This window comes from Streptomyces sp. Ru71 (genome assembly GCF_002920535.1).
Classification (GTDB): domain Bacteria; phylum Actinomycetota; class Actinomycetes; order Streptomycetales; family Streptomycetaceae; genus Streptomyces.
Genome location: NZ_PQSS01000048.1, coordinates 1 through 57,002, shown reverse-complemented (window position 1 = coordinate 57,002; position 57,002 = coordinate 1). Strand labels below are relative to the sequence as shown.

Below are 57,002 nucleotides of genomic sequence, written 5' to 3'. Positions count from 1 at the left end.
GTCCCCGGGGTCAGCGGTGGCGGAGGAGGCACGTCGGGGCGGCCGGCACGGCAGCCCGGCGGCCGAGGGGTCAGGCCAGGTAGTCCTTCGCGATCTGTTCCGCCACGCGTTCCAGGATCGGGCCCGCGTCCGCGATGCACTTCGCCACGTCCGGCTCGATCTCCGTCAGGGGGTACGCGCGGCGGATGCCGGCCCGGCCCAGGGCCTCGTGCGGGAGGGCGAGGCGGCCGCAGACCGCGACGACCTCCTTGTCCGCCGCCCGCGCCGCCGCCGCGACACCCGCCGGGGCCTTGCCGTGCAGGGTCTGCTCGTCCAGGGAGCCCTCGCCGGTGATCACCAGCGTGGCCCGCTGCAGCGCCGGGGCGAAGCCGAGCACCTCCAGCATCAGCTCGATGCCGGGGCGGAAGCTCGCGCCGAGCAGCAGGGCGCCGTAGCCGATGCCGCCCGCGCCGCCGGCACCCGGGGACGCGGCGAGCTCGGTGGCCTTGGGGCCGATGGCCTTCTCCAGGACCTGCGCGTAGTGCGCGAGGGCCGCGTCAGGGTCGCCACGTCCTCCTCGGAGGCGCCCTTCTGCGGGCCGTACACCGCCGCGCAGCCCTTCGGGCCGGTGAGCGGATTGTCCACGTCGCTGGCCAGGACGAAGTCCACCTCGGCGAAGCGCGGGTCCACGCCCGACAGGTCGGCCGAGGCGAGGTCCGCCAGGGCGCCGCCGCCCGGGCCGACCGGCTCGCCGTCGGCGTCCAGGAACACCGCGCCGAGGGCGGCCAGCATGCCCGCGCCGCCGTCGGTGGTGGCGCTGCCGCCCACGCCGAAGACGATCGTGCGGGCGCCCGCGTCGAGCGCGGCCTTCAGCACCTCGCCGGAGCCGTACGTGGTGGCGGTCAGGGGGGCGAAGACGCCCGCCGGGAGCAGCTGGAGGCCCGAGGCCTCGGCCATCTCCACCACCGCGGTGCCGTCGCGCAGCGCGAAGGCAGCCGTGACCGGCTCGCCGAGCGGACCGGTGACCCGGACCTCCCGGCGTTCGAAACCGGCCGCCACGGCAGCCGCGACCGTGCCGTCGCCGCCGTCCGCGACGGGGAGGGTCTCGACCTCCACACCGGGTACGACCCGGCGCAGCCCGGCCGTCACCCGCTGGGCGACCTCCACCGCCGTCAGCGAGCCCTTGAACTTGTCCGCGGCAACGAGCACCCGCCGGGTGCCCTCCACAGCAGCGTCCGCCACCTTGCTATCCCCTTGCTCTCCGGGCCCGACGCACGTCAGGCCAGTCGCGCCGCTGCGACCTTAACCGGAGTACGCCCCCGCCGTCATGCCCCGCCCGCACCCTGGAACGCCCCGCTCGCCTGCGCAGACCCCGCCGCGAGCGGGTACCCCTCCCCCATGACCGCTGCGCACACCGGGCCGGAGCCGGCCGACCGCATCCTCGGGGGCTGGCTCGGCCGGATCGCGGGGAACATGCTCGGCAAGCCGGTGGAGCAGGGCGAGCTGTGGACCCGGGACCGCATCGACCGCTATCTGCGGCGGGCCGGCGCGCTGCCGCTGACCGACTACCTGCCCGAGCCGGTGGAGGGCGACGCGCACGACCCGCCGCTGCGGCCGGAGTGGCGGATGTGCGTGCGCGGCCGCGTCCACGGCAGCTGCCGGGACGACGACATCGACTACGCCGTCCTCGGCCTGCACCTGCTGGAGACGTACGGCTTCGCCTTCAGCACCGAGCAGGTCGGCGACCTGTGGCTGCTGAGGCTGCCGTACCTGCAGACCTTCACGGCGGAGCGGGCGGCGTACCGCAATCTCGCCAACGGGCTCAAGCCGCCGCTGACGGCCACCTTCGACAACCCCTACCAGGAGTGGATCGGCGCCCTCATCCGCGCCGACGTCTTCGGCTGGACCTGCCCGGGCGCCCCGCGCCGCGCCGCCCTGCTGGCCCGCCGGGACGCGGTGCTGTCGCACACCGGCAACGGGGTGTACGGGGCGATGTTCGCGGCGGCGCTGGTCTCCGCCGCGTTCAGCGCGCCGAGCGTGCGCGACGCGCTGGAGGAGGCGCTGGCGGTCGTACCGGCGAGCAGCCGGCTGGCGCGGACCGTGCGCCGGGTGGTGTCCCTGCACGAGACCGGCCTGTCCTGGGAGGACACCCTGGCCACGGTCGAGGAGGAGACCGCGGGCCTGGGCTGGATCCACACCGTGCCGAACGCCGCCGTCCTCACCGCGGGTCTGCTGTACGGCGACGGCGACTTCACCCGCACCATCGCGCTGACCGTGCGCGGCGGACTGGACACCGACTCCAACGGCGCGACGGCGGGTTCGGTGGCCGGGGTGATGACCGGGGCGGAGGCGATCCCGGCGCAGTGGACGCGGCCGCTGGAGGACACCGTGCGCAGCGCCGTGTTCGGCTTCGACGGGGTGCGCATCAGCGAGCTGGCCGAGCGGACGCTGCGGCTGGCGGCGACGCAGGGGTGACCCGGGCGAGCACCGCGTGCCTCGATCCGAGCGCCGTCTGATCCGGAGCGAGCACCGCGTGACCCGGGACGGGCCTCGCGTGACCCGGTACGGGTCCGGCGTGAACCGGGACGGGCGTCTCGTGACCCCGGCCGGGGGCTGCGGCACCCCGGACGGGGGCGGCCGCTGGTTACCCTTCCTGGATGACCACTGCTGACTTCGCCGCGTACATCGCCTCGCTGCCCCGTGTGCTGGCCGGGGCCGCCGCCCTGTTCCGGGACGCCGAGGGGCGGGTGCTGCTGGTGGAGCCCAACTACCGCGAGGGCTGGGCGCTGCCGGGCGGCACGATCGAGTCCGACGACGGTGAGACGCCCCGGCAGGGCGCGCGCCGCGAGACGCTGGAGGAGATCGGCCTGGACCGGCCGCTGGGCCGGCTGCTCGCGGTGGACTGGGTGCACGGCCCGGGCCGGCCGCCGCTGGTGGCGTACCTGTACGACGGCGGGGTGCTGGGCGAGGACGACTTCAAGGCGATCCGTCTGCAGGAGGAGGAGCTGCTGTCCTGGCGGCTGGTCGCGCGCGAGGAGCTGACCGACTACCTCCTCGACGCCCTGGGCCGCCGTGTCCTGGCCGCCCTCGACGTCCTGGCGGACGGCTCCGGCACGGTGGAACTGGAGAACGGCCACCGGGTGGCCTGACGGCCGGCGGCGGGTGGGGGTGCTCAGCCCTCCGGGTCCCGGGGCTTGACGTCCACCTCGCGCAGCGCCTCCTCCCGGGTCGCCGTGCGGGCCTCGGTGCGGTGACCGCGCTCGATGTAGTCGCGCACGACCAGTTCCACGGCGTCCTGGGGGCTGCCGACACCGGCGAGCACCATGACTTCCACGACGAGTTCGGCGTCGAGCGAGACGGTCACCTTGGCCATGGGCGGACACTACACCGGCGGTCGCGCACGGCGTACGGATATCCGTTCGCCCGTGCGATCGTCCCGCTCTACCCTCGGCGGCATGACCAAGCCCCTCGTCGCCGTCCTCAGCGGGGCCGGCATCTCCACCGACTCCGGCATCCCCGACTACCGCGGGCCGAACGGGCTGTGGCGGCGCGATCCGGACGCCGAGAAGCTGGTGACGTACGAGTACTACATGGGCGACCCGGAGATTCGGCGGCGCTCGTGGCGGATGCGGCGCGAGAGCGGCGCGCTGGGGGCGCGGCCCAACGCCGCGCACCGGGCCGTCGCGGAGCTGGAGCGGTCCGGCGTGCCGGTGCGGGTGATCACGCAGAACGTGGACGGGCTGCACCAGCTGGCCGGGATGCCCGCCCGCAAGGTGCTCGAACTGCACGGCAGCGCCCGCGAGGTGGTGTGCACCGCGTGTCATGTGCGCGGCTCGATGGAGGACGCCCTCGCCCGGCTGGAGGCCGGGGAGGAGGATCCCTCGTGCCCGGTGTGCGGCGGCATCCTGAAGCCGGCGACGGTGATGTTCGGCGAGCGGCTGGACCCGCTCGTCCTCGGCCAGGCGGTGGCGATCAGCAAGGCCTGCCAGGTGTTCGTCGCCGTCGGCACCAGCCTCCAGGTGCAGCCTGCGGCCGGGCTCGCCGGGGTCGCCGCCGACCACGGGGCACGGCTGATCGTCGTCAACGCCGAGCCGACGCCGTACGACGAACTCGCCGACGAGGTGGTGCGCGAGCCCATCGGCACCGCCCTGCCGCGGCTCCTGCGCCGGCTCGGCACGGAGGACGACCCGGCCTAGGGCCTAGGGCCTAGGGGCGGATGCCGTCGCAGGCGAGGTGGAGGTGGCGCGGGCCGCGCAGCACGGCGTTCTGCCGGTACGGCGGCGGGTCCTGGAGCAGGCGGGGGTTGTCCAGCCTGCGGGCCAGCTCCGACAGGGCGAGCTGGGCCTCCAGCCGGGCGAGCGGTGCGCCGAAGCAGCTGTGGATGCCGCTGCCCAGGCCGAGGTGCTGGATGTCCGGGCGGTCCGGGTCGAAGCGGTCCGGGTTCTCGAAGCGCTTCGGGTCGCGGTTGCCCGACGCCAGGAGCAGCCAGAGGGAGGCGCCCTTGGGGATCGTGACGCCGCCGACCTCGATGTCGGCCAGGGTGGTGCGCTGCGGCAGCAGCTGCACCGGCGGCTCGAAGCGCAGCAGTTCCTCGACGAGGGGCACGGCCAGCCGCGGCTCGGCACGCAGCCGCTGGAGGACGTCCGGGTGGCGCAGCAGGGTCAGCATGCCGTTGGTGATGAGGTTGACCGTGGTCTCGTGCCCCGCGATCAGCAGCAGCGCCGCGGTGCTGAGCAGTTCCATGGTGCTCATCGGGCCGTCCCCGCCCTTGGCCGTCGCCAGTTGGGAGAGCATGTCCTCGCCGGGGTTGCGGCGGCGCTCCTCGATCAGGCCGGCCAGGTACATGCCCAGCTGCATCCGGGCCTCGTGCGCGTCCTTGCCCCGCTCGGCCGGATCGGCGTCCGGGTCGGGGTCCAGGCTCGCGGCGAGGGTGTCGGCCCAGCTGTGGAACTGCGACTCGTCCTCGCGCGGCACGCCGAGCAGCCGGCAGATCACGGTCACCGGGAAGGGGTAGGAGAACTGCTCCACCAGGTCGATCCGGCCGGGGTCGCCGATGCCGTCGATGAGTCCGGTGACGATGTCGTGGAGCTCCCCGCGCATCGAGTCGACCCGGTGCGGGGAGTGCGGCGGGCCGAAGGGCCGGTTGGTCATGCGGCGCAGCCGGTCGTGTTCGGGCGGGTCGAGCTTGAGGAAGCCGGGCGGCAGGGCGCTCTCCTCGGCGGGTGCCTCGGGCAGCGGGTCGGCGGCGGTGGAGGCCAGGTTGCGGGCGTCGGAGCTGATCCGCGGATCGTGCAGCAGGCTGCGGATCTCGTAATAGGTGCTGACGACGTAGGGCCCGCCGTCCTCGTGGTGGACCGGTGTGCGGCGCAGCTCTTCGTAGATCGGGTACGGATCGGCGCGGTTGGCGAAGTCCAGGATCCGGTGCAGCGGGGATTGCGTCATGGCGAGTCCTCGGGTCCTCGTGGCCGGGCGGTCAGTGCGCCGGGGTGAACGTCATCCGGCGATCGGCCGGCGAGTATCCGCTGAGGGTCACGGTGGGGCCGTGCGTGGGGACCGACGGGTCGGGGAAGTCCGCGTCGAGGGGGCGCTGTCCGTCCGGGCGCCGGTCCACCGTGGGATACGGCGGCGGGAACGGCGCGGTGGTCTCGATCAGCTCCTGGTAGAACGGCAGCCACCGGGCCTGGTCGAAGGCGACCGCGCCGATGACGCGCCCCTGGTAGCCGTAGACGCCGACGAACCGGTGTTCCTTCAGCGAGCCCTGCGCGATGAGGATCTCCGTGCCCAGCGACGGCACTCCGACCGACTTGATGTTGACGCCGAACTGGGAGGACCAGAACGCCGGCACCTCCAGGTGCGGGAGGCGGTCGGTGCTCTCGCTGAGCATGTTGTGCGCGGCGATCCCGGCCTGGGTGACGGCGTTGCCCCAGTGCTCCAGGGACAGGAACTGGTAGCCGAACAGGGGGTGCGGGCAGCGGGCGACGTCACCGGCCGCGTAGATGTCGTCGGTCACGATGCCCCGGATGTCGAAGGCGCGGCAGCCGGCGTCGCAGGCGATGCCGCGGGGGCCGGCGCCGAGCCCGGAGCCGGCGAGCCATTCGGTGTTGCGCAGGGCACCGAGCGAGACGATCACCACGTCGGTCTCCACGGTGGAGCCGTCGGACAGGTGCGCGGCACGCACCCGTCCCGCGGCATCACCCTCCAGCGCGGTCACCATCACCCCGCACCGCAGGTCCACACCGTGCTCACGCTGCATCTCGGCGGCGACCGCGCCGACCACCCCGCCGAGCGCGCCGACCAAGGGGGCCGCGCCGCGTTCGGCGACGGTGACGGCGATGCCGCGTTCACGGCAGGCGGAGGCGATCTCGGAGCCGGTGAACCCGGCCCCGATGACGAGGACCCTCCGGGGGGACGCGTCGAGCCGCCGCACGAGGGCGGCGCTGTCGTCGCGGGTGCGCAGCACGAAGACGCCGTCGAGTTCCGCCTCGGCCTCGTGCGGCCACGGTCGCGCCCTCACCCCGGTGGTGATCAGCAGCCGGTCGTAGGGCACCTCGTCGCCGTCGGCCAGCCGCACCCGGCGGGCGGCCATGTCGAGTCCGGTGGCCGGTACGCCGAGCCGCCAGGTCGCGTCGACGTCGCGGAGCCTGGGCAGTGCGGTGCGCTCGGCGTCGGCCCGGCCCAGCAGCACCTGCTTGGACAGCGGGGGCCGGTCGTACGGTGCGCAGGGCTCGTCGCCGATCAGGGTCAGCGACCCCGCGAACCCCTTCTCCCGCAGGGCTTCCGCGGCCCGCAGGCCGGCCAGCGAGGCGCCGACGACGACGATGCGGCCCTCGCGCCGGAGCCGTTCCAGGCTGAGGTCACCGGGCATCGGGCACCGCCTCGGCCGGTGCGTCCACGGCATCGACGAGGATGGCCTGGACGGGGCAGGCCGCGGCGGCCTGGGCCAGCTTCTCGCGCTGTGCCTCGTCGGCCTCCGGGGTGTACAGCAGCGCCTCCTCGCCGTGCATGGCGAAGACCTCTGGGGCGAGGAATGCGCACTGCATGTACCCCTGACAGCGGTTCAGATCGACGGCAATCCTGACCACGGGACAGGTCCTCTCCGACGGCGCCTCGGCCCTCCTGCGACCACTCTCGGCGGGTGGGCGGGAGGCGGCGACGGGGAGGGGGCCGTTCGGGTGGGCGGTGCGGCCGGGTCAGGGCCGGTCGGCGGGCCGTGCGGCGGGACGCCGGCCCCACAGGATGTTCAGGCCGATGATCAGCGCCCAGGCCGGGAAGACCAGTTCGCACCAGGGCACGTTCGCTCCCACCGCGAGCAGCGCGAGGCCCGCCAGATAGCCCAGTACGACGAGGGGGCGCGGCAGGGCGCCGAGCCGGCGGCCGATGGTCGAGGTGGTGATGATGAACACCGCCGCCATCCGCAGGGCGTACGTGGTCAGCAGGTCGTAGGCGAAGTGGCGGCCGAAGGCGGAGCCCTGGGAGGAGCCCTCGGCGAGTACGGTCCCGGCCGCCGCGGCGGCGCCGAACAGGGTGGCGACGAAGACGATGCCGCTGCCCAGGAACACGGTGGAGACGAACCGGTCCTCGTGCTCGCCGGCCTGCTCACGCAGGGCGCCCATGAACCACAGGAACGCGATCCCGGCGAACGGGAGCAGCTCCAGGGCCGTCCGCACGGCGCTGCGCTGGCCGGCGTCGGCGGTCATGTCGCTCCCGTCGGCGCCGCCGGGCAGGGCGAGGCGCATCAGGACGATCGCCGTGGCCAGGAGGACCGCGAAGACCACCCCGGCGACCCCGGCCGCCCGCGGTGTCGCGAGGCGCTTGTGCTTCCGCTGCATGGACTCCCGCCTTCTGCCCGCGTTCCCTTCGTCCAGACACCCGCGTGCGCGCCGCTCACGCCACCGGGGTCACCCGGGAGGCAGACCGCGGTGAGCCATACAGGTCATGGCCACCGGCCGTCCGGCGCGGGGGTGAAAAGGCGCCTGACCTGTCCGGGCGTGAAAAAGCTCCTGGCCGGCCCGGTGGGTCCGGGCCGGCCAGGAGCCGGAGTCCGCGGTACGGCCGTCAGGCCGCCGGATCAGAAGGAGACGGTGACGCCCGCCTGGTGGATCCCGGCGACGGTGGCGAGCACGCTGTCCTTGACCGCGCCGGCCTCGGCCAGCACGCCGGCGTCGGTGAGCGTCGTGGAGCCGGCGACGACGGAGGCGTGCGGGGTGGCCAGGCCACCGGCGACGGCGTCCAGCTCGGCCTCGGAGATCTCGGCGGTCTGGATCTGCGGAGCGGAGTTCATCAGGGGACTTCCCTTCGTACTGGGGTGTACCGGGTGGACCCGCTGGGGACTGAGGCGGGGCCGCGACGGATACAAGCACGGAGCGCGACCGGGTCTCCAGTCGACGGCCGGCGCCCGCGGGGAGCGTGCGCGTCCCGGGTTCTCAACTGTGGAGAGACCCCCACGACTTCGCGGCGACTTCTTCATCCGCTTCGCCACATCGCGACACCGGCGGCCTTGCCATGGCCGCGGCGAAGGCGACACTTGGCGAAAATCGAGTGCCGCGCACGGGGCCCGGGGCGGGAGGGGTCCGCGCTTGCGCAGTGAGTGTGCAGATTCCTCGCAGCCGCTCGGTGGCGGCCCGTCAGCCGGCGTGCCCACGATGCGCGGCGGTGGTGCCCGTGGGCACCGACCGTGCCGGTTGTGGCGCGGCCGGACCCACGGGCACCGGGTGCCGGCCTCTCGTCAGAGCGCGACCTCGACGCACAGGTGGGCGCACAGGTGCGCCTCGGCGGCCCCCGTGGTGCCGGCGGCGAGACCGGCGCCGAGACCCGCACCGATGTGCACGCCCAGACCACCGGCGACGTTGTCGAGCTCGGCCTCGGTGATCTCGGCGGTCTCGACCTGGATAGCGGAGTTCATTGGTTCTTCCCTTCGTACTGGCTGCCGAAAGATCCAAACACGGGTCCCCATGACCGCCGGCCCGCGCCGAGGCGTCTGCGGTGGATCTGCACAGCACATGCGCACGTCGGTCAGAACAGCGCCGAACCGCCTTCGAAGTCCAGCAGTTGCCGCTTGCGCCGCAGGCCGCCGCCGTAGCCGGTGAGGCTGCCGTCGGCGCCGACGACGCGGTGGCAGGGGACGATGATGCCGACCGGGTTCTTGCCGTTGGCGAGGCCGACCGCGCGGGAGGCGCCCGGCGTGCCGAGGGCGGCGGCCAGGTCGCCGTAGGTGCGCCGCTCGCCGTAGGGGATCGCGCGGAGCTGTTCCCACACACGGCGCTGGAACGGGGTCCCGTGCAGGCGCAGTTCGAGGGTGAACTCCTTCAACTCGCCCGCGAAGTAGGCCTTCAGCTGCTCCTCGGCCTCGCCGAACGGGGTGGGGTCGCGGTCGCCGAAGGTCTCCTCGGGCGGGCGGTGGCGCTGTTCGGTCATGTACAGCCCGCACAGGACGCCGTCGTCGGCGACAAGAGTGAGCCGGCCGCACGGGCTGTCGATCACGGTGTGCTGCTTCATGGAAGTCCTCAGAGGTCCTCAGACGGGAAGGAAGTTGATGGGGTGGTCGTCGGTCGCCCACAGGTACTGCACGGCGTACGCCCGCCAGGGGCGCCAGGCCGTGGCGCGGGCGGTGAGGGCGGCCGGGGTGGCGGGCAGGCCCAGTTCGGCGGCCGCGCGCCGGATGCCGAGGTCGGTGGGGAGGAAGGCGTCGGGGTCGCCGAGGGCGCGCATGGCGATGACGTCGACGGTCCAGGGTCCGAAGCCGGGCAGGTCCAGCAGGCGGGCGCGGGTGTCGGCCCAGTCGCTCTCGACGCCCAGGTGGAGCGTGCCGTCCGCCAGATGACGGACCAGGGTGGTGAGGGTGGTGCGGCGGGTGCGGGGCATCGCCAGGGTCTCGGGGTCCACCGCGGCGAGGGCCTCGGGTGACGGGAAGAGGTGGGTGAGGCCGCCCTCGGGGTCGGTGACCGGTTCGCCGTGGGCCGTGGTGAGCCGGGCGGCGTGGGTGCGGGCTGCGGCGGTGGAGACCTGCTGGCCGAGCACGGCCCGTACCGCGAACTCGGCCTCGTCGACCGTGCGGGGCACGCGCCGGCCGGGCGCCTTGTCGACCAGGGGCGCCAGCAGCGCATCGGCGCGCAGCGCGTCGTCGATGGCGACCGGGTCGGCGTCCAGGTCGAGCAGCCGGCGGCAGCGGCTGATGGCGACGGTGAGATCGCGCAGGTCGGTGAGGGTGAGCCGGCACGCGATGTGGTCGGGCTGCGGGGTGAGGGCCGCTATGCCGTGCCCGTAGGGCAGCCGCAGCGTGCGCCGGTAGGCACCGTCGCGCCACTCCTCGACTCCGGGTACGGCGGTCGCGGCGAGGTGGCCGAAGAGGTTGTCGGGGTTCAGCGGGGCGCGGAAGGGCAGCCGCAGCGACAGGGTGCCGGGCGCGGTGGGCGCGGCGCTCTTCGGCGCGCGGGCGCGCAGGTCGCTGGGGGTGAGGGCGAAGACCTCGCGGACGGTGTCGTTGAAGGTGCGGATGGAGGAGAAGCCGGCGGCGAAGGCGATGTCCGCCATCGGCAGCGCCGTGGTCTCGATGAGCAGGCGCGCGGTCTGGGCGCGCTGGGCGCGGGCCAGGGCGAGCGGTCCCGCGCCCAGCTCGGCGAGCAGCTGGCGCTCCACCTGCCGGGTGCTGTAGCCGAGGCGGGCGGCGAGGCCGGGCACGCCCTCGCGGTCCACGACGCCGTCGGCGATGAGCCGCATGGCGCGGGCGGTGAGGTCGGCCCGCTGGTTCCATTCGGGCGAGCCGGGGCTGGTGTCGGGCCGGCACCGCTTGCAGGCGCGGAAGCCGGCCTGCTGGCAGGCGGCCGCGCTCGGGTGGAAGGTCATGTTCTCGGGTTTCGGCGGCACGGCCGGGCAGCTGGGCCGGCAGTAGATGCCGGTGGTCAGGACGGCGGTGAAGAACCAGCCGTCGAAGCGCGCGTCCTTGGACTGGACGGCGCGCACGCACCGCTCCCGGTCGGTGTGCATCCCGTTCTGCATGGCTCCAGCATCGGCCACGCACCCGGTGGGGGCTGGCGGGAATCCGACATCAACGCCGCGTGGGCTGCGCCTCGCCGGATCGCCGGCCGGCCGCCGCCCCCCTCAGCCCCGCGACCACGCGGACTCGCGCAGCAGCCGCAGCCCGTTCAGGCCGACGAGCACGGTGGAGCCCTCGTGCCCGGCGACGCCGAGCGGCAGGGGCAGGTGCCCGATCAGGTCCCACAGCACCAGGCCGGTGATGAAGACCCCGGCCAGCACGAGGTTCTGCACCACCAGGCGGCGGGCGGTGCGGGAGAGGCGGACCAGGGCCGGTACGGCGGTCAGCTCGTCGCGCACCACGACCGCGTCCGCGGTCTCCAGGGCGAGGTCGGAGCCGGCCCGGCCCAGGGCGATGCCGGAGTGGGCGGCGGCGAGAGCGGGCGCGTCGTTGACGCCGTCCCCGACGAACAGCACCCTGCGTCCGGCCTGCTGCAGCTCCCGTACGGCGGTGACCTTGTCCTGGGGAAGCAGGCGGGCGCGGACGTCCGCGATGCCGGTGGCCTCGGCGACGCGGGCGGCGGCGTGCGCGGTGTCGCCGGTGAGCAGGACGGGCGGGGCGGTGGTGAGGGCGGTGAGCGCGGCGGTGGCGTGCGGGGCGTCGGCGCGCAGCCGGTCGGTGAGGGTGAGGGTGCCGACGGCCTTGCCGTCCCGGGAGACGTCCACCACCGTGCCGCCCTCGCCCTCGCCCTCGCCGCGGCCGACGGTCACCCGGTGGCCGTCGACCAGGGCCTCGACCCCGCGGCCCGGGGTGGCCGTGAAGTCCTCGGCGGGCGCGAGCCGCAGGCCCTTGGCCCGGGCGGCAGCCACGATCGCGCGGGCCAGCGGGTGCTCGCTGGGGTGCTCGGCGGCGGCGGCCAGCGCGAGGAGGGCGTCCGGGCCGAGGCCCGAGCCGGGCAGCGGGGTCACGCCGGTCACCTCGGGGGCGCCCTCGGTGAGGGTGCCGGTCTTGTCCAGGGCGGCGGTGTCGACCTCGCCGAGGCGTTCCATCGCGACGGCCGACTTCACCAGGACCCCGTGCCGGCCGGCGTTGGCGATGGCGGACAGCAGCGGCGGCATGGTCGCGAGGACCACCGCGCACGGCGAGGCGACGATCATGAAGGTCATGGCGCGCAGCAGGGCGTCGGTGAGGTTCTCGCCGAAGGCGAGCGGGACGGCGAAGACGGCGAGGGTGGCGGCCACCACGCCGACGGCGTAGCGCTGTTCGACCTTCTCGATGAACAGCTGGGTCGGCGCCTTGGTCCGGGATGCCTCCTCGACAAGGCTGACGATCCGGGCGATCACCGTCTCGGCGGGGTCGCGCTCGACGCGGACGCGCAGGGCGCCGGTGCCGTTGAGGGTGCCGGCGAAGACCTCGTCGCCGGGGCGCTTGACGACGGGGAGCGGCTCGCCGGTGATGCTCGCCTGGTCCGCCTCGCTCACCCCGTCCAGCACGCTCCCGTCGGCGCCGATGCGCTCTCCCGGGCGGATCAACAGCACGTCCCCGACGGCGAGTCGGGCGGTCGGGACGCGTTCCTCGCCGTCGGCGGTCAGCCGGGTGGCGGTGGCGGGCGCGAGGTCGAGCAGGCCGCGCACGGAGTCGGCGGTGCGGGCGGTGGCCAGGGCCTCCAGGGCGCCGGAGGTGGCGAAGATGACGATCAGCAGGGCGCCGTCCAGCACCTGTCCGATCGCGGCGGCGCCGAGCGCGGCGACGATCATCAGCAGGTCGACGTCGAGTGTCTTCTCACGCAGGGCGCGCAGGCCTTCGAGGGCCGGTTCCCAGCCGCCGCACGCATAGGCGACGGCGTACAGGCCGCCGTGCGCCACGGGTGGCAGGCCGGCGAGGTCGGACGCGAGGCCGAGCAGGTAGGCGACGGTCGCCGCGAGCGCCCAGCGCGCCTCGGGGAGGGCGAGCACGCGGGTGCGGCGGCGCGGTGCCGGGTGCGGGGCCAGCGGGACGGGGGCGGGAGCGAGAGTCGCGGACACCCGGCCACCATACAGGAACACATGAAGACTCATTCATCTGTTCATATGGGGTGGGTAGGATACGGCCATGGGTCATGGAGCCGTCACCACCCCCGCCACCGAGCGCGTCCGTCTGGACGCCGCCAACGTCGCCAAGGTGGCGACCACCCTCCAGGCCCTGTCCACCCCTCCCGCCTGCTGATCCTGGCGCGGCTGCGCGAAGGCCCGCTGCCCGCGACCGAGTTGGCGGCCGAGGTCGGCATGGAGCAGTCCGCGTGCTCGCACCAGCTGCGGCTGCTGCGCAACCTCGGCCTGGTGGTCGGCGAACGGCGCGGCCGCTCGGTCGTCTACGCGCTGCACGACCACCATGTGGCCGAACTCCTCGACCAGGCCGTCTACCACGTGGAGCACCTGCGGCTGGGGCTCAGTGACGCCGCCGACTGAGGCGCCACCGGACCAGGCGCCGCCGCGCCGGGCCATGTGGCCGCTGTACGCGGCCGGCTTCACCACCGCCTTCGGCGCGCACGGCATCGCCGCCGGCCTCGGCGCCGCCGACCTGGACGCCGTCACCTCCCTGCTGGTCCTCGGCGGCCTGCTCGCGCTGTACGACGGCGCCGAGGTACTGCTGAAACCGCTGTTCGGCACGCTGGCCGACCGGATCGGGGCCCGCCCGGTGCTGCTCGGCGGGCTGCTCGCCTTCGCGGCCGCCTCCGCGCTGTACGTCGCCGTGGACCGCACCGGCTGGCTGTGGGCGGCGCGACTCGGGCAGGGCGCGGCGGCCTCGGCGTTCTCCCCGTCGGCCTCGGCCCTGGTGTCCCGGCTGAACCCGGCCGCCCGGCAGGGCCGCGCCTTCGGCGGTTACGGCTTCCACAAGTCCGTCGGCTACACGCTGGGCCCGCTGCTGGGCGGGGTGCTGGTGTGGGCCGGCGGGCTGCGGCTGCTGTTCGGGGTGCTCGCGGTGCTCGGCGCGGCAGTAGCCGTCTGGGCGTGGGCCGCCGTGCCCGTCGTACCGCCCCTGCCGAAGCGGCGGCAGACGGTGCTGGACCTGGCGCGGCGGCTGACCGACCCGCTGTTCCTGGTGCCGACGGCGGCGCTCGCCGGGGCGACGGCCGCGCTGTCGGTCGGGGTGGGCTTCCTGCCGGTGTCCGGGAGGGCGGCCGGGCTCGGCCCGGTGGCGACGGGCGCGGCGGTGTCGGTGCTGGCGGCGTGCGCGGCCGTGGTGCAGCCGCGGGCCGGGCGGGCGCTGGACGCCGGGCGGCTGTGCACGGGCGCCGGGCTGCGCGCGGGGCTGCTGCTGGCGGCGGCCGGGACGGCCTGCGCGATGCTGCCGGGGCTCGCGGGGGTGCTGCTCGCCGCCGCGCTGACCGGCGTCGGCACCGGGCTGATCACGCCGCTGGGGTTCGCGGCGCTGGCCGCCGGGACGCCGAAGGAGCGGCTGGGGCAGACCATGGGCGCGGCCGAGCTGGGCCGGGAGCTGGGCGACGCGGGCGGGCCGCTGCTGGTCGCCGCCGTCGCCTCGGCGGCGACCCTGACGTACGGGTACGCCGCCCTGGCGGTGCTGCTGGCGCTCGGGCCGGTGCTCGCCCTGGCCGGACGAGCACCGGTGACCCGCCCTAGAAGTTGATCATGTGGCCGGCGAGTCCGTGGACCGCCTCCTTGACCGCCTCGCCCAGCGTCGGGTGGGCGTGGACGTTGCGGGCGACCTCGTGGACGGTGAGGTCCCACTGCTGGGCCAGGGTCAGCTCGGGCAGCAGCTCGGTGACGTCCGGGCCGATGAGGTGGCCGCCGATCAGCTCGCCGTACTGGGCGTCGCTGATCAGCTTGACGAAGCCGGTGGAGTCGCCGAGGCCGTGCGCCTTGCCGTTGGCGGTGAAGGGGAACTTCGCGACCTTCACGTCGTAGCCGAGGTCGCGGGCCTGGGCCTCGGTGTAGCCGAAGCTGGCGATCTGCGGCTGGCAGTAGGTGGCGCGCGGGATCATCGCGTAGTCCAGCTCCATGGTCTCCGCGTCCGCGATGGTCTCGGCGGCGACCACGCCCATGGCCTCGGCGGCGTGCGCCAGCATCAGCTTGGCGGTGACGTCGCCGATGGCGTAGATGTGCGGCACGGAGGTGCGGCAGCGGGCGTCGACGTCGATCGCGCCGCGGTCGGTGACCTTGACCCCGGTGTTCTCCAGGCCGTAGCCCTCGACGTTCGGGGCGAAGCCGATGGCCTGGAGCACCTTGTCGGCCTCCAGCACCTGCCGGGAGCCGTCCTTGGCGGTGACGGTGACGCGGACCTGCGGGCCGGACTCGTCGATGGCGTCCACCCGGGTGGAGGTGAGCACGTCGATGCCCAGCTTGCGGTACTGCTTGGCCAGCTCGGCGGAGACCTCGGCGTCCTCCAGCGGGGCGACCCGGTCCAGGAACTCGACGACGGTGACCTTCACGCCGTAGTTGTGCAGCACGTAGGCGAACTCGATGCCGATGGCGCCGGCGCCCGCGATGACGATGGACTGCGGGAGGTCCTCGGCGAGGATCTGCTCCTCGTAGGTCACCACGCGGGCGCTGCGCTTGGTGCCGGGCAGCAGCTTGGGGGTGGCGCCGGTGGCGATGATGCAGTTGTCGAAGCCGATGGTGCGCGTGTTGCCCTCGTAGTCGGTGACCTGGAGGGTGTTCGCGTCGAGGAAGGCGCCGCGGCCGTCGAACTCCGTGATCTTGTTCTTCTTCATCAGGTAGTGGACGCCCTTGACCCGGCCGTCGGCGACGCGCCGGCTGCGGCGGAAGGCCTCGCCGTACTCGAAGGTGATGGGGCTGTCCGACTTGATGCCGAAGGTCTTCGCCTCACGGGTGACGATGTGCGCGAGCTCGGCGTTGCGCAGCAGCGCCTTGGTGGGGATGCAGCCGACGTTCAGGCAGACGCCGCCCCAGTACTTCTCCTCGACGACGGCGACGCGCTTGCCCAGCTGAGCGGCGCGGATCGCGGCGACGTAGCCGCCGGGGCCCGCGCCGAGGACCACGACGTCGAAGCGCTCGTCCTGCTCGACCATGGGGACTTCCTTTTCGGGTGTGCCGTGAAGTGCTGTCCCACGGATTGTTTCTCCCCGGCCGCCTCCTCGCCACGCCGATCGCCGATCTCCCCCGGCCCAGCGGTGTGATCTTGGTCCTGCCGCCGCTGACGCCGTGCCCGCGTCGGTCCGGCTCCGCCCGCCGCCCCGCCGTGGCGGGCGGCGGGCGGAGCCCCGGGTCACTGCGTCGCGGTCGGCCGCCTCGCCGCCGCCATCGCCCGGTCCAGGTCCGTCAGCGGGCGCAGCCGGTAGGTGTAGGCGTAGTCGCGGTCGGCGAAGAGTTTGTACTCGTCGTGGGTGTGGGCGCCCCAGCTGTTGTCGCCGCCGACGCCCATCTGGCGGTGGTTGACCCGCAGCACGACCTCCTTGCGCGGGGTGAGCTGGTAGTCGTGGCGGGCGCCCAGGGAGAGGTCCTCCGGGGTGAAGTGGGAGGCGTTGAGCTCGATCAGCGGTTCACCGGCGACCAGCAGGCCCCGGCCGTCGGCGTCGGTGAGGGCGGCCCAGCGCACATCGGTCTTGTTGCCGTTCTCCTGCGGGCGGATGTAGGAGGTCCACTGGCCGGAGACGGTCCCGGACCACAGGCCGACGTCGGTGCCGTCGTTGCGGTCCCAGTAGTTCTCCTCCGGGCCGCGCCCGTAGTAGTGCAGATGCTCCAGCCGCTCCGGCAGGAACAGCAGCGTGCCGACCTCCGGGATGTAGGGCAGGCTCGCGGCGCCCGGGTGCAGGGTGTGGTCGACGCGGATCTCGCCGTTGCCGAACACGGTGTAGGTGGTGGTGTACGCCGAGACCGGCGCGGTGGGCAGGGTGCCGGCCACCGCGATCTCGACGGCGCGGTCGCGCAGGGGGCGCACGGTGACGCCGGTGACGGTGCGGCGGGCGCCGGCGTCGCGCCAGACCTGGTTGCGGGTGTGCTGGCCGTTGCCGTGGTCGTTGTCGGTGGGCGCGCGCCAGTGGTTGGGCACGGGCCCGGAGGTGAGCAGGCGCATCCCGGCGGCCTCGTAGGAGGTGATCAGGCCGGTGCGCTTGTCGACGGCGACGGTGAGGTCGTCGCCGGTGACGGTGACGGACGCCGCCGTGTCGGTGTACCGCAGCGCCGGGACGCCGCTCAGCGGGGCCGGGGTCACCGCCGGGCTGCCGGCGTCCAGCGGGATCTGCTGCCGGGCGACCTCGAAGCCGGCCTTCGCCCAGGGGGTGGCCTCCTTGGTGGTGAAGGAGAGCTGGAGGAAGTACTCGGTGCCGGGCGCGGGGCTCGTCGGCAGGGTCAGCGGCACGGTGACGTCCTTGCGCGCGAGCGGCGCGAGGTCCAGCTGGTCCCGGGTGAGCGTGCCCTTCTGCACGACCTCGCCGTCGGCGACCAGTTCCCAACGGCCGTCGAACACCCGGACGTTGGTGAACAGGTACTCGTTGGTGAGGGTGACCCGGCGCGGGTCACCGCCGGCCGGGGCGGCGTTGATCGCCTGGTAGATCCGTTTGATCTCGGCGGCCTTGCCGGTGTGCGCGCGGTCGGCGGTGACGATGCCGTCCGCGACGAAGGCGCCGTCGTTGGGGTTGTCGCCCCAGTCGCCGCCGTAGGCGAAGAACGTCTTCTCCTTCGGCTGGGCCTCGGTGAGCCCCACGGTGGCCGCGTCGAACCAGAACCGCACCCCGGCGTCGCCCGGCCCGCGCCGCTCACCGGCCAGTTCGGCGGCGCTCAGCGCACGGGCGTAGACCCGGGCCCGCCGGATGGTGCCGCTGAACTCGCGCGTCATGTTGTCGACGTCGGTGGCGAGGGAGAGCGGCGCGGCGGTGCTGGTCGGGCGCCGGGTGGTGGTGCGGGTGGCCCTGACCACGCCGTCGACGTGGAGGGTGAGCGTGCCCGCGTCCGCGTCGAAGACACCGGCGACATGGTGTTCGCGGCCGGTCCAGTCGGCGGGCAGCGCCCAGCTCGCGGTGATCCACTGGCCGGCGCTGTGGATGAAGAACTCCAGGTTGCCGTTGGTCTGTTTGAGCGCGTACTGGGTGTCGCCCTTGGCGAGGATCGGCTGGTGGTAGCCGGTGACGCGCGGGGTGATCCACGCCTCCAGGGTGAGCGAGCCGGTGAGGTCGAGGCGGTCGTCGCGGGCGAAGACGGTCGCGCCGCTGATCCCCTTGGCCCGGTCGAAGGAACCGGAGGGCGCGAGGAGCTCGCCGCGCAGGCCGCCCGGGCCGGTCTCGGTGAGGAGGGTGCGCGCGGGGGTCGGCCAGCTCAGCGACTGGTCGACGAAGTCCCAGATCCAGCCGCCCTGGAGGACGTCGTGGCGGCGGACCAGGTCCCAGTACTTCTTGAAGTTGCCGTTGGAGTTCCCCATCGCGTGGCAGTACTCGATCATGACGTACGGCCGGGTGTCGGCGGTGTCCCTGGCCCGCTGCTCCACGCGTGCGGGGCTCTCGTACATCTCCGAGCGGATGTCGCTCACGCCGGGGCGGTCGTCGCCCTCGTACTGGATGACCCGGGTGGGGTCGTAGGAGCGGATCCAGTCGTGCATGGCGGAGAAGGTGCTGCCGCCGCCGGCCTCGTTGCCGAGGGACCAGATGACGACCGAGGCGTGGTTCTTGTCGCGGTGGACCATGTTCTGCGCGCGGGCGACGCAGGCGGCGGTCCACTCGGGGTGGCTGCCGGGGTACTGGTCGCGGATGCCGTGCGTCTCCAGGTTGGTCTCGTCGACGAGGTAGAGGCCGTACTCGTCCGCCAGCTCCAGCCACTGCGGGTTGTTGGGGTAGTGCGAGGTGCGGACCGAGTTGATGTTCATCCGCTTGATGATCTCGATGTCGCGCACCAGGTCGGCGCGGGTGAGCGCGGTGCCGCGTTCGGGGTGCATCTCGTGGCGGTTGGTGCCGCGGAAGGACACCGGCTGCCCGTTGATGCGCATCAGGCCGTCCTTGAGCGCGAACTCGCGCAGGCCGACGCGGTGCGAGAGGGTCTCCGTCACCTTCCCGGCCGCATCGCGCAGTTGCAGGACGGCGGTGTAGAGGTACGGCCGCTCGGCCGACCAGAGCTTCGGGTCCGGTACGGCCCGGGCGCCCCGCACGGTCAGCTCGCCGCCGGAGCCGAGGTCGGCGCTCAGCTGGAGGGGACGGGGCCAGACCGGGTGGCCGCCGGCGTCGTACAGCATGGTCTCGACGGTGTACCGGCCGCCGCCCTCGCCGCCGTAGTCGCGCACGCTCGCGGTGACGTTCAGCTCCGCCGAGCGGTAGTCGTCGCCGAGCGGGGTGTCCAGCTTGAAGTCGCGCAGGTGCACCTGCGGGGTGGAGTACAGGTAGACCGAGCGGAAGATGCCGCTCAGCCGGATCATGTCCTGGTCCTCCAGCCAGTCGCCGTCGGAGTAGCGGTACACCTCGACGGCGATCTGGTTGGGGCCGGGCTTGAGATGGTCGGTGATGTCGTACTCGGCCGGCGTGTAGGAGTCCTCGTGGTAGCCGACGAGCTGCCCGTTGATCCACACGTAGTGCGCGGACTTGACGCCCTCGAAGTGCAGGAAGGTGCGGCGGTCGGCCCAGTCCGCGGGGACGGTGAAGGTGCGCCGGTACTGGCCGACGGGGTTGTAGCGGGTCGGCGCGGCGGGCGGCTGGGGGTCCTCGCCGAGGCCGTTGGGGCCCCAGTAGGGGTAGGTGATGTTGACGTAGATCGGGAAGTCGTGGCCGTGCAGCTGCCACACGGAGGGGACCGGGATGGTGTCCCAGTCCCGGTCGTCGAGGTCGGTGCGGTGGAAGTCGGGGTCCCGGTCGTCGGGGCGGTCGGCGTAGGCGAACTTCCAGGTCCCGTCGAGGTCGATCCGGTACGGCGAGGCGGTGCGGTCCGCCTTCAGCGCCTGGCCGAGGCTCGCGTACGGCATCAGCGTGGTGTGGGGCGGCTCGGTGCCCACCTGGAACAGGGCCATGTTCCCGTTCCACTCCGGCTTGCCGTCCGCCGCCTCGCCCGGGCCGGCGGCGTGCGCCGCGACGGACGGCGGCCCGGACAGGGCGAGCGCGCCGAGCACGGCTGCGGAGGACTCCAGGAGACGGCGGCGGCTGACGACCGTCCGCTCGGGGCGGGCGGAGGGGGACGCGTTCGGGTGCGGCATGACCGTGGCCTTCCTCGTGACGACCGTGGGCTGCACGTTGCTGAGAGTGCGTCAGTTCCTGTTCGTTGCTGTCGGGTGTGCGGAGCGGGGCTCACGTACTGACGACCGAAACGGCAACTGATGGTGACAGTGCGGCTACTGAGCCAGAGTCACCCTAAAACCCGAACACAGTCCGATCAATGATTCTGTCGGAGTTTGTGTGATCCTGATGGACGCGTTCGCCCATCAGGATCAGTGGCGGCACGGCCGGTACCCGGTTCGGACCAGGCCGGCTACGCCTCGGCCTCGGCCTTCACCCCGGCCAGCGTCGCCTCGATGCCGGCGCGCAGCAGGCCCAGCCGGCCGTCGACGATCTGCTCCTCCCGCTCCGGGTACTTCTCGACGAAGTCGTTCAGCGGGCCGCGGCCGGGACCGATGCGCATGCCGTGCCGCAGACGGGTGCCGTCGGCGGTCGGCTCCAGGCTGTACGTCCAGATGGCCAGCGCCTGACCGTCGCGGTCGCTCTGCCGCACCACCTCCCAGGTGAACAGCCGCGCCTCCTCCATCGCCGAGACACGGCTGACGGTGCGCCACTCCCCCAGGTGCTCGTTGTGGTTGCGGCCGGTGAAGCACGCGCCGACGGCCGGCCCGTCGGCTCCGTCCAGCCACTCCACCTCCCGCAGCTCCGGGCTGTAGCGGGTGGACGTGGCGATGTCCGAGACGACCTTCCACACCCGCTCGGGCGTGGCGGCTATCTCGATCTCGCACTCCACCCCGGGACCATCGGCAAGACGCATCGCTCAACCTCCGAAAGAACAGAACGGCTCCGGCGCCGCGCACCGCCGGACGACGACGGCCCTGCGCGGCCCGGTCAGGCTATCGACGCCGTGCACAAGGAAGTTGGCGAGGGTCCACCCCGGGGGTCATCGCTGGAATCCGCCGTTTCAATCCTCTACGAATTTCACCTTCGTCGCGCTATTCCCTTCATTCCCCACAGAATCGGTGAATGCGTGCCGTTGAATTCCCAACCGTTCGGCCGGACACGGGATACGCCACCGACCTGCGTCAAAAGTGCACCACAGACCCCACAGACCCCTCCCGGCGTCAATCCAGCTTGACGAGGTCGCTGGTTCGAGCGCATGGCAGATGCTTTGCGCTTAACAGTTCTTTGCCCAGCAAATAATGGTGGTGGAGGACGACCTCGAAGGAGACCGCCCATGCGTCGTACCCGGACCCTGCTGCTGGCCATGACCGCCGCCCTGCTCGCCATGAGTGCCGCCCCGGGGACGGCCGCGGCCGCCGAGTCCGGCGAAGTCGTCGTGTTCGGAACGGAGTTGACACCGCTGGCCGTCTACCCGGACCCGAGCGGCTGCTACAAGCTTCCGGCGGACGCGCACGTGCTGGCCAACCGCACCGACCGTCCGGTCACGATCTACGCCGACCCGTTCTGCCTGACGCCCGGCCTCACCGTCCAGCCCAGCTACGGATCACACGTCGCGGCCGGCAGCGGCAGCTTCTCCGCCTGACCCCCCACCGTCCACCCCCCACATCAGGAGAAGTGCTGCACATGACCATCGACCTCGTCGTCATGGGGCTTGGCCATGTCGGGTTACCCCTCGCCCGCGCCGCCGTCCAGGCCGGACTGACCACCGCCGGATACGACGTGTCCGGCGCGGTGGTCACCGGCTTGTCCGAAGGCCGCTCACACGTCGGCGGCGTCGCCGACGCGGACGTCGCGGCCATGCTGGACGCGGGCTTTCACGCCACAGCCGATCCCGCGGTGCTGGACGGCGCGCAGACCGTCGTGATCTGTGTGCCCACCGGACTCACGCCGGAAGGCCTGCCCGACCTGTCCGCGGTGGTGGACGCCGCACAAGCCGTCGCGGCCCGGCTGCGCGCCGGCATGCTCGTCGTCCTGGAGTCCACCAGCCACCCGGGCACCACCGAGGACGTCGTGCGGCCGCTGCTGGAACAGGGCAGCGGACTGCGCGCGGGCGAGGACTTCCACCTCGCCTACTCGCCGCAGCGCATCGACCCCGGCAACCCGACCTGGGGCGTGGCCAACACCCCCAAGGTGGTGAGCGGGTGCACTCCCCTGTGCGCCAAGTACGCCACCGCCTTCTACGGGCGGTTCGTGGACCGTCTCGTCGTCGCCCGCGGCACGCGGGAGGCGGAGATGGCCAAGCTGCTGGAGAACACCTACCGCTACGTCAACATCGCGCTGGTCGACGAGGTGGCGCTGTTCTGCCACCGGACCGGCATCGACGTCTGGGACGTCCTGCACTGCGCGGCGACGAAGCCCTTCGGATTCGCCCCCTTCACTCCCGGCCCCGGCGTCGGCGGGCACTGCATCCCCGTCGACCCCCGCTATCTGGCCACCCGGGCCGAGTCCCAGGGCTTCTCCTTCCGCATGCTGGCAGCCGCACACGAGGTCCTCTCCCGCATGCCGGAGCATGTCGTGTACCGGGCCCTCGCCCTGCTCGGCGAGGTCCGCGGCCGGCCCGAGGGCGCACGCGCGCTGCTCCTGGGCGTCACCTACAAGGCCGACGTGGCCGACGTGCGGGAGACACCGGCACGCCCGGTGGCCGCGGGGCTGCTCGCCGCCGGGGTCGACGTGTCCTACCACGACCCGTACATCACCGAGTTCACCGTGGACGGCCGGCCGCTGCCGCGCGCCACAAAGCTGCGGGACGCCCTCGACAGGGCGGACGTGGCGATCCTCCTGCAGCAGCACGCCTGCTACGCGAGAGAGGCGCTGGGCAGAGCCCGGTGCGCCCTGCTGGACACCCGCGGCAAGGCCGTGGGCAGCGGGGTCACGCTGCTCTGACTCGTTCGCGGCCCTCCCGCCGCCTCCCGGGGTCCACACCCCGGCATCCCCCGAACGGCGCCCGCGTGTACGGCGCCTTCCGCCGGCGTACGGCCGGCCGATCCCCCTGACTCCGCGCAGCGGCGAAGCCCTGCGCGGCCGCGGCCCCTGTCCAGGCGCCGCAGTTCCCTCGTCTCTCGCGAGACAGAGGCCAGCCGAGAAGGAGACCGACATGAGCACCGCTGTCGCCAACGACCGTCTGGTGAAGCGTTTCGAGAAGTGGGACATCGACGGCAACGGTGTCCTGGAGCCCAGCGACTTCCGGGGCGAGGCCGCCCGGATCGTCCAGAACCTGGGGAAGGACGCGGGCTCTCCGGAGGCCCACTCGCTCGCGGCCGCGTTCCAGGGGCTGTACGAGCACCTGGCCCACCGGGCCGGCGTCCCGGCCGGGAGCAGCATCACCCAGGAGCAGTTCCTCGCCGCCACGGGCACCCTCCTGTTCCAGGAGGGCGAGGCGAGCTTCCAGCGCGCCCTTGCCCCCGTGGTGGACGCGCTGATCGAGCTGTGCGACGACAACCACGACGGACAGATCGACGAACGCGAGTTCAAGGCCTGGCTGACGGCCGTCGGGGCGCCCACCTCCCAGGTCGGCGAGGCGTTCCGGAAGGTCGACGCGAACGGCGACGGCGTCCTGTCCCGGGACGAACTGCTGAACGTGGTGCGTGACTTCCACTTCGGCGGACTGCAGGTCGAACTGCTCGGCTGAACCGCCTGACCAGCTGTGACCCCGGAGGCTGATCCTCCGGGGTCACAGCGCCGTACGGCGCCGGCGTCCGAGCCGCCGGCGCCGTTCACGGTTTCAGCGGGGCGCGTCGCCTTCGCCCAGCGGGCTGCCCTGGGCGAAGGCGACGTGGGCCTCGGGCCACAGCCGCAGATCCCGGCCGCTGACCGGACGAGCGGTGTGGATCAGGATGTTGTAGTGGTTGGGCAGATGGCAGGCGTCGAAGCCGAGGACCGTGCCGATCCGCGTGTCCCCGATGCTCACCAGATCGCCCCGGTCGATCACGCCGCCGCTCAGCAGCTCCGCGAAGCCGAGGAAGCCCACCCGGTCGATCCGGGCGCCCGGGCGCGGGTCCCACTGGTCGGTGCTGACCAGCTCGTGCACTTCGCCCCGGCGCACACAGCGAGCCGCGTGTTCCTCCAGCCGCATGCCGCGGTCCGTGCGGTGGTGCGTCAGCACCTTGACCAGGGCACCGCGCACCACGCGCTTCGGGCCGTCCTCCGCCGGGTTCACGCCTCCCCCTCCGCCGCCGACGCCGCCGCCGGCCGGGAACGGCGGTAGGCCTCCTCCACCAGCTCCAGCGCGGGCAGGCCGCCGTGCGCGCCCTCGCCGGGCCGGGCCTTCCGGTCGACGAACGAGGCGAACTCCGTGAGGATCTCCTCGTACTCGTGCCACAGCGACGCCTTGAAACCCTGGTGCCCGGCCAGCATGTCGGCGCGCAGAATCTCCCCGTCGGCCAGTTCGACCTCGACGTCCTTGAGCTCTCCCGGGTACGACCAGTCCAGTTCGACCGACGCGGTGCTTGCGGCCGGGCCGTGCAGGCGGATCACCGCCTGACGGTCGGTGCCGCAGCCGTCGCGGCGGATGTCGCAGCCGGTGACGGTGACCTCGCCGAGCAGCAGCCGCACCAGGTCGAGGGCGTTCGGGCCGTTGTCGGCGACGCAGCCACCGCCGCAGCGCGCGGGGTCGAGGTACCAGTCCTCGCCGCCGAGATGCTCCTCGATGCGCTCCAGGTACCGCACCCGGACCGCGACGGCCTTGCGGCCCGCCGCCCGGAGCGCCAGTTCGCGCACGGCCGTGTTGTAGCGACGGTGGAACGCCGTCATCAGCGCCACGTCGCGGCGCCGCGCCAGATCCACCAGCAGGCGCCCCTCGGCGGCGGTGAGGGCGAGGGGTTTCTCCACGCACACCGGGACGCCGGCCACCAGCGCGTCCCGGCACACGGCGAGGTGCGCATGGTTGGGGACGGCCACGACCAGGGCGTCGGGCCGGGCCTCGGACAGCAGCGTCCGGTGGTCGCGGAAGCGGGTGCCGCGGCCCGGGTACTGCTCCAGGGCCTCGGCGCGCGTGTCGCACACGGCGCCGACCTCCCAGCCGGGCAGCCGTTCGGCGGCGGCCAGGTAGTAGGGGGAGATGGCTCCGAGGCCGATGACGCCCAGGCGCAGGGGCCGCCGGGTCATCGCGCGTCCCCGGAGCCGGGACGGCCGAGGAGGCCCAGGGTGGCCAGTTCCCGGTACAGATACCCGGGCAGCGGGATGCCGTCGCGCCGGCGCTCGGCGGCGAGTTCCGCCTCCCGCCAGCCCGGGTAGCGCACCGGTTCGGCGCCGGGCGCCGGCGGGCAGTCGGCGAGTGCGCCGAACAGGGACCGGGTCGTGCCGGCCACGTCCGCGCCCGGACGCAGCACCTCCGGGGCGATCGCCAGGAGGAAGAAGCCGATGTCGTCGTCCCGTCCGTGCGGCCGTCCGTCTCCGTCGAGGGCGTCGGGCGCGGGCCCCAGGGCCGCTCCGGACACCACGGCGGCCAGCAGCTCCACCGCGATGCCGAGGCCGTAGCCCTTGTGGACGCCGGTGTCGGCCGTACCGCCGAGCCAGCGCAGGAACGCCTCGCCGCGGTCGAAGGCCGACGGGTCGGTCACCGGGTCGCCGGCCGCGTCCTCCAGCCAGCCGGCGGGCACCTCGGTCCCGCTGCGGGCGGCGATGCGTACCCGCCCGGTCGGCGCGACGGTGGTGCTCATGTCGAGCAGGAAGGGGTGGCCGTCGAGGGCGGGTGCGGCGACGCTGAGCGGATTGGTGCCGAGCATGGCCACCGCGCCCCCCGGCGGCCGGGCGATGCGCTGGCCTCCGCAGTTGCTGGCGACGACGCCGATCATCCCGGCGTGCGCGGCGCGCACGGCGTGGAACCCGGCGCACCCGAAGTGGGTGGCGCCGCGTACGGACACCAGTCCGACGCCGTGCCGTTGGGCGCGCGCGACGGCGTCGTCCATCGCTTCGGCGGCGGCCCACAGTCCCAGGGCGCGGCGGGCGTCGACGACCGCGCAGGCGCCCAGGTCGGTGAGGGTGCGCGGTTCGGCGCCGGGGTCGCAGCGGCCCGACTCCAGCAGCGGCAGATAGAGCCGGGTGAGGTTGAACATCCCGTGCGACTCCATGCCGGTGAGGTCGCCGTGGCACAGGGCGTCGGCGGCGAGCCGGGCCCGGGCGGCGGGGATGCCGTGACCGGCGAAGAGGCCGGTCACCGCGGTCCGCAGTGCGGTGTGGTCGACGAGGACGCGAGTGGGATCGGGGGCGGTGGGTGCCGTCATCCGGGTTCCTTACGCAGGGGTTCGGCGGTCTTGGGCGAAGCGGGTGACGAGGCGCCGGACGACGCCCGCGAACGCCTCCAGGTCAGCGAGGTCGACGAACTCCCCGGGCGCGTGGGCGCGGTTGGCGGCGAGGTCGCCGGGGCCGAGCACGGTGGTGAAGGCGCCGTCCAGTCCGGCGGCCCAGATGGCGTCGCAGGTGAAGCCGGGGTCGCCGTCCGCCGGGCGGGCGCCGGCGCGGGCCAGGAGCTCCTCGGCCCAGGCGTCGCGGTTGTCCAGCGCGGGCAGGCCGTGCTTGTCCCAGCCGAGCGCGGTGATGCGGGCCGCGTCCCGGGCCGTGCGGGCGAACTCCTGCGTGGAGGCGAAGAGCCCGGTGAAGCGGCGCAGGCCGTCGGTGACGTGCCGGCTCACCGCGTCCTTGAGGCGCCGGCCGTCCGCGGTGGTGCGGTAGGACAGGTTCACCAGCAGGGTTCCGGTGCCGTGGACACGGTTGTGCGTGCGGCCGGTGTGGAGCCCGGCCAGGCACACCCGGGCGCCGGGGACGGCCCCGTCCAGCCGGGCGGCGAGGTGCTGGGCGAGGAAGCCGAGCAGCACGGTGGCGTTGTGCCCGGCGTCGGGCCGGTCGTCCACGGCGTCCTCGCCCCGCACGGTGATCCGGGCGGTCATGGAGGCGGTGGCCCGGGGCAGCGCGCGCAGGCCGGTCGGCTCGCAGAAGACGTTGAGGCGTCCGTGGTGACCGGCCTCCAGCAGGGGGCGGGTGCCGTAGGTGCCCAGGGCGCCGCCCTCCTCCCCGGCGACGGCCTGGACCAGCACGGTGACGTCCCGTCCGACGGCGGGGTGGGACGCGGCGGCCCGCAGCCCCGCGAGCAGGGCCACGGCGGGCCCCTTGGCGTCGACCGCGCCCCGGCCGGTGAACCTGCTGCCGTCGAAGGCGGGCGGCTCATGTCCGGCGACGGTGTCCAGATGGACGTTGAACATGACGGTGTCGGCGCGGTCGCGCTCGGGACCCAGCCGCAGCAGGAGGCTGGGCTGGCCGGCGAGGAAGCGCGGATCGCGGGCGGCGGCCCGGACGGTGGCCGGGACCGCGGGCCGTTCCAGGCAGCCGGGGGGCGCGGGGGAGAGCCGTACGGTGCGGAAGCCGGCGTCGGCCGCGGCTGCCGCGTACCGCCCAAGGAGGTCGGGCAGCCGGGAGGGCGGGTCGTCCGGTCCGGCCTCCAGCGGGTTGACGCTGGGCAGGTTCAGCAGGTCCAGCAGGAGTTGGTGGTCGTCGTCGGTGAACAGAGCCGTCACGCCGTACCGCCCGGGTGGGCGGGCGCCGCGGCGGGACCGTGCTGCTGGGCGGGCGCCCGCTCCGGGGTCGCCAGCAGCCGGGTGAGCGCCTGTCCGGCCCGTACGAACAGGTCGCCGCCGTCCTCACCGGCCCGGATCAGGCCGTCGTGCGGGCGCAGGGCCAGGTGGGGTTCCAGGGAGAGGGCCCCGGTGTAGCCGTGGTCGGCGAGGATACGCAGGCAGGCGGCGACTTCGGCGTCACCGTCGCCGGGCAGGGTGTAGGCCGTCTCCCCGTCCGGGGTGCGCACGGCGTCCTTGATGTGGACGTGGGCCACGTAGGGGGCGAGGTCGCTCAGCAGGTCCGGCGCGCGGTAGCCGTAGGGGACACCGTTGCCGGTGTCGAACAGCAGGCGCAGCGCCGGGCTGTCGACGGCTCGCAGCAGCCGGAGCGCGCGGTCGGCGCGGTCCCCGGCCCAGCCCGCGCAGTTCTCGTGCACCAGGACCAGGCCCGCGCGCCGGGCGCGGTCCGCGAGGACGGCGGTGCGGGCCAGGACGCGGTCGGCCCACTCGGTCTCGGCGAGCCCGTCGTTGGGGTACGACATGATCCGCACGAAACGGCAGTCCAGGGCGGCGCACCGCTCGGCGAGGACGTCCAGTTCGGCGAGGTCCACGGCGAGGTCGCCGGTGACGGGACGGGCCCAGTTGCCGATCCGGGAGGCCACCGCGACCACCGTGACGCCGGCGTCCCGCAGCCGCCGGGTCAGCGTGGCGAAGGCTGCCGGGGAGAGGTCGGCGAGTGCGGTGCCGTCGACGCTGCGCAGTTCGAGGGTGTTCCAGCCGAGCTGCCGCAGCGCGGCCAGCTGGCCGTCGATCCCGGGCGCGGCCTCGTCGCCGATGCCGGCGAACGGTCCGAATCCGGCGGGCGGTCCGAATCCGGCGGGAGGTGCGTCGGTGCCGTGTCGGGGCATGTCAGCGGCTCCCGGCGCAGGCGGGTGCCGCGGGGGCACAGTGGTCCCGGGCCGCGCACAGCAGGCGGGCGGTGGCGCAGGCGAGCGAGAAGCCGGCGGTGTCCGTGTCCCCGGAGCGGAAGCCGCGGTAGGCGCCTTCCAGGAAGCCGGTCAGGGCGTCGTCGCGGAAGACCTGGCGGCCGGCCGCGTCCCCGGTGGGGGTGGCGGGCGGTGGGGGGGCCGCCGGGGTGGCCGTGGCCGGCGCCGGGACCCGGCCGGCGGGGGCGACGACGAGCTGGGCGTGGTCGTCGTCCTCGCTGAGGGGGAAGTGGCCGGTGACCGTCCCCCCGTCGAACTCGCAGACGACACTGCGCTGCCGCACGGGTGCGCCGAGGTCGGAGCGCAGCAGGGTGGACACCCCGGACCAGTGCTCCAGTTCCAGCTGGGCACCGCCCATGTGCGCGAGCACCCGGTCCGGTAAGCGCAGGTCCCAGCAGTGCGCGGAGCGCAGGTCGGCGGGACCGGCCAGGTCGAGCGCGAGTGCCAGGGAGTGGGGGATCTCCACGTCGAGGGCGGTGCGGTGTCCGTCGCTGGTCAGGGACCGCAGGAAGCGCGGTTTGTGCTGGTCGACGGTGATGCGGCGGAGCGGGCCGAGCCGCCCGCCGCGCACCAGCCGGCGCAGCCGGTCCGCGAGCCGGGAGGCGCACCAGTGGGCCACGGGCACGAGGTGGAGGCCCGCCTCGTCGCGGAGCCGGACCAGGGCGTCCAGCTCGCCGCGGGAGGCGGCCAGGGGTTTCTCCACGATCATCCGGCGGAAGCCGAGCCCGGCGAGTTCCTCGACGACGGCGTACCGCACACCGGGCGGTGTGCAGACATGGGCCACCGCGGTGGCGGGCTCCAGGTGCCGCAGCGCCTGGTCCAGCGTGGTGACGACGGTGACCTGCGCGGGAGCGGCCGAAAGGCGCGGCTGGCCGGCGCGTGGGTCGCAGCCGACGGCGGGCAGGGCGACGAGCGGGTCGCCCGCGCCGGCGGTCCGCCCGGCCAGCCGGGCGAGTGTCCTCAGGTGCAGTCCGGATCCGGACCGGCCGAGCCCGACCACGAGGGGCTGCAGCACTGGGCCTCCTGGGAGAGAAGGTGTCAACTCCGATGCGTCGCAGGACTATTGCCGTTGCAGAAGGAAACGGTCAAGCGATCCGGAATGCCATTACTCACAAAGTGTGAAGACGATCCTTTTCTTTTCCCTCGGCCCTCGACTCCGAATAGCGTTGACATTCGGTACGACTCGACGGGGCGGGTGAACGAATTGCCTTCTGAAACGCATTTTTCGGCCACGACCAAGGGTGGATTATCGGCCACGGAAGGAGGGTCGCGGCCGATTCCCTTCTTCTCTCAGGCCGCGACCTTCGCACAGCTGTGGCCCGCCGTCGAGAAGGGCCTCGATGAGGTCTTCCACAGCGGCAAGTTCTCCCACGGCAAGCAGGTCGGGCAGTTGGAGGCCGCGCTCGCGCGGTACACCGGCGCGCGGCACGTGGTCGGCGTCAACAGCGGGACCGACGCGCTCGTCCTGCTGCTGCGGGCCTGCGGGCTGCGTCCCGGGGACGGCGTCCTGGTGCCCGCGTACTCGTTCTTCGCGACCGCCTCGGCCGTCGTACTGGCGGGCGGACGACCGCAGTTCGTCGACATCGACCCGCTGACGTACGCGATGGACCCGGCCGCGCTGGCGGCGGCTGTGACCGGGACGAGCCGGTTCGTGATGCCGGTGCACCTGTTCCACACGATGGCCGACCTCCAGGCGATCACGGCGGTCGCGCGCCGGCACGGTCTGACGGTGGTGGAGGACAGCGCCGAGGCGATCGGCATGCGCCGCCGCGGTGTGCACGCGGGTCTGCACGGCGCCGGCGGGGTGCTGTCCTTCTTCCCCTCCAAGACGCTCGGGGCGCTCGGCGATGCCGGCGCCGTGCTCACCGACGACCCGGACGTGGCGGACACCGTCGCGGCCCTGCGCCACCACGGCAGGACGGGCCGCACGCTGAACGACTTCCCGGCCATCGCGACGGAGAGTGCGTGGCCGGGCCTGAACAGCAAGATGGACGACCTCCAGGCGGCCGTCCTGCTCGCCAAACTCCCGCTCCTGGAGCGGCAGATCGCGCGCCGGGCGGAGCTGGCCGCCGCCTACACCGCCCGCCTCAAGGACGTGCCGGGCGTCATCCGGCTGCCACGGACCACCGCCGAGGGGCCGGGCGACCGCGACGTGTACTACGTCTACCTGATCGAGACCGAGGACCGGGACGCCCTCGTCGCCCATCTCGACCGGCACGGCATCGGCACCGAGGTCTACTACCCGGTGCCGCTGCCCCACCAGCCCGTCTTCGCCCACCTGGGCCATCGCCCGGGCGACTTCCCGCACGCCGAGGCCGCGGCCCGGCACGCCGTGGCCCTGCCGTTCCACCCGGACCTCGCCCCCGGCGACCTGGACCGGGTGTGCGACACCGTCCGTTCCTTCCTCGCCGGACGGAGGGCGGCCGCATGACCCTGTCGCCCCCCGCCGGCGTCCCGTTCTTCCCGCCCGCCCTGTTCGAGGCCGACCGCACCGCGCTCGTGGACGTCGTCCGCGAGGTGGGCCTGGACCCCGAGCAGCGTTTCATCCTGGGCCGGCGTACCGAGGCCTTCGAAGCCCTGCTGCGCGAGGACCTCAAGGCCCGTGACGTGGTGGCGTGTTCCAGCGGCACCTCGGCCCTCGCCCTGGTGCTGCGGGCCCTGGACATCGGCCCGGGCGACGAGGTGATCGTGCCCGCCTTCGGGTGCGCGCCCCTGGCCGCCTCGGTGGCCGGCACGGGCGCCACCCCGGTGTTCGCCGACATCCTGCCGGACAGCATGACCATGGACCCGGACCAGGCCGAGCGGCTCGTCACCGGGCGGACCAGGGCGGTGATGCCGGCCCACATGTTCTCGGTGATGGCCGACATGCCGCGGTTCGTGGAGCTGGCCGGCCGGCACGGACTGCGTCTGGTGGAGGACTCGGCGGTCGCCCAGGGAGGCGTCCTGCGCGGCGTTCCCGCCGGACTGTGGGGCGAGGCAGGCGTCTACTCCTTCGTCCAGGTCAAGACCTGCGGCATGCCCGGCGAGGGCGGGGTGGTGGTCACCCGCGACGCGGAACTGGGCGCGAGGGTACGGATGCTGCGCAACCACGGGCAGCTCGCCGGGCAGCGCTTCGTCCACCACGCCATCGGGCTCAACAGCCGCTTCGACGAGATCCAGGCCGCCTTCCAGACACACCGCTACGCCGGTTTCCCGGCCCGGCTGGCGCGGCGGGCCGAGATCGCCGCCTACTACACCGAGCGCTTCACACCGCTGGCCGGCCTCGGCGTCGTACCCCCGCCGCCCGGCCCGGACGGCCGGTGCTACTACGTGTACACGGTGCTCGCGCAGGAGCGGGAGGCGCTCGGCGCCCACCTGGCCGAGCACGGGGTGGCCACGCACGTCTACTACCCGCGCCCGCTGCCCGCGCACCGCGCCTTCGCCCCCTATGCGCCGCCCGGTGCCCGCTGGCCGCGGGCGGAGGAGGCCGCCCGCCGTCACCTCGCGCTCCCGGTGCACCACATGCTCAGCGACGCGCAGGTCGAACACGTCGCCGACCTCGTGTGCGCCTTCGCCACCGGCCGCTCCTGACCACACGGCACCGCCCGGGCGGCGAGGGGCTCTCCCGTCCGACGCACACCAACGCAGGAGGTCATCCATGACGGAAAGCATCGCCGCCGGCCGTCCCCTGCCCGCCGCGCACGGCGAGAGCAGGCTGCGCGTCTACGCGCGGCTCGGCAAGTTGGACGTGTACGACTACTACCTCGGAATCTTCCTCGCCCTGGCCGCCGCCCTGTTCCCGGCCGGTTCCTTCGGCGCCCGGCAGGGCCTGGTGCTGGCGGTGTTCCTGGCCGGTGAGATCGCGGTCCTGATGGCGATGGTCGCCCTGGACGACGTCACCGGCTTCCGGGACGGCAGCGACCTCGCCAACTACGGCCCCGACAACCCGCTGCGCAGCAAGGCCCGCAAGCCCCTGGTCGCCGGGACGCTGACGGTGCCGCAGGCGCTGCGCTTCGCCTGGGCCTGTGCGGCGGCGGGCGCGGCGCTGTGGGCGGGCGCGGCCGCGCTGGCACCGCACCGCCCGCTGTGGGCGCTGGTGGCGGCGGGCGCGCTGTTCGCCGTGTCGTTGCAGTACTCCTACGGCCTGAAGATCAGTTACCACGGCTTCCAGGAGGTGTTCCTCGTCGCGCTCGGCGCGGTGCTCGTGGTCGTGCCGTACGGCCTGGTGGCGGGCGGCTGGTCCGGGTTCCTGATGGTGCAGGCGGTGCTGTTCGGGTTCGGGCCGCTGATGTTCGGCGTGTACTCCAACACCAACGACGTCGCCGGTGACCGGTCGGTGGGCCGTCCCACGGTGGCCGCTCTGGTGTCCGAGCGGGGCAACGCCGTCTTCATCGGGGCCCTGTCGCTCACCGAGTTCCTCGTCGGCGCGGTCGCCTCGGCCGCCGGGGTGGCCCCGTGGTGGTTCGTGCTGCTGATGCTGCCGGCGACGGCGCTGCGGGCCCGCCAGTATGTGACGGGTTTCGTGCGCGGGGACATCATGACGGCCCGTCGGATCGGTTTCGCGGTGCACCGGCTGGGCGTGGTGCTGATGGCCGTCGCCGGAGTCCTGGCCGGGACGGGGGCCGCCGGATGACGCCCGAGGTCGACGTCGCCGTCGTCGGCGCGGGCATGGCCGGCCTGACCGCCGCCCACGAACTGCGCCGCGCCGGGCTCAGCGTCCGCGTCTACGAGCAGCTGCCGCAGGTGGGCGGGCGGATGCGCAGCGTCCGCCACGAGGGCTGGACGGTGGACACCGGGGCGGAGCAGGTGGAGCCGCGCGGCTACCGCGCCACCTGGGAACTGCTGCGCCGCGTGGGCGCGACCCCGGCGGACGTCCCCCGGGTGGGCGGCGGGGTGGCCGTCTGGCGCGGCGGGCGGGCCCACCCCGGCGTCGGAGAGCCTACGGCCGTGCTCACCGGCGCCGGTCTGTCCGCCCGCGCCCGGCGCGACCTGGCCGCGTTCACGGCGTGGACCGGCCGGCGCCGCGCCCGGTTCGACGGCGACCGCCCCGAGGGCAGCCCGCTGGGTGCCGCCACCCTGCGGGAGACGGCCGCCCGCTACCACCCCGACCTGCACGACTACCTCTTACAGGCGGTCGCGGGCTGCTTCTTCGGCTGGGACACCGCCCGCTCCGCCGCCGCCCCTCTGGTGAGCCTGCTGCTGGAGACCGGCTCCCCGTCCGGCTGGCGCACCTACCGGGACGGCATGGACTTCCTGGCCCGCCGGCTGGCCGCCGGCACCGACGTGGTGACCGGCCGGCCCGTGCGGGAGGTCACCGACGCGGGCGGACACGCCGTCCTCCGGTTCGACGACGGTGAGGTCCGGGCACGGGCCGCCGTGCTGGCCGTCCCGGCCCCCGTCGCGCTGGCGCTGCGCCCGGACGCCCCCGCCGAGGAGCGGCCGTTCCTGACGGCCTGCGCCTTCACCCCGATGATGAAGGTCAGCTGCCTGCTGGACCGTCCGCTGGCCCCGCCCGCCCGGCGGCCGGTGCACATCCTGCTCACCCCGGCCGTCGAGGAGGACGCGCTGTCCGGCGTGGTCGTCGACCACGCCAAGGATCCCGGCCGGGCCCCCGCCGGGCGCGGGCTGGTCACCCTCGTGGCGAGTCCGCGCCGGGTCCGTGAACTGCTGGACGCCGCCCCGGAAGAGGCCGCCGACGTGCTCGTCCGCGCGGCCGAACGGTATGTGCCGGGCATCGGCGGCGCCCGCCGGCACCACCTCGTGCACGCCTTCCGCCACGGTCTGCCGGAGGCCACCCCGCAGGCGCTGCGGGAACGTCCCGGCTTCGTCGCCCGCCCGGTGCGCGCGGTGGAGTACGCCGGCGACTGGCTGATGCTGCGGCCCGCGTCCGAGGGTGCCGTCCGGGCGGGTGCGCTGGCCGCGTCCCGTGTCCTGAGCAGGCTGGGACGGCACCGGCCTTCCGGCCCCGACCGAACCGAGGAACCAGCCGAGGACCGAGCCGACGACCGACCCTGGAAACGGTCCGAGGACCGAGCCGACGACCGCCCCGGGGAACGATCCGAGGAGATCCGTGCGACCGCATGACATGGGCACCCTGTTCGACGACGCGGTGGCGGCCGGCACCCGTACCGTGGTCCGCCTGGACCGTCCCTTCGACATCGCCCCGCGGGCCGGCACCCGGTGGACCGTCGCGGAGCTGGCCGCCCTGGTCCGCGCCACCGCCGCCCGGCTCACCGACGCGGGCGTGCGGCCGGGGCACCGCGTGGCCGTCGTGAAGGACAACCACTGGGACTACGACCTGCTCGCCTGCGCCGCGGTCCGGGTCGGCGCCGTACCCGCCCAGCTGTCCGCCCGGCTGGACACCGCGGACCTCCTCACCCTGCTGCAGCGGCTGCGGCCGGCCGCGATGGTCACCACCTCGGCGGTGCTCGCCCGCTGCCGAACCGAGGGGACCGGCCTCCCCGCGCCGCTCTGCGTCACCGTCGACTCCCCCGTGCCCGGCGCGGCCCACCTCGCCGCGCTGGACGCCTCCCGCCCCGCCGACCCGGTACGGCGCCACGAGGACGAGCCGCTGGTCGTGCACCACACCTCCGGGACGACCGGCGTGCCCAAACTGGTGGTCCACTCCACGCGGACCCTGGTGCACGAGCTGGCCCGCTTCGAGGCGGTGCGCTACCCGGGCATCGGCATCCGCCGGGACGACGTGCTGTGCAACGCCAGCGCGTACGGCCACGGCCGCACCTTCTGCTGGACGGCGGTGGTGACGGCGCTCGCGCCCGCCGCGATCACGATCCTCACCGGCGACGAGCCGTTCGCCGCCGACCCGTTGCTGCGGGCGCACCCGCCCACCGTCGTCGAGGCGCTGCCCGCCACCTACACCCGGCTGCGCCCGCTCACCGAGCGGCTGGACAACCCCTTCCGGCGCGTGCGCCTGTACATCAGCACCTACGACGCGGTACACCCGCCCGCGCTGCGGGCCTACCTGACCGCCAGCCACCGTGCCCACCCGCTGTGGATGCAGGGCTGGGGCCAGACCGAGACGGGACCCCTGACGTTCCGCTTCCACACCCGGCGCTCCGCGCTCGCCCCGGACGCGGCGTCCACCAACCGCCGGCTGGGCCGTCCGGTGCCGGGCCGGACCCGGCTGCGCGTGGTGGACCCGGACACGCTCCGCCCGGTGCCGCGCGGCCGCCCGGGCCTGCTGCTGGTCCGCACCGCGGCCCTCGCCCTCGGCTATGTCGGCGAGCAGGAGCGCTGGGACGCCAAGCGCGTCGGCGACTGGTGGTCCACGGGTGACATGGGGGTGCACCACCGCGACGGCAGCGTCAGCGTCCTGGACCGCGCGGTCGACCGCCTGCCCGGCCTGAGCCGTCTGCATACCGAGGACCTGCTGGAACAGCGGCTGCCGCAGGCGCTGGAGTGCGTGATCGTGGCCGGCCGGGACGGCGCTCCGCTCCCGGTCGTGGTCACCGCCGACGGCCGGCTGGACGAACGGGCCTGGGACCGGGCCGCCCAGGGTCTGCCGGCGCTGGCCCGGCCGGCGGTCCTCACCTGGGACGCGGTCCCGCGCACCGGCACCGGCAAGGTCCGCCGCGTCGCCCTGGCCGAGCGGCTGACCGGCGCCTCGCTCACCGGCACCGGCCGCTGGACCTGACCGGCCCTCACACCACGGCGACGAGAGGAGTCCCACCGTGTCCCAGCCGTCCCCTGCCCGGGAGGGCACCCGCGCGGTCTTCGGCAACGGCACCGCGCACAGCCGCGACCAGCACCGCTGTCTGGCCGCCGCGTACGACCCGGTGACCCTGCCCCGGCTGGCCGCCACCGGCGTCGGTCCCGGCTGGCACTGCCTGGAGGTCGGTGCGGGCGGTGGCAGCATCGCGCGCTGGCTGGCCGGCCGGGTGGCACCGGGCGGGTCCGTGCTCGCCACCGACCGCGACCCACGGGACCTGGCTCCCGGCCCGGGCCTGGAGGTGGCCGCCCTCGACGTGGCCCGCGATCCGCTCCCGGAGGCGGCCTACGACCTGGTGGTGGCCCGCCTGGTCCTGCAGCACGTGCCCTCCCGCGACGCCGTCCTGGGCAAGCTGGTGCGCGCCCTCAGACCCGGTGGCGTCCTGCAGATCGACGAGATCGACGCCACCTACGAACCGCCGCTGCTGACCCCGGACCCGGAGGCCGAGGCCCTCTACGTCAGGTTCCTGCGGGCCAAGACGGCCGCCCTGCGGGCCGCGGGCGGCGACCCGCACTGGGGGCGCAAAGCACCGGCCGCCATGCGGGCGGCCGGGCTGACCGGCGTCGACGTCCAGCTCCACATCGGTGTACGGCACGCGCGGGACCCCGGCCTGGGGCTCCAGCTCAACCACACCCGCAACCTGCGTGAACGGCTGGAGGAACAGGGCATGACCGCCGACGAGCTGGACCGGGTGGGGCAGTTGATGCGGGACCCGTCCTTCCGTGCCGCCTCCAGCGTGTTCTACTCCGTGCAGGGCCGCCGGCCCGCGGAGGGCCGGCCGTGACGCCGCGGCTCGGGGTCGGGACCCGGCCGGCGGTCTCCCTCGATGTCGCGGAGCGTCTGCTGCGGCACAGCGCGCGGGCCCTGCCCCAGGGGGCGGACGCGGACCCGGTACGGCTGCTCATCGGCTGGGCGGGCCCGGTCGCGAGGGACCTGCCGGACGAGCGTGCCGTGCAGGCCGCCTGCGGTCTTCTGCACGTCCACGGGCGGGCCACGGGCGGGCCCGCCCCGCTGGCCGTCGACTACGCCTCGGTGGTGGCGGGCGTGCTCGGCGCGCTGGGCGTCACCGCCGTGCGCGTCGGACGGGCCCGCGGCCTGGACCTGCGCGAGGTGCGGACGTCGGTGGCGCAGGGGGCGCTGCTCGCGGTCGGCCAGTACCTCGCTGCCGCGACGGCCGCATCACCCGACCCGGAACTGCCCTCGTCGCCGCCGCCGTCCGGTGCGGCGGACGCGGAGGGCCTCGCGACCCTGGTCACCTCCGACGGCGTCCGGGCGGAGATCGAGACCCTGGACCCGCTCGCCTGGCGGGAGTTCTGGGTCCGGCTCGGTGTCCCGGCCGGGCTCGCCGGCCGCGGCTGGCTGCCCTTCCAGCAGCGGTTCGCCACCGCCGTCTGCCCGTTGCCCGGTGCGCTGCGGCAGGCCGCGCGCCGGTGCACGCTGGCGGAGCTGCGCGCCGCCGCCGACGACACCGGCGTGAGCCTCCTCGTCGTCCGTGCCGACCCGGCACCCGCCGCGTGCCCCGCGCCCTGGGAGCTGACCCCGGGACCGCGGGAGGCGCACGGCGTCCCCTCCCCGCGGCCGGCCACGGCGGACGGTGCCGTCCTGCCGCTGAGCGGGCTGCGCGTGGTGGAGTCCACCCGCCGGGTGCAGGGGCCGCTCGCCGGGCACGTCCTGCGGATGCTGGGCGCCGACGTCGTCCGGATCGAACCGCCCGGCGGCGACCCGATGCGCTGGCTCCCGCCGCTGGCGGGGGACTGCTCGGCCCGCTTCCTGGCGCTGAACGCGGGCAAACCGGTGGTCGAGGCGGACCTCACCACCCCGCAGGGCCGCGACACGGTCCGTTCCCTGGCCGCAGGCGCGGACGTGTTCCTGCACAACTGGGCCCCCGGGAAGGCCGCCCGCCACGGCCTGGACGCCTCCGACCTGCTGTCCGCCCACCCGGGCCTGGTGTACGCCTCCGCGTCCGGCTTCGGCGACGCCTTCGGTGACCGGCCGCCCGTGGGCACCGACTACCTCGCCCAGGTGCACAGCGGACTCGCGGCCGCCGTACGGCCCGCCGACGAACCCCCGGCGCCCTCCCTGCTGACCCTCACCGACGTGCTCGGCGGGCTGGTGTGCGCCCAGGGCGCGCTGGCGGGGCTGGCGTTCCGTGCGGCGACCCGGCGGGGCGCCCGGGTCCACTCCAGCCTGCTCTCGGCGGGCGTCCTGGTCCCCCGGCCCGCGCACCGCGTCCGCCGGCCACCGCTGGACCGGCCGCTGCGCACGGCCGACGGCCACCTCTGCCTCGGCCCCGACGCCCGGCGGCACCCCGAGGCGGTGTACCGGCTGCTGGACGGCGCGGACCCCGCCTACCCGCAGGACGCGGTGGCCCGCTTCGCCCGCCGTACGACCGAGGAGTGGCTGGCACGGCTGGCCGACGCGGGGCTGACGGCGACACCCGTCCTGACCGATCTGAGAGACCTCACCCGCGACGCAGCCTTCCACGCGGCCGTCGCACCGCCGGACCCGGCCACCGGGTACGCCCGCCCCCGCGCCCCCTGGGAGTTCGCATGACGGCCGCCCCCACGACCCGGGCCCGCGGCGGTACCGGAATCGACCAGCCGGTGTGGACGTCACGCGCCGGAGTCCCCTTCCCCGACCTCGTGCCCCGCGCCCTGCGGCGGGCCTGGGTGGCGGCCGGCCTGTGCCCGGACAGCGACCTGTTCAGCCTGTTCACCGCCCGGGTCCGCCGGCACCCGGACCGTGAGGCACTGGTGGACGGCACCGGAGTGCTGACCTACGCCGGCCTCATGGCCGAAGTGCGGCGCGTCCGCGCCGTGTTGGACCGGGCGGGTCTGGGCGCCGGGGACGTGGTCGCGCTGCGGCTGCCGAACGGGCGCGACGCCGTCGCCGCGGAACTCGCCGTGTACGCCATCGGCGCGGTCGCCCTGCCCCTGCCTCCGGGCGGCGACGACCGTGACCTGCGGGCGCTGCTCGACCGCTCCCGGGCCCGCGGCGCCGTCCTCGCCGCCGCAGAGGAGGCGCGGGCCCTGGACGGCCTGCCGTACCTGGGCACCGTGCTCGTGCCCGGCCCCGGCGACGGCTGGATCCAGGGGCTGCACGCCCCGCACTCCGGGGCCGGGCTTCCCCGGAGGCACCGGCCGGCCGATCCCTACGGTCCCGCCCGCATCCTGGTCTCGTCCGGCTCCGAGGCCGAGCCGAAGATGGTCGCCTACAGCCATCACGCCCTCGCCGGCGGCCGGGCCCGCTACGTCAGGGCCCTCCACCCCGAGCCCGCGGTGCCGCCCCGCCACCTCGTCCTCGTGCCGCTGGCCTCCTCCTTCGGCTCCCTCGGCACGCCCGTCACGCTGGCCGCCGTCGGCGGGACCCTGATCGTGCAGCCGGTGTTCGACCCGCTGGACGCCCTGCGGCTGGTCACCGAGCACCGCCCCACCCACCTCTTCGCGGTGCCCACGATGCTCCGCCGGATCGCCGACCTCCCGCCCCGCCGCGGGGAGGACGTCTCCTCGCTGCGGGTCGTCGTCTCCAGCGGCGCACCGCTGCCCGCGGCCACGGCCGAGGCATGCCGCCGGCGCTTCGGCCGGCCGGTGGTCACCGTGTACGGCTCCTCGGACGGCGTGAACTGCCACACCGCCGGCGAGAGCCGCCCGCCGGGCGACAGCGCGGGCACCCCCGACCCCGCCGTCGCCCGCATCCGGATCACCGGCCCCGACGGCCGGCCCGTGCCCGCCGGGCACACCGGTCAGATCGAGGCCAGGGGCCCGATGACGCCGATGTGCTACGTGGGCGCACCGGAACTCGACGCCCGGTACCGCACGTCCGGCGGCTGGGTACGTACCGGTGACCTGGGCCGGCTGGACGAGCACGGCAGGCTCCATGTCCTCGGGCGGCTCAAGCGGGTCGTGATCCGCGGCGGCCTCAACATCAGCCTCGCCGAGGTCGAACGGGAGCTCGGCGGTCATCCCGCCGTGGCCGAGGCGGTCTGCGTCCCGGTCCCCGACCCGGACCTCGGGGAACGGCTGTGCGCGTGCGTCCGGCCGGTCCCCGGCGCGCTCGCGCCCACTCTGTCCGACCTCACGGCGCACCTGCTGGAGCGGGGCCTGTCCCGCCGGAAACTGCCCGAACGGCTGCTGGTGGTGGACGAGATGCCGCTCGGTCCCACCGGCAAGATCTGCCATCGCACGCTGGCCGCCCGGGCGTTGCGGCGCTGCGTTCCGAGCCGCTCCGTGACCGGCTGACCGCCGCGTTCGTCAGCCCAGCCGCACCGTGACCGCTGACCGCCGGGTTCGTCAGCCGAGCACACCGCGACCGGCTGACCGCCGCGTTCGTCAGCCCAGCCGCGCGGCGAAGGCCTCGTAGGCGCGGTCGTCGAAGAGCACGAACCGGACCTCCTCGACCGCCGTCGTCGTCTCCCGCACCGTCTCCAGCGCGATCCGTGCCGCGTCGTCCATCGGCCAGCGGTAGACGCCGGTGGAGATCGCCGGGAAGGCCACCGTGCGCGCGCCCAGTTCGTCGGCGACGCGCAGGGACTCGCGGTAGCAGGAGGCGAGCAGGCCGGAGCGGTCCTCGCTGTCGCTGTGGACCGGGCCGACGGTGTGGATCACCCAGCGGGCGTCCAGCTCCCCGGCGGTGGTGGCGACGGCCTGGCCCGTCGGCAGGCCCTTGCCGTACCGGGAGGCGCGCAGCCTGCGGCACTCCTCCAGGATCGCGGGGCCGCCGCGGCGGTGGATGGCGCCGTCGACGCCTCCGCCGCCCAGCAGGGAGGAGTTGGCCGCGTTGACGAGGGCGTCGGCGCTCTGCCGGGTGATGTCGCCCTTGACCAGGGTGATGGTGGTCATTCCTGCCTCAGTCTTCTCCACACGGCCTTGGCCGCGTTGTGCCCCGACATGCCGTGCACGCCTGGGCCGGGCGGGGTCGCCGACGAGCAGATGAAGACGGCCGGATGCGGGGTGCCGTACGGGAACAGGGACAGTCTGGGGCGGAGCAGCGTCTGGAGTCCGGACACCGCGCCGGTGGCGATGTCGCCGCCGACGTAGTTGGCGTTGCGGGCGGCGAGTTCGGCCGGGCCCGCGACGGCACGGGCGAGGACACGGTCGCGGAAGCCGGGGGCGAAGCGCTCCAGTTGGCGTTCCAGGGCGTCGGTGAGGTCGCCTCGCCAGCCGTTCGGGACATGGCCGTACGCCCAGAAGACGTGCTTGCCCGCGGGCGCGCGGGTCGGGTCGACCACGCTGGGCTGCACGGTGATCATGAACGGCCGGTCGGGGGCGCGGCCCTCGCGGGAGGCGGCGCGCAGTGCGGCACCGATCTCGGCGCTGTCCGCGCCGATCTGCACGCTGCCGGCGCGGCGGGCCTCCTTCGCCGTCCACGGGACCGGCCCGTCCAGCGCGTAGTCGATCTTGAAGGCGCTGGGGCCGTACCGGTAGCCGTCGTAGTGGCGGCCGAAGCCGGCGATACGGGCCAGGGCGGTGGGCGAGGTGTCGAAGACGTAGGCGCGGGCCGGGGGCAGGTCGTCGAGCCGCTTGACCTCGTAGTCGGTGTGCACGGTGCCGCCGAGGTCCGTGAAGTAGGCGGCGAGGGCGTCGGAGATGGACTGGGAGCCGCCGCGGGCGAGGGGCCAGCCGCGGGCGTGCGCGGCGAGGGCGAAGACCAGGCCTATGGCGCTGGTGGCGACACCGCCGAGCGGGGCCATGACGTGCGCGACGAGACCGGCGAACAGCGTCTTGGCCCGCTCGTCGCGGAAGCGGCGGGTCAGCCAGGTGGACGGGGGCAGCCCGACCAGGCCGAAGCGGGCGAGTGTCACGGGGTCGCGGGGCAGCGCGGTCAGCGGCAGGGACATGAAGTCCCGGGCCAGAGTGTCCCACTTGTGCAGGAACGGCTCCACCAGGCGGCGGTAGGCGCCGGCGTCGCGCGGGCCGAAGGACGCGGCCGTCTCGGCGACCGAACGGGCCAGCACGGCCGCGCTGCCGTCCGGGAAGGGGTGCGCCATGGGCAGCTCGGCGTGCAGCCACTCAAGGCCGTAGCGCTCCAGCGGCATGGCCCTGAACGCGGGCGAGTTGACGGCGAGGGGGTGGGCCGCGGCGCACGGGTCGTGGTGGAAGCCGGGCAGGGTGAGTTCCTCGGTGCGCGAGCCGCCGCCCACGGTGTCACGGGCCTCGAACAGCGCGACGGAGAAGCCGCGGCGGGCCAGCTCCACGGCAGCGGTCAGTCCGTTCGGCCCCGCACCCACCACGACCGCATCGAGCATCGACGGCACCTTCGGACCCCTTCGTCAGCCGACGGCCTGCCTGAGGGACTCAGGATATGCCGGTGCTGCTGGAGGCCCGCTGGTGCGGCCCCCTCCCGGCCACCCCGACCCCTCCCGGCCACCCGGCCCCTTCCGGCCACCCATGCCTCCGCCGAGTCACCCGGCGCCTCCCCGTCACCGGGCCCCGAGCGGCCACCCGGCCCCCGCCGAGTCGCCCGCCCGGTCACGTCCCCTGTGCCAGCAGCGTCTGTATCCGGCGGGCCGTGGCCGCGTCGCGGGCCGCGGTGAACGGCAGGGCGTTGCCGCCGGTGATGCGGAACGGCTCGCCGGTGAGGGTGAGGTGGGCGCCGCCCGCCTCCTCCACCAGCAGCAGCCCCGCCGCGTGGTCCCAGGCGGCCTCCCAGGAGAATGCGACCGCGTCGAGCTCGCCGCGGGCGATGGCGAGGTACTCCAGGCCCGCCGAGCCGCAGGACCGGAAGGCGATGCCCGGCGTGCGCAGCGCGAGCAGGGCGCGCTTCTGCTCGTCGGTGGTGTAGTCGGGGTGCGAGGTGGCCACCCGCAGCTCACGCCCGGGCTCGGGCGGCCCGGCGAACAGCCGCTGCCCGTCGAGGTGGGCGCCGCCACCCCGGACGGCGGTGGCGAGTCGGCCGCGGGCGGGCGCGTACGTCCACGAGGCGCGCAGGACTCCGCCCTGGGCGAGCGCGACCAGGGTGCAGAAGCCGTCGTCGCCGTGCACGAACTGCCGGGTGCCGTCGACCGGGTCGACGATCCATACCGGAGCCTCGCCCCGGATCGCGTCGTAGGTCGCCGGGTTGGCGTGGACGGCCTCCTCGCCCACCACCACGGAGCCGGGCAGCAGGGCGCTCAGTGCGTCGGTGAGGTACAGCTCGGCCTTGCGGTCGGCGTCCGTCACCAGGTCGTGCGGCCCGCTCTTGACGTCCACCTCGTGGTCGGCGAGCTGCCGCCAGCGGGGCATGATCTCGGCCGCGGCGGCCTGCCGGACCGCCTCCTCCACGTCGGCCGAGTGGCGGGTGAGAAACTCCTCGATGGTTCCCGTGTCCTGGATCATGCCTCCATGAGAGCACGGGGCACTGACAATCCCCGCCCGCCCCGTGCACACCGGGTGGAATCGGCATGAACACCCGGTCCCCCCGCACGCCTCATCGGCCCACCGCGTACCCCTGCATTCCGCGCGGGTTCGCCGCCGCCGACAGCACGCCGGTTTGCGGGTCGCGGGCGACCGCGCACAGCCGGCCCTCGGACCACGGCGGGCCGACGGTCACGCCATGGCCGCGGCGCCGCAGCCCGGCGACGACCTCCGGGTCCGTGCGGGACTCGACGGTGACCGCGCCCGGGCGCATGGCGCGCGGGTAGAAGGATCCGGGGAAGCTGTCGTTGTGCCAGTTCGGGGCGTCGATCGCGCCCTGAAGGTCGAGCCCGCCGCGCACCGGGGAGCGCAGCGCGACGGCGAGGAAGAAGTGCAGCTGCCACTGGTCCTGCTGGTCGCCGCCGGGCGTGCCGAAGGCGAGCACGGGGACGCCGTCGCGCAGTGCGAGCGAGGGGGTGAGGGTGGTGCGGGGGCGGCGTCCGGGCGTGAGGGAGTTCGGCAGGCCCTCCTCCAGCCAGGTCATCTGCAGCCGGGTGCCGAGCGGGAAGCCCAGCTCGGGCACGACGGGGTTGGACTGGAGCCAGCCGCCGCTGGGCGTGGCGGAGACCATGTTGCCCCAGCGGTCGACGACGTCGAGATGGCAGGTGTCGCCCCGGGTGGTGCCGTCGGCCCCCACCAGCGGCTCGCCCGGCACCGGGGAGGTGCCCGGCTCGGCGACCGTGGGCTCGCCGACGCCGAGCGCGGCGAGCGGATCGGACCCCGGCTCGACGGTGGCGGCCACGCGCGCGTGCGCGCTCAGCCGCGGGGTACGGCCGCCGGGGCTGCCGGGCCGCAGCTCGGTGGAGGCGGTGTCCCCGATCAGGGCCCGGCGGTCCGCGTTGTACTCCTCGGACAGCAGCAGGTCGACGGGCACGTCGGCGGCGTCGCCGTACCAGGCCTCCCGGTCGGCCATCGCCAGCTTGCAGCCCTCGACGAGCAGGTGGACGTAGTCGGCGGAGCCGTACGGCGGCAGCTCGGCCGGGAGCAGGGCGAGCTGCTGGAGCAGGACGGGTCCCTGGCTCCAGGGGCCGGCCTTGCACAGGGTCCAGCCGTTCCAGTCGTACGTCACCGGCGGCTCGTAGGTCGCGGACCAGCCGGCGAGGTCGTCGAGCGTGAGCGTGCCGGTGTGCCGGGTGCCGCTGGTGTCGAGCGTGGGGCGCTGCGCCTGCCGCACCAGTGCCTCGGCGATGAACCCGGAGCGCCACACCTCCCGCGCGGCGTCGATCACCGCCTCCCGGTCGCCGGCGCCGGCGGTCTCGGCGAGCAGGCGCCGCCAGGTGGCGGCGAGGGCGGGATTGCGCAGCAGCTCGCCGGGGCGGGGCGGGCGGCCGCCCGGCAGATAGACCTCCGCCGATGACGTCCACTCGGTCTCGAACAGCTCCCGTACGGTCTCCACGGTGGCGCCGACGTTCTCCACGGGCGCGTGCCCGTGCTCGGCGTAGCCGATGGCGTACTGAAGGATCTCGTCGAGGGGTTTCGTGCCGTGGTCGCGCAGGAGCAGCAGCCACGCGTCGAAGGCGCCGGGCACGGCGGCGGCGAGCGGTCCGGTGCCCGGCACGAGGTCCAGGCCGAGCCCCCGGTAGTGGGCGACCGTGGCACCCGCCGGGGCCACGCCCTGCCCGCACAGCACCCGCACCTCGCCGCCCGCGGGGGCGAGCAGGATCGGCACCTCGCCCGCCGGCCCGTTCAGATGCGGCTCGACCACGTGCAGGACGAACGCGCCGGCCACGGCGGCGTCGAAGGCGTTGCCGCCGTCCTCCAGGACGGCCATGGCCGAGGAGGAGGCCAGCCAGTGGGTGGAGGACACCATGCCGAAGGTGCCCTGCAGGGTGGGCCGGGTGGTGAACACGGGCGTCTCCTGGGCTCGGGTACGTCTCCCCGAATGGATCGTACGAGCGTGATCACCGCGGGGGGAACACGGCCGTCAACACGTCTGCGTCACCGCACCAGCACGGAGCGAGTTCGCACTTCCGCCCCACAGGCAGTCATGTGACACTGTCGTCCCGTCCGCACTGCGGACAGCCCTCTCAGCCTCCCCCCATGAGAAGTGCGCCGTGCGTTTGCTTCCTCTGCCGCTCGCCCTGACCGCGCGTCTGTCCCCGGTGGCCGTGCTCGCCACGGCCGGCTGGGCGCTGTCGTCCGGACCGCTCGCCCCTGCCCCGGCCGCCGGGCACGAACCGGCCCCGGACAGGACGGCCACCCAGTCGGCGACCGCCCCCTCCACGACGCAGGTGTCGAAGTCGTACGCCACCGCCCCCGCGCCCTGCACCGCCCTCACCGAGAAGACGATCACCTCGCTGGTGCCGGGTGCCAAGAAGGCCGGCAAGGAGATCCCGTCGACCGACGTCAAGCTGCGCCGCACCTGCTCCTGGAACGCGCTGAAGGGCTACGACTACCGGTGGCTCGACGTCTCCTTCGAGATCATGGACTCCGGGGCGGCGGCCCAGAAGTCCTACCAGGGACGCACGGCCGAGAAGAGCGGCGGCGGCGCGGTGCCCGGTCTCGGGGACGAGGCGTACTCGGTGGTGAACCTGACCACCGAGGACAAGCAGCAGACCCGGGAGGGCGAGGTGATCGCCCGCGCGGACAACGCGCTGGTGGTGGTCACCTACAACGGCAGCGACTTCGAGACGAAGAAGGCGCCGAGCACGGACGAGATCAACAAGGGCGCGATCAAGGCGGCCAAGGAGGCGATGGCGGCGCTGAAGGGCGGCCAGGCCGGCTGACCGCCCCGCGCACCGCTTCAGCCGGCGGTGCGGCCGCGCGGCAGCATCAGCGCCAGGTACAGCACCAGGGAGGTGCCCAGGCCCACCGCCCAGCCGTAGTCGGCCAGGCCGGCCAGCGCCGGGACCGGGCGGCCGTCGATCAGCGGGTGGAAGTCGGCGCCGCCGACGGCCAGCACCCCGCCGGCCGCGAAGGCGGCCACGGCCCGCCAGTTCCAGCCGCGTGCGTACCAGTAGCGCCCCTCGGTCCGGTACAGGTCGACGAGGTCGAGCCGGGCCCGGCGCAGGATCCAGTAGTCGGCGACGAGGATGCCGGCGACGGTGCCGAGCAGTCCGCCGACCAGGCCGAGCCAGGTGAAGATGTAGCCCTGCGGGTCGGCGTACAGCTTCCACGGGCAGATCAGCACCGCGAGCACGCAGGTGATCAGCGCGCCGGTGCGGAAACTCACCTTGCGGGGCGCCACGTTGGAGAAGTCGAACGCCGGGGAGACCAGGTTCGCCGCGATGTTCACGGACAGGGTCGCCACCAGCACCGTGACGAGCGCGTACAGCAGGCCGACCGTGCTGTCCGTCTTCGCCGCCAGCTGCACCGGGTCCCAGACCGACTTGCCGTACACCGCCTGCGAGCCGGAGGTGACCAGCACGGACAGGAACGCGAACAGGGTCATGGTGGTGGGCAGGCCGAGCGCCTGGCCCCGGGTCTGCGCCTTCTGGCTGCGGCCGTAGCGGGTGAAGTCGGGGATGTTCAGCGACAGCGTGGACCAGAAGCCGATCATGCCCATCAGGGAGGGGGCGAACAGCTTCCAGAAGTCCGCTCCCCAGCCCAGCTTCGACGGCTGGTCGAACAGCGGGCCGAGGCCGCCGGCCTTGTCGCTCATCCACCACAGCATCACGAACGCGCCGACCAGCACGAAGGGCGCCGCCCAGTTCTCGAAGCGGCGGATGGTCTCCATGCCGCGAAGGATGATCGCGATCTGGAGCACCCAGAAGAGGGCGAACGACAGCCACATGGTCCAGGCGTAGCCCCCGATCCGGGACGCCTCCGACCAGCCGGAACCGATCAGCTTCCCGGCGAGGAAGTAGATCGCCTCACCGCCGATCCAGGTCTGGATGCCGAACCAGCCGCACGCCACCAGCGCCCGCACCACGGCGGGCAGGTTCGCGCCCCGGACGCCGAAGGAGGCACGGGCGAACACCGGGAAGGGGATGCCGTACTTGGGCCCGGCGTGCCCGGTCAGCAGCATCGGCACCAGCACGATCACATTGGCCAGCGCGATCGTGAACACCGCCTGCTTCCAGTCCATGCCGACGGCGATCAGCCCGGAGGCCAGCGTCCAGGAGGCGGTGTTGTGGGCCATGCCGACCCACAGCGCGCAGAAGTTGTACGTCGTCCAGGTGCGCCGCGCGGCCGGGACGGGCAGCAGGTCCTCGTTGGCGTAGCGGCCGCCGGGCGCGGCGGAGCCCGGCGCGAGCTCCACCCGCCCGTCCGGCAGGGTGACTTGGGTGGTCGGCGGTATCGCGGTGGGAGCGGTCTCGGTCATGGCAGCCCCATGGGGTGAGGTGGGTCGGGGTGTGGCCGTGCGGGCACCGGCCCCTCCCCGGGGACGGTGGGGAGGGGCGACCAAGGGGGTGGCGGAGGATCAGGGACGCTGGGGTCAGGTGGTGAGGGCCGGGATGACGTGCTGCCCGTACGCGTCGATGACGGCTTCCTGCGCGTCGTGCATGTCGTACACGGCGAACTGGTCGACGCCCAGCTCGCGCAGCGCGTTCAGCTTCTCGATGTGCTTCTCGACGGGCCCGACGACGCAGAACCGGTCGACGATCTCGTCCGGTACGAAGGCGGTGTCGGGATTGCCGCTGCGCCCGTGGTGGGAGTAGTCGTAGCCCTGTCGGGCCTTGATGTAGTCGGTGAGTTCGTCGGGGACGGCCGCCGAGTGCTCACCGTACTTGGCGACCAGGTCGGCTACGTGGTTGCCGACCATGCCGCCGAACCAGCGGCACTGCTCGCGGGCGTGGGCGAGGGCCTCGGGCGAGTCGTCCTGGGTGACGTAGGCGGGGGCGGCGACGCACACGGTCACCTCGGACGGGTCGCGTCCGGCGGCGGCAGCGGCGTCCCGGACGGCCTTGACCATGTACTCGGTCAGATACAGGTCGGCGAGCTGGAGGATGAAGCCGTCGGCCTCCTCACCGGCCATCTTCAGCGCCTTGGGCCCGTAGGCGGCCATCCACACGGGCAGTTCGGCTCCCTGCTTGATCCAGGGGAACCTGACGACCGTGCCACCGCCGAGGTCGGCCTCCCGGCCGCCGGCGAGGTCCCGGATGACCTTCATGGCCTCGCTGATCCGGGCGAGGGTGTTGGGTTTGCGGCCGGCGACCCGCATGGCCGAGTCGCCTCGGCCGATGCCGCACACGGTGCGGTTGCCGAACATGTCGTTGAGGGTGGCGAAGGTGGAGGCGGTGACCTCCCAGGTGCGGGTGCCCGGGTTCGTCACCATCGGCCCGACAGTCAAGGTCTGCGTGTTGGCCAGGATCTGACTGTAGATCACGAACGGTTCCTGCCACAGCACGGCCGAGTCGAAGGTCCAGCCGTAGCGGAAGCCGCTGCGCTCGGCCCGCTGCATCAGGCTGACGACGCGGGAGGCGGGCGGGTCGGTCTGCAGGACGAGTCCGAAGTCCATAATGGGCGCCACTCCTAGTTCAGGTACTGACAGGTGGAGCGGGGAAGGTAGACGCCGTGACCGGCGTGTCCGGTGTACTCCCGCTGGTCGATGACGAGTTCGCCGCGTGAGAGCACCGTCTCGACACGGCCGGTGACCCGTTTGCCCTCGTACGCCGAGTAGTCGACGTTCATGTGGTGCGTCCCGGCGGAGATCACCTGCTCGGCCTGCGGGTCGTAGATCACGACGTCCGCGTCGGCGCCCGGCGCGATGGTGCCCTTCTTCGGGTACAGGCCGAACATCCGGGCCGGGGTGGCGCAGGCGATCTCGATCCAGCGGCGCCGGGAGATGTGCCCGTCGACGACGGCCTGGTGCAGCAGGTCCATCCGGTTCTCCACGCCCGGCAGCCCGTTGGGGATCTTCGAGAAGTCGCCCAGGCCCAGCTCCTTCTGGCCCTTGAAGCAGAACGGGCAGTGGTCGGTGGAGACGACCTGCAGGTCGTTGGTGCGCAGGCCCTTCCACAGCTGCGCCTGGTGCTCGCGGGGCCGCAACGGGGTGGAGCAGACGTACTTGGCGCCCTCGAAGCCGGGCTCGGCGAGGTTGTCCGTGGACAGGAACAGGTACTGCGGGCAGGTCTCCCCGAACACCGGCAGGCCCTCGTCGCGGGCCCGGGCCAGCTCGGCCACCGCCTCCGACGCCGAGACGTGCACGACGTACAGCGGCGCCCCGGCCACCTGCGCCAGCCGGATCGCGCGATGGGTGGCCTCGGCCTCCAGCAGCGCCTTGCGGACCTCGCCGTGGTAGCGGGGGTCGGTCTCGCCGCGTTCCAGCGCCTGCTGCACGAGCACGTCGATGGCGATGCCGTTCTCGGCGTGCATCATGATCAGCCCGCCGTTGTCGGCGGAGCGCTGCATGGCGCGCAGGATCTGCCCGTCGTCGGAATAGAACACTCCGGGATAGGCCATGAACTGCTTGAACGAGGTCACGCCCTCTTCCACGAGGAGATCCATCTCCTTGAGCGTCTCGTCGTTGACGTCCGAGACGATCATGTGGAAGCCGTAGTCGATCGCGCAGTTGCCCTCCGCCTTGGCGTGCCAGGCGTCCAGCCCCTCGCGCAGGCTGTGTCCGACGCTCTGCACCGCGAAGTCGACGATCGTCGTCGTCCCGCCCCAGGCCGCGGCCCGGGTGCCGGTCTCGAAGGTGTCGGAGGCGAAGGTGCCGCCGAAGGGCAGCTCCATGTGCGTGTGGGCGTCGACACCGCCCGGGAGGACGTACTTCCCGGTGGCGTCGATCGTCCGCTCCGCCGTCCACGCCCCGGCGGCCGGGGTGCCGGAGGCGGCGAGGGCGGCGATGCGGCCGTCCTCGATCAGGACGTCGGCGTGGATCTCGTCGGACGCGGTGACGACGAGACCGCCGCGGATCACTGTGCGGGTGCTCATGTCTTGGTCGCTCCTCCCGGTGGGTACGTGGCGGTGGTCGGTGGCTGATCGCGCAGTTCCCCGCGCCCCTGGGGGGCTTACGGTGCCGTCAGCGGTGCGTACGCCCCCGGTGCGCGGTCCCGGTAGAACTGCCAGCGGTCCCGCACCTCGCGCAGTTTGGCCAGATCCAGGTCGCGTACGACCAGCTCGGTCTCCTTGTCGCTCGCGACCTCGCCGACGAACTGTGCCTCCGGGTCGACGAAGTACGACGTGCCGTAGAAGTCGTTGTCCCCGAGGTCCTCGACGCCCACCCGGTTGATCGCGCCCACGAAGTACTCGTTGGCCACGGCCGCCGCCGGCTGCTCCAGCTGCCACAGGTAGCGGGACAGACCGCGCGAGGTCGCCGACGGGTTGAAGACGATCTCGGCGCCCGCGAGACCCAGCGCCCGCCAGCCCTCCGGGAAGTGCCGGTCGTAGCAGATGTAGACGCCGATCCGGCCGGCGGCGGTGTCGAAGACGGGCCAGCCGCCGTTTCCGGGGCGGAAGTAGAACTTCTCCCAGAACCCGCGCACCTGCGGGATGTGCGTCTTGCGGTACTTGCCGAGGTAGGTGCCGTCGGCGTCGATCACGGCGGCGGTGTTGTACAGGACGCCGGGCTGCTCCTCCTCGTACATCGGCAGCACCAGCACGATGCCGGCCTCCCGCGCCAGTGCCTGGAAGCGCTGGACGATCGGGCCGCCCGGGATCTGCTCGGCGTAGGCGTAGAAGGCGGGGTCCTGGACCTGGCAGAAGTACGGTCCGTAGAACAGCTCCTGGAAGCACAGCACCTGGGCGCCCTGGGCGGCGGCGTCGCGCACCGCCTGCTCATGGACCTGGATCATGGACTCCTTGTCGCCCGTCCACGCGGTCTGGAAGAGGGCGGCGCGGATCACTCGGCTCATCACGTTCCTCCGCTCGGTCGGTGTGCGGTGAGCCTAGAAAGACCGTGGCGGCGCGGTGAGTTGCAGCGTGTCACGTCCGCGCCCGTGCGGCGTGTCACCGTGTCACCCTTGTCCGGCTCCATGTTTCACCGCCGTTTTCCCAGGTCGTTGCGGGTTTCAGGGTTGTTGCGCGTCGTGCGCGAGGAGGGCGATGTGCACCGAGGCGGCCTGTTCGAAGTCGTCCAGGTCGACGCCGAGGCGCGTCTGTATCGCCTCCAGCCGTCGGTAGAGGGCGGGCCGGGAGACGTGGTGGAGCTGGGCGGTGCGGGACTTGTTGCGGCCGGTGGCGAGGTAGGTGCGCAGGACGGCGAGCAGGTCGTCGTCGGCGGTGCGCAGCAGCCCGTCCAGCTCCCGTTCCGCGAAGGACTGCACCCGGGGGTCGTCGCGCAGCAGCCGGATCAGCCCGCGCAGATGGACGTCCCGGAGGCGGACCACGGGCGGCAGGTCGAGGGGGGCCGCGCAGTCGGCGACGGCGTCGGCCACGTGCCGCGCCTCGCGCAGTCCGGCCGGTACGTCGTCCCAGGCGGCGCGCGCGTCGGCGGCGGCCACCACCACGGGGCCCGCCTCGCGCAGCCGGGCCGCGAAGTGCGCGGTGAGCGCCTCGGCGTCCTGGTCGCGGGCGAGGCTGAGCAGTACGGCGGTGGCCTGGCCGCCGGCTTCGGAGCCTCCTGCTGCGTGGGCGACGTCGGCGATGTCGGCGACCAGTGCGGGCAGCCCCAGCAGTCGCAGTACGCGGTCGAGTTCCGCCGGGCTGCGGTCGCGTACGACGACGGGGACGAAGGTGCGCCGGTTGACCGGCAGCCCGGCGGCGCGCGCCCGGGGCAGCAGCTGCCGGGCCGGTACCGCCCCGCAGGCCAGGTCGGTGAGCAGGCTCCGCGCGGACTGCTCCTCCCAGGTGCGGGCGGCGGGGCCGGCGAGCATGCGGTGCAGGACGAGGGCCTCGGCGGCGCGGTCGGCGAGGAGGCGGCCGGCGGCGGGGTCGCCGCGGTGCCCGCACAGCGTCAGGCGGCCCCAGCGTTCGCCGCGGCCTCCGAGTTCGGCGCGGATCCAGCCCTCGCCCTCGCCTTCGCCGGCGCCGGCCCGCCGGGCGATGCGGTCCCAGTCGCGCAGCACGTCGTCCACCGCGGCCTGCTCGCCGGCCGTGGCCAGCACCCGGTGGGCGAGGTTGGTGACGACGACGGGGCAGGCGCTGTGCCGGGCGATCTCGTCGAGGAGGCGTTGCAGCGGTGCACCGGAGGTGATCAGCGCGGTCAGCGCGGTGCGCACGGACTCCGACAGGCTGACGGCGGCGAACTTGCGGCGCACCAGCCGGGCCTGCACCTCCTCGGTCAACTGGGCGAAGGGGAAGGGCCGGTGCAGTACGACGAGCGGCAGCCCGCACCGCTCGGCGGCCCGCCGCATCACCTCCGGCGCGGCCGGGAAGGCCCGCCCGAGGCCCAGGACGACCGCGGCCGCCTCCGCTCGGTGCAGGGAGCGGATGTACTCGGCCTGCTTGTCCTCGTCGCCGGCCAGCAGCACCCCGGTGGTGAGCACCAGTTCGCCGCCGCTGAGCATCACGCCGACGTCGGGGGCCTCCGCGACGTGCACCCAGCGCACGGGCCGGTCCAGCCGGCCCGCGCCGGCCACCACCTCGGGCTCTCCGGCGAGGACCCGCTCCAGATGGAGGACCTGCCGCACCGACAGGGACGGTTCCACGGGTTCCCAGGTGGTGGTCATGGCGTCTTCCCCGATCGGCGCACGGCTACTGGATGCTTCTCAGGGCGCTGTCGAGGATCGCGGCGCCCTCCTCGGCCTCCGCGACGGTCAGGGACAGCGGCGGGGCGATGCGCAGGGCGGAGGTGTTGTGCCCGCCGCCCTTGCCGATCAGCAGTCCGCCGGTGCGGCACGCCTCCAGTACGGCCGCGGCGGCCTGCGGGGCGGCCTCGTCCGTGCCGGGCCTGGTCAGCTCCACGCCGATCATCAGGCCGCGCCCGCGTACCTCCCGTACGGCCGGGACCTGCGCGGCGATGGCCCGCAGCCGCTCGATGAGCAGGCCGCCGACGCGCCGGGCGTTGCCCTGCAGGTCGTGGTCCAGCAGGTACGCCAGGTTGGCGAGGCCGGCGGCCATGGTGATCTGGGTGCCGCCGAAGGTGGAGATGCTGTTGGCGTCCAGGCAGTTCATGATCTCGGCGCGGGCGATGACCCCGCCGATGGACATGCCGTTGCCGATGCCCTTGGCGAAGGTGACGATGTCCGGCGGGCCGCTGCGGGCGTGCGCCTGCCAGCCCCAGAAGTGGTCGCCGGTGCGGCCCCAGCCGGTCTGCACCTCGTCGGCGATCCACAGCACGCCCCGCTCGTGCAGCACCTCGCGGAAGGCGGCGTACAGCCCGTCCGGCGGGGAGGTGAAGCCGCCGACGCCCTGGATCGGCTCGGCGATCAGCGCGGCGGGCGGGCGGGTGTGGCCGAGGAGGTCCTTCAGGTCGTCCACGCAGGCCGCGATGAAGTCCTCGTCGCTCAGCGAGGCGTACGGCCCCCGGGTGCGCACGCCCCCGTGCACGTACAGCGTCTGCAGCGGCGACAGCGAGGTCGGTGACCAGCTGCGGTTGCCGGTGATGCCGACGGCGCTGAAGGAGCGGCCGTGGTAGCTGTTGCGCATCGCCAGGATCGTGTTGCTGCGCCGGTACGTCGTCGCGAGCAGCAGCGCGGTGTCGTTGGCCTCGGTGCCGGAGGTGGTGAAGAAGACGCGGGCGTCGGGGATGCCGCTGATCTGCGCGACGCGCTCGGCGAGCTCGACCATCGGGCGGTTGAGGTAGAGCGTCGAGGAGTGGACGATCCGCCCGGCCTGCTCGCTGACCGCCTTGGTCACCTCGGGCAGGGCGTGCGCGGTCATGGTGGTGAGGATGCCGCCGAAGAAGTCGAGGTAGCGGCGGCCGTCGGAGTCCCAGACGTGGCGGCCCTCGCCGTGCGTGATCTCGATCGGGTCGTCGTAGTACAGCGCGAGCCAGTCCGGCATCACACTGCGGTGGCGGGCGTACAGGTCGCTCACGGCTGCACCAGTCCTTCGTAGGCGTCGGGGCGGCGGTCGCGGTAGAAGGCCCACTGCTGCCGCACCTGGTCGATCAGGTCGAAGTCGAGGTCGCGGACGAGCAGTTCCTCCTTGGAGTCGGAGGCGGTGTCACCGACGAACTGACCGCGCGGGTCGACGAAGTAGCTCGTGCCGTAGAAGTCGTTGTCGCCGTAGATCTCCTGGCCGACGCGGTTGATCGCGGCGACGAAGTACTCGTTGGCGACCGCGGCGGCGGGCTGCTCCAGACGCCACAGGTAGGCCGACAGACCGCGGTGCGTGGCCGACGGGTTGTAGACCAACTGGGCGCCGTTGAGTCCCAGTTGCCGCCAGCCCTCCGGGAAGTGGCGGTCGTAGCAGATGTAGACGCCGACCTTGCCGACGGCCGTGTCGAAAACGGGCCAGCCGAGGTTGCCGGGCTTGAAGTAGTACTTCTCCCAGAAGCCGCGGACCTGCGGGATGTGGTGCTTGCGGTACTTGCCGAGGTACGTGCCGTCGGCGTCGATCACCGCGGCGGTGTTGTAGTAGAAGCCGGACTGCTCGACCTCGAAGACGGGGACGACGATCACCATGCCGGTGTCGCGGGCGAGCTCCTGCATACGGCGTACGGTCGGGCCGTCGGGGACGGGCTCGGCCCAGCGGTAGTGCTCGGGCTCCTGGACCTGGCAGAAGTAGGGGGCGTTGAACACCTCCTGGAAGCCGATGACCTTGGCCCCCTGGCGGGCCGCCTCGCGGGCGTGCTCCTCGTGCTTCGCCACCATGGACTCGGTGTCGCCGGTCCAGGTGGCCTGGACCAGGGCGGCACGGACGACGTTGGCCATGAGCTGCTCCTTCGACACGACGTCAGAGCCTCTACGCCCGTAGAAGCAGGCCGTAGAGGGACGAACGTAAGCCTCGGCGACGGGCTTGCCAAGACCATCGTCGCCAACCCGCTGGGTCGACGCCGATTGACACTCCTGTGGGTGACGCGAGGGGTGGACGGGAGTGTTGTGGCGTTTGTTGGCTGGAGGGGCTATGGGTGTCGCTGGGATGGGATTTTCGGGTTCCGTTCGAGGTCTTGCGGGCGACGCGGGGGCGGGTCGCTGCTGGTCAGGTGGCGAGTCCGGCGACGCGGAGGGCGTGCAGGAGATCCCAGTGCCGCTCGTCGGAGACGCCTCGGGCGGCCTGGAGCAGCAGCGGCACCAGCAGGCTGGGGTCGGGGGCGGCGCAGCGGGCGGCCTCCTCGGGAGCGCGGACGCGGACGTAGGCGCCGAGCAGCGCGCCCACCTCGCGGTGGCGGCCGCCGGCGTGCAGGTCCCGCACGGCGGCGGCGATCTCCTCGGCGGGCCGGGCGACGCCCTGCCGCAGGATCTGCTCGCCGTCGGCGCCCCGGCCGGCGGCGACGAGCGCGTCGGCGGCGGCGACCAGCCGCTCGGCGGGCAGCGAGGCGGCCTCCCACAGCAGGGTCACCCAGTCCGCGCCCAGACCCGCCTGGTGCAGCCGGGCGGCGAGCAGCGGGAAACGGGCGGCGGGCCACCGGGCGAGCTCGACGAGCAGCACATGCGCCTCACCGGTGCGGCCCTCGGCACGCAGCCGGGCGAGCCGGTCCACGGCGTCGGTGACCTGCCGCTCGGCGACCGCGTCCACAGTTTCGGCCGGCCGCGCGGAGTCGACGTCCCGCACGACCTCGACGTCCTGCACGGCACCGGCGAACCGTGCGCCACGGGGGGTGCGGGGGGCCTCCGGGCTGAGGGCGGGGGCGGGCACCGGCGCGGCGACGGGGGGCGGCACGACGGTGGGCGCGTCCGTGTCGTCGACGGCACCGGCGAATCGCGCCCCACCCCGGCGACGCTTGCGCTTCGCGGGGGTGGGGGGTGCCGGTGGGGTGGTCGCGGGGGCGGGGGTGACGGATCGGGGGGCCGGGGCTGCGGGAGTGGGCGTGGGGTCGGTGGGGGCGGGTGTGGTGACGGTGGGTCGGGTAGCTGAGGGGACGGCGGCGACGGGGCCAGCGCTGACGAACCAGTCGGCGGCCGCAGCGGTACCGGCACCGGCGGGGAGGGGCTGCCCGGTCGCGTCCGCCGCGGTGAACGGGACCGGGCCGGGGTCCCGTCGGTCCAGGCGGGCCATTCGGGCGCGCAGCTCCGCGCAGCGGGCCGTGGCGCGTTCGTGGTCGTCGCGGGACCAGGCGAGGTCCAGGCGGAGGGCGTCGGCCTCCTGACGGGTCGCGGCGGAGGCGAGGGCCCGGCCGAGGGCGGCCTGGCGCTCCGCAGCGTAGCGCTGCTCGCGGAGCATCACGTCGAGGCGGTCCGCGAGCGCCTCCCGGCCACCGGGGCGGGCGTCGTACGCGGTGACGGCGGCGGCGTGCAGGGCGCGGGCGCGCTCGGCCTCCTGAGCGACCACCCCGGTGTCATACCGTGCCGCGAGGTCCTGCAGCAGGGCCTCCACCACGTCCCACGGCGGAACCTCACGTCCCTCATGGCACGCACGCATACCGTCGGGGTCGCGCTGCCAGAAGACACCGCACCAGCCGTCGCCCGCGTCGAGGCGCAGCAGCAGGCCGTCCAGGTACT

General features: G+C 74.0%; 47 protein-coding genes and 2 pseudogenes. 17 read left to right on the top strand and 32 right to left on the bottom strand.

What is annotated here, in order from left to right; all coding sequences use genetic code 11:
- Positions 1-70: 70 nt before the first annotated feature.
- A pseudogene (locus C3489_RS25200) lies at positions 71-1,221 on the bottom strand (glycerate kinase).
- 156 nt (positions 1,222-1,377) lie between these two features.
- Here C3489_RS25200 and C3489_RS25195 point away from each other — a divergent pair.
- Positions 1,378-2,454, top strand: a complete 1,077-nt coding sequence (locus C3489_RS25195; protein ID WP_103784339.1) for an ADP-ribosylglycohydrolase family protein — start codon at positions 1,378-1,380, stop codon at positions 2,452-2,454.
- Between the two features lie 182 nt (positions 2,455-2,636).
- Entirely contained in the window at positions 2,637-3,128 is a 492-nt protein-coding gene (locus C3489_RS25190; protein WP_103784338.1) for an NUDIX hydrolase, read from the top strand.
- A gap of 23 nt (positions 3,129-3,151) precedes the next feature.
- Here C3489_RS25190 and C3489_RS25185 read toward each other — a convergent pair whose 3' ends face one another.
- Positions 3,152-3,352 (bottom strand): type II toxin-antitoxin system VapB family antitoxin, encoded by a 201-nt coding sequence (locus C3489_RS25185; RefSeq protein WP_103784337.1) that lies wholly within the window; start codon positions 3,350-3,352, stop codon positions 3,152-3,154.
- Between the two features lie 82 nt (positions 3,353-3,434).
- On the opposite strand from C3489_RS25185, the gene C3489_RS25180 reads away from it, so the two are divergent.
- Complete coding sequence (locus tag C3489_RS25180) at positions 3,435-4,175, top strand: Sir2 family NAD-dependent protein deacetylase (RefSeq protein WP_103784336.1); 741 nt, start codon at positions 3,435-3,437, stop codon at positions 4,173-4,175.
- A 10-nt stretch (positions 4,176-4,185) separates the two neighbouring features.
- On the opposite strand, the gene C3489_RS25175 is transcribed toward C3489_RS25180, so the two are convergent.
- The 9 genes from C3489_RS25175 to C3489_RS25140 form a co-directional block, all read right to left on the bottom strand.
- Positions 4,186-5,421 (bottom strand): cytochrome P450, encoded by a 1,236-nt coding sequence (locus C3489_RS25175; protein WP_103784335.1) that lies wholly within the window; start codon positions 5,419-5,421, stop codon positions 4,186-4,188.
- A gap of 31 nt (positions 5,422-5,452) precedes the next feature.
- The gene (locus C3489_RS25170; protein WP_103784334.1) at positions 5,453-6,844 is read right to left on the bottom strand and encodes an NAD(P)/FAD-dependent oxidoreductase; all 1,392 of its coding nucleotides are present in this window, start codon (positions 6,842-6,844) and stop codon (positions 5,453-5,455) included.
- Complete coding sequence (locus tag C3489_RS25165) at positions 6,834-7,061, bottom strand: ferredoxin (RefSeq protein ID WP_103784333.1); 228 nt, start codon at positions 7,059-7,061, stop codon at positions 6,834-6,836. The genes C3489_RS25170 and C3489_RS25165 overlap by 11 nt, the downstream gene beginning before the upstream one ends.
- A gap of 108 nt (positions 7,062-7,169) precedes the next feature.
- Complete coding sequence (locus C3489_RS25160) at positions 7,170-7,808, bottom strand: hypothetical protein (protein ID WP_103784332.1); 639 nt, start codon at positions 7,806-7,808, stop codon at positions 7,170-7,172.
- A 239-nt stretch (positions 7,809-8,047) separates the two neighbouring features.
- Positions 8,048-8,260, bottom strand: coding sequence for a hypothetical protein (locus C3489_RS25155; protein WP_103784331.1), 213 nt, complete (start codon positions 8,258-8,260; stop codon positions 8,048-8,050).
- A gap of 444 nt (positions 8,261-8,704) precedes the next feature.
- Positions 8,705-8,881, bottom strand: a complete 177-nt coding sequence (locus tag C3489_RS38800; RefSeq protein ID WP_181139833.1) for a hypothetical protein — start codon at positions 8,879-8,881, stop codon at positions 8,705-8,707.
- Between the two features lie 110 nt (positions 8,882-8,991).
- Complete coding sequence (locus C3489_RS25150) at positions 8,992-9,474, bottom strand: methylated-DNA--[protein]-cysteine S-methyltransferase (RefSeq protein WP_103784330.1); 483 nt, start codon at positions 9,472-9,474, stop codon at positions 8,992-8,994.
- 18 nt (positions 9,475-9,492) lie between these two features.
- A complete protein-coding gene (locus C3489_RS25145; protein WP_308460823.1) occupies positions 9,493-10,974 on the bottom strand; it encodes an AlkA N-terminal domain-containing protein in 1,482 nt (493 codons plus the stop codon).
- Positions 10,975-11,076: 102 nt separating this feature from the next.
- Positions 11,077-13,008: a heavy metal translocating P-type ATPase gene (locus tag C3489_RS25140; RefSeq protein ID WP_181139832.1), complete on the bottom strand. Its 1,932-nt coding sequence runs from the start codon at positions 13,006-13,008 to the stop codon at positions 11,077-11,079.
- A gap of 34 nt (positions 13,009-13,042) precedes the next feature.
- On the opposite strand from C3489_RS25140, the pseudogene C3489_RS25135 reads away from it, so the two are divergent.
- Together C3489_RS25135 and C3489_RS25130 are read left to right on the top strand one after the other, a co-directional pair.
- Positions 13,043-13,398: pseudogene (locus C3489_RS25135) on the top strand (ArsR/SmtB family transcription factor).
- A 34-nt stretch (positions 13,399-13,432) separates the two neighbouring features.
- Entirely contained in the window at positions 13,433-14,578 is a 1,146-nt protein-coding gene (locus tag C3489_RS25130) for an MFS transporter (protein WP_103784329.1), read from the top strand.
- Here the strand turns inward: C3489_RS25130 and lpdA are convergent.
- The 3 genes from lpdA to C3489_RS25115 form a co-directional block, all read right to left on the bottom strand.
- Positions 14,568-15,980 (bottom strand): dihydrolipoyl dehydrogenase, encoded by a 1,413-nt coding sequence (lpdA, locus tag C3489_RS25125; RefSeq protein WP_103784328.1) that lies wholly within the window; start codon positions 15,978-15,980, stop codon positions 14,568-14,570. The genes C3489_RS25130 and lpdA overlap by 11 nt on opposite strands.
- A gap of 197 nt (positions 15,981-16,177) precedes the next feature.
- A complete protein-coding gene (locus C3489_RS25120; RefSeq protein ID WP_103784343.1) occupies positions 16,178-20,077 on the bottom strand; it encodes a glycoside hydrolase family 2 TIM barrel-domain containing protein in 3,900 nt (1,299 codons plus the stop codon).
- A gap of 272 nt (positions 20,078-20,349) precedes the next feature.
- Positions 20,350-20,853 carry an SRPBCC family protein gene (locus C3489_RS25115; RefSeq protein WP_103784327.1) on the bottom strand — a complete coding sequence of 168 codons (504 nt, stop codon included), beginning with the start codon at positions 20,851-20,853 and terminating at the stop codon, positions 20,350-20,352.
- A gap of 420 nt (positions 20,854-21,273) precedes the next feature.
- Here C3489_RS25115 and C3489_RS25110 point away from each other — a divergent pair, with 420 nt between their 5' ends.
- The 3 genes from C3489_RS25110 (at position 21,274) to C3489_RS25100 (ending at position 23,628) form a co-directional block, all read left to right on the top strand.
- Positions 21,274-21,582: a hypothetical protein gene (locus tag C3489_RS25110; RefSeq protein WP_103784326.1), complete on the top strand. Its 309-nt coding sequence runs from the start codon at positions 21,274-21,276 to the stop codon at positions 21,580-21,582.
- Between the two features lie 41 nt (positions 21,583-21,623).
- On the top strand, positions 21,624-22,883 hold the full coding sequence (locus tag C3489_RS25105; protein ID WP_103784342.1) for a nucleotide sugar dehydrogenase: 1,260 nt from the start codon (positions 21,624-21,626) through the stop codon (positions 22,881-22,883).
- A 211-nt stretch (positions 22,884-23,094) separates the two neighbouring features.
- Positions 23,095-23,628, top strand: coding sequence for an EF-hand domain-containing protein (locus C3489_RS25100; protein ID WP_103784325.1), 534 nt, complete (start codon positions 23,095-23,097; stop codon positions 23,626-23,628).
- A 93-nt stretch (positions 23,629-23,721) separates the two neighbouring features.
- On the opposite strand, the gene C3489_RS25095 is transcribed toward C3489_RS25100, so the two are convergent.
- From C3489_RS25095 to C3489_RS25070, 6 genes are read right to left on the bottom strand one after another with little or no spacing between them, the layout of a single operon-like run.
- On the bottom strand, positions 23,722-24,156 hold the full coding sequence (locus C3489_RS25095; RefSeq protein ID WP_103784324.1) for a DUF6917 domain-containing protein: 435 nt from the start codon (positions 24,154-24,156) through the stop codon (positions 23,722-23,724).
- Positions 24,153-25,103 (bottom strand): Gfo/Idh/MocA family protein, encoded by a 951-nt coding sequence (locus tag C3489_RS25090; RefSeq protein ID WP_103784323.1) that lies wholly within the window; start codon positions 25,101-25,103, stop codon positions 24,153-24,155. The genes C3489_RS25095 and C3489_RS25090 overlap by 4 nt, the downstream gene beginning before the upstream one ends.
- Entirely contained in the window at positions 25,100-26,221 is a 1,122-nt protein-coding gene (locus tag C3489_RS25085) for an Ldh family oxidoreductase (protein ID WP_103784322.1), read from the bottom strand. Before C3489_RS25085 ends, C3489_RS25090 begins: the two co-directional genes overlap by 4 nt.
- Positions 26,222-26,230: 9 nt before the next feature.
- On the bottom strand, positions 26,231-27,508 hold the full coding sequence (locus tag C3489_RS25080) for a M20/M25/M40 family metallo-hydrolase (RefSeq protein ID WP_219821977.1): 1,278 nt from the start codon (positions 27,506-27,508) through the stop codon (positions 26,231-26,233).
- Complete coding sequence (locus C3489_RS25075; protein ID WP_103784321.1) at positions 27,505-28,455, bottom strand: sugar phosphate isomerase/epimerase; 951 nt, start codon at positions 28,453-28,455, stop codon at positions 27,505-27,507. The genes C3489_RS25080 and C3489_RS25075 overlap by 4 nt, the downstream gene beginning before the upstream one ends.
- 1 nt (position 28,456) lies before the next feature.
- The gene (locus tag C3489_RS25070; RefSeq protein ID WP_103784320.1) at positions 28,457-29,548 is read right to left on the bottom strand and encodes a Gfo/Idh/MocA family oxidoreductase; all 1,092 of its coding nucleotides are present in this window, start codon (positions 29,546-29,548) and stop codon (positions 28,457-28,459) included.
- Between the two features lie 189 nt (positions 29,549-29,737).
- Here C3489_RS25070 and C3489_RS25065 point away from each other — a divergent pair, with 189 nt between their 5' ends.
- From C3489_RS25065 to C3489_RS25030, 8 genes are all read left to right on the top strand, one after another.
- Entirely contained in the window at positions 29,738-30,964 is a 1,227-nt protein-coding gene (locus C3489_RS25065; RefSeq protein ID WP_258054933.1) for a DegT/DnrJ/EryC1/StrS aminotransferase family protein, read from the top strand.
- Complete coding sequence (locus C3489_RS25060) at positions 30,961-32,103, top strand: DegT/DnrJ/EryC1/StrS aminotransferase family protein (protein WP_103784318.1); 1,143 nt, start codon at positions 30,961-30,963, stop codon at positions 32,101-32,103. The genes C3489_RS25065 and C3489_RS25060 overlap by 4 nt, the downstream gene beginning before the upstream one ends.
- A gap of 67 nt (positions 32,104-32,170) precedes the next feature.
- The gene (locus C3489_RS25055; protein WP_103784317.1) at positions 32,171-33,145 is read left to right on the top strand and encodes a UbiA family prenyltransferase; all 975 of its coding nucleotides are present in this window, start codon (positions 32,171-32,173) and stop codon (positions 33,143-33,145) included.
- On the top strand, positions 33,142-34,596 hold the full coding sequence (locus C3489_RS25050) for an NAD(P)/FAD-dependent oxidoreductase (protein WP_103784316.1): 1,455 nt from the start codon (positions 33,142-33,144) through the stop codon (positions 34,594-34,596). The genes C3489_RS25055 and C3489_RS25050 overlap by 4 nt, the downstream gene beginning before the upstream one ends.
- A complete protein-coding gene (locus tag C3489_RS25045) occupies positions 34,583-36,166 on the top strand; it encodes a class I adenylate-forming enzyme family protein (RefSeq protein ID WP_258054932.1) in 1,584 nt (527 codons plus the stop codon). Before C3489_RS25050 ends, C3489_RS25045 begins: the two co-directional genes overlap by 14 nt.
- A 37-nt stretch (positions 36,167-36,203) precedes the next feature.
- Entirely contained in the window at positions 36,204-37,025 is an 822-nt protein-coding gene (locus C3489_RS25040; protein WP_103784314.1) for a class I SAM-dependent methyltransferase, read from the top strand.
- Positions 37,022-38,794 carry a CoA transferase gene (locus C3489_RS25035; RefSeq protein WP_103784313.1) on the top strand — a complete coding sequence of 591 codons (1,773 nt, stop codon included), beginning with the start codon at positions 37,022-37,024 and terminating at the stop codon, positions 38,792-38,794. The genes C3489_RS25040 and C3489_RS25035 overlap by 4 nt, the downstream gene beginning before the upstream one ends.
- The gene (locus C3489_RS25030) at positions 38,791-40,479 is read left to right on the top strand and encodes a class I adenylate-forming enzyme family protein (RefSeq protein ID WP_103784312.1); all 1,689 of its coding nucleotides are present in this window, start codon (positions 38,791-38,793) and stop codon (positions 40,477-40,479) included. The genes C3489_RS25035 and C3489_RS25030 overlap by 4 nt, the downstream gene beginning before the upstream one ends.
- Before the next feature lie 90 nt (positions 40,480-40,569).
- Here C3489_RS25030 and C3489_RS25025 read toward each other — a convergent pair whose 3' ends face one another.
- From C3489_RS25025 to C3489_RS25010, 4 genes are all read right to left on the bottom strand, one after another.
- A complete protein-coding gene (locus C3489_RS25025; protein ID WP_103784311.1) occupies positions 40,570-41,079 on the bottom strand; it encodes an O-acetyl-ADP-ribose deacetylase in 510 nt (169 codons plus the stop codon).
- Positions 41,076-42,485, bottom strand: coding sequence for an NAD(P)/FAD-dependent oxidoreductase (locus C3489_RS25020; protein WP_181139831.1), 1,410 nt, complete (start codon positions 42,483-42,485; stop codon positions 41,076-41,078). Before C3489_RS25020 ends, C3489_RS25025 begins: the two co-directional genes overlap by 4 nt.
- 223 nt (positions 42,486-42,708) lie before the next feature.
- Complete coding sequence (locus tag C3489_RS25015; RefSeq protein WP_103784309.1) at positions 42,709-43,554, bottom strand: inositol monophosphatase family protein; 846 nt, start codon at positions 43,552-43,554, stop codon at positions 42,709-42,711.
- A gap of 91 nt (positions 43,555-43,645) precedes the next feature.
- Positions 43,646-45,481: a gamma-glutamyltransferase family protein gene (locus C3489_RS25010; protein ID WP_103784308.1), complete on the bottom strand. Its 1,836-nt coding sequence runs from the start codon at positions 45,479-45,481 to the stop codon at positions 43,646-43,648.
- Between the two features lie 205 nt (positions 45,482-45,686).
- On the opposite strand from C3489_RS25010, the gene C3489_RS25005 reads away from it, so the two are divergent.
- Complete coding sequence (locus tag C3489_RS25005) at positions 45,687-46,358, top strand: hypothetical protein (protein WP_103784307.1); 672 nt, start codon at positions 45,687-45,689, stop codon at positions 46,356-46,358.
- A gap of 17 nt (positions 46,359-46,375) precedes the next feature.
- Here the strand turns inward: C3489_RS25005 and C3489_RS25000 are convergent, their stop codons facing one another.
- The 8 genes from C3489_RS25000 to C3489_RS38795 form a co-directional block, all read right to left on the bottom strand.
- The gene (locus C3489_RS25000; protein WP_103784306.1) at positions 46,376-47,896 is read right to left on the bottom strand and encodes an NCS1 family nucleobase:cation symporter-1; all 1,521 of its coding nucleotides are present in this window, start codon (positions 47,894-47,896) and stop codon (positions 46,376-46,378) included.
- A gap of 114 nt (positions 47,897-48,010) precedes the next feature.
- Positions 48,011-49,033 (bottom strand): TIGR03842 family LLM class F420-dependent oxidoreductase, encoded by a 1,023-nt coding sequence (locus C3489_RS24995; RefSeq protein ID WP_103784305.1) that lies wholly within the window; start codon positions 49,031-49,033, stop codon positions 48,011-48,013.
- 14 nt (positions 49,034-49,047) lie between these two features.
- Positions 49,048-50,451: a dihydropyrimidinase gene (hydA, locus tag C3489_RS24990; protein WP_103784304.1), complete on the bottom strand. Its 1,404-nt coding sequence runs from the start codon at positions 50,449-50,451 to the stop codon at positions 49,048-49,050.
- Between the two features lie 77 nt (positions 50,452-50,528).
- A complete protein-coding gene (locus C3489_RS24985; protein WP_103784303.1) occupies positions 50,529-51,371 on the bottom strand; it encodes a nitrilase-related carbon-nitrogen hydrolase in 843 nt (280 codons plus the stop codon).
- A gap of 156 nt (positions 51,372-51,527) precedes the next feature.
- A complete protein-coding gene (locus C3489_RS24980) occupies positions 51,528-53,126 on the bottom strand; it encodes a PucR family transcriptional regulator (RefSeq protein WP_103784302.1) in 1,599 nt (532 codons plus the stop codon).
- A gap of 25 nt (positions 53,127-53,151) precedes the next feature.
- Positions 53,152-54,402, bottom strand: coding sequence for an aspartate aminotransferase family protein (locus C3489_RS24975; protein WP_103784340.1), 1,251 nt, complete (start codon positions 54,400-54,402; stop codon positions 53,152-53,154).
- Positions 54,403-54,431: 29 nt separating this feature from the next.
- Positions 54,432-55,274: a nitrilase-related carbon-nitrogen hydrolase gene (locus C3489_RS24970; protein ID WP_103784301.1), complete on the bottom strand. Its 843-nt coding sequence runs from the start codon at positions 55,272-55,274 to the stop codon at positions 54,432-54,434.
- A 268-nt stretch (positions 55,275-55,542) separates the two neighbouring features.
- The coding region (locus tag C3489_RS38795) for a hypothetical protein (RefSeq protein ID WP_103784300.1) at positions 55,543-57,002 on the bottom strand (1,460 nt) is incomplete at its 5' end.

Bases quoted from the DNA above. Each gene is read 5' to 3' on its own strand.
- C3489_RS25085 (WP_103784322.1), bottom strand. From the start codon at position 26,221: ATGACGGCACCCACCGCCCCCGATCCCACTCGCGTCCTCGTCGACCAC.
- C3489_RS25170 (WP_103784334.1), bottom strand. From the start codon at position 6,844: ATGCCCGGTGACCTCAGCCTGGAACGGCTCCGGCGCGAGGGCCGCATC.
- C3489_RS25185 (WP_103784337.1), bottom strand. From the start codon at position 3,352: ATGGCCAAGGTGACCGTCTCGCTCGACGCCGAACTCGTCGTGGAAGTC.
- C3489_RS25190 (WP_103784338.1), top strand. From the start codon at position 2,637: ATGACCACTGCTGACTTCGCCGCGTACATCGCCTCGCTGCCCCGTGTG.
- C3489_RS25150 (WP_103784330.1), bottom strand. From the start codon at position 9,474: ATGAAGCAGCACACCGTGATCGACAGCCCGTGCGGCCGGCTCACTCTT.
- C3489_RS25075 (WP_103784321.1), bottom strand. From the start codon at position 28,455: ATGCCCCGACACGGCACCGACGCACCTCCCGCCGGATTCGGACCGCCC.
- C3489_RS25115 (WP_103784327.1), bottom strand. From the start codon at position 20,853: ATGCGTCTTGCCGATGGTCCCGGGGTGGAGTGCGAGATCGAGATAGCC.
- C3489_RS25050 (WP_103784316.1), top strand. From the start codon at position 33,142: ATGACGCCCGAGGTCGACGTCGCCGTCGTCGGCGCGGGCATGGCCGGC.
- C3489_RS24975 (WP_103784340.1), bottom strand. From the start codon at position 54,402: ATGCCGGACTGGCTCGCGCTGTACTACGACGACCCGATCGAGATCACG.
- C3489_RS25090 (WP_103784323.1), bottom strand. From the start codon at position 25,103: ATGACCCGGCGGCCCCTGCGCCTGGGCGTCATCGGCCTCGGAGCCATC.
- C3489_RS25145 (WP_308460823.1), bottom strand. From the start codon at position 10,974: ATGCAGAACGGGATGCACACCGACCGGGAGCGGTGCGTGCGCGCCGTC.
- C3489_RS24980 (WP_103784302.1), bottom strand. From the start codon at position 53,126: ATGACCACCACCTGGGAACCCGTGGAACCGTCCCTGTCGGTGCGGCAG.
- C3489_RS24985 (WP_103784303.1), bottom strand. From the start codon at position 51,371: ATGAGCCGAGTGATCCGCGCCGCCCTCTTCCAGACCGCGTGGACGGGC.
- C3489_RS25025 (WP_103784311.1), bottom strand. From the start codon at position 41,079: ATGACCACCATCACCCTGGTCAAGGGCGACATCACCCGGCAGAGCGCC.
- C3489_RS38800 (WP_181139833.1), bottom strand. From the start codon at position 8,881: ATGAACTCCGCTATCCAGGTCGAGACCGCCGAGATCACCGAGGCCGAG.
- C3489_RS25030 (WP_103784312.1), top strand. From the start codon at position 38,791: ATGACGGCCGCCCCCACGACCCGGGCCCGCGGCGGTACCGGAATCGAC.
- C3489_RS25140 (WP_181139832.1), bottom strand. From the start codon at position 13,008: ATGAGTCTTCATGTGTTCCTGTATGGTGGCCGGGTGTCCGCGACTCTC.
- C3489_RS25060 (WP_103784318.1), top strand. From the start codon at position 30,961: ATGACCCTGTCGCCCCCCGCCGGCGTCCCGTTCTTCCCGCCCGCCCTG.
- C3489_RS25015 (WP_103784309.1), bottom strand. From the start codon at position 43,554: ATGATCCAGGACACGGGAACCATCGAGGAGTTTCTCACCCGCCACTCG.
- C3489_RS25105 (WP_103784342.1), top strand. From the start codon at position 21,624: ATGACCATCGACCTCGTCGTCATGGGGCTTGGCCATGTCGGGTTACCC.
- C3489_RS25100 (WP_103784325.1), top strand. From the start codon at position 23,095: ATGAGCACCGCTGTCGCCAACGACCGTCTGGTGAAGCGTTTCGAGAAG.
- C3489_RS24970 (WP_103784301.1), bottom strand. From the start codon at position 55,274: ATGGCCAACGTCGTCCGTGCCGCCCTGGTCCAGGCCACCTGGACCGGC.
- C3489_RS25175 (WP_103784335.1), bottom strand. From the start codon at position 5,421: ATGACGCAATCCCCGCTGCACCGGATCCTGGACTTCGCCAACCGCGCC.
- C3489_RS25160 (WP_103784332.1), bottom strand. From the start codon at position 7,808: ATGCAGCGGAAGCACAAGCGCCTCGCGACACCGCGGGCGGCCGGGGTC.
- C3489_RS25120 (WP_103784343.1), bottom strand. From the start codon at position 20,077: ATGCCGCACCCGAACGCGTCCCCCTCCGCCCGCCCCGAGCGGACGGTC.
- C3489_RS25180 (WP_103784336.1), top strand. From the start codon at position 3,435: ATGACCAAGCCCCTCGTCGCCGTCCTCAGCGGGGCCGGCATCTCCACC.
- C3489_RS25195 (WP_103784339.1), top strand. From the start codon at position 1,378: ATGACCGCTGCGCACACCGGGCCGGAGCCGGCCGACCGCATCCTCGGG.
- C3489_RS25055 (WP_103784317.1), top strand. From the start codon at position 32,171: ATGACGGAAAGCATCGCCGCCGGCCGTCCCCTGCCCGCCGCGCACGGC.
- C3489_RS25110 (WP_103784326.1), top strand. From the start codon at position 21,274: ATGCGTCGTACCCGGACCCTGCTGCTGGCCATGACCGCCGCCCTGCTC.
- hydA (WP_103784304.1), bottom strand. From the start codon at position 50,451: ATGAGCACCCGCACAGTGATCCGCGGCGGTCTCGTCGTCACCGCGTCC.
- C3489_RS25000 (WP_103784306.1), bottom strand. From the start codon at position 47,896: ATGACCGAGACCGCTCCCACCGCGATACCGCCGACCACCCAAGTCACC.
- C3489_RS25020 (WP_181139831.1), bottom strand. From the start codon at position 42,485: ATGCTCGATGCGGTCGTGGTGGGTGCGGGGCCGAACGGACTGACCGCT.
- C3489_RS24995 (WP_103784305.1), bottom strand. From the start codon at position 49,033: ATGGACTTCGGACTCGTCCTGCAGACCGACCCGCCCGCCTCCCGCGTC.
- C3489_RS25155 (WP_103784331.1), bottom strand. From the start codon at position 8,260: ATGAACTCCGCTCCGCAGATCCAGACCGCCGAGATCTCCGAGGCCGAG.
- lpdA (WP_103784328.1), bottom strand. From the start codon at position 15,980: ATGGTCGAGCAGGACGAGCGCTTCGACGTCGTGGTCCTCGGCGCGGGC.
- C3489_RS25130 (WP_103784329.1), top strand. From the start codon at position 13,433: ATGTGGCCGCTGTACGCGGCCGGCTTCACCACCGCCTTCGGCGCGCAC.